Raw genomic sequence first — 57,671 nt, 5'->3', positions numbered from 1 at the left:
TTTGACGCCATCACCTGTCAGTACAACAAGCTGGTGGTGGAAGTGATGAGCTGGAACCCGGTGGTGCGTGGCTATAAGTGGTCCGACGACAACTCGGTGGAAGTGGAGAAGGGGTGGATCCAGAAGGCCCATACGCTGGAAGAATTGGCGCTGAAGATCAACCGCGACCCGGCCAAGCTGCGTGCGGAAGTGGAGCGATACAACGCGGCTTGTGCAGTGAAGACTGATGCCGATTTCGGGCGTAACCCGGAGACGCTGTACCCGATCGCGCAGGCGCCGTTCTACGGCATGCGGATTGATCCGGTGATTGTGTGCACGGGTGGTGGCGCGCGCCGCAACATCAAGTCCGAGGTGCTGGACCATGATGGAAAGCACATCCCGCGTTTGTACGAGGCCGGTGAGATGGGCTCGATGTTCTCCGATCTGTACCAGAACGGTTCGTACCTGACCGAAGCGATGATCTCGGGGCGTGCTGCGGGTCGTGAGATCGTCGGTCTTGGCAACTGGGAGGGGTGAGCATGAAGGTTGCTACCCCTGCGATGAAGCTGGATGTGCGCATCAACGGCGTGAAAGCCGAAGATGGTTTGCTGGTGATGGATGGTGTGGCCGGCATGTTGCCGTGCAAGACCAGTCTGACGCCGGCAGAGTTTCGGCAGATGATGAAGTTGGCGCTGAGGCCGAGTGTGTTGGCGCTGCTGTTCAAGAAGTAAGGCGGAAGCGGTTGCTTGAAGCCTTGCTTGAAGCCCCTCTCCCACCGGGAGAGGGGTTGGGGAGAGGGTGAGGTGCAAAGCACCTTGCAGAAGCCAGGAGCCCCCTCATCCGCCCCTTCGGGGCACCTTCTCCCGCAAGCGGGAGAAGGGACAGGTGCAGCAGCCAAAGCAGAAGCCTAAGAAACAGCAAAAGCAACAGCCAAAGCAACAGCCAAAGCAACAGCAACAGCCAAAGCAACAGCCACAGCCAAAGTCACAGCCACAGCCACAGCCACAGCCAAAGCCAAAGCCAAAGCCAAAGCCGGCTTCGCTTCCGTCAGACCATGCTCGGTTGATGAGGGCCTTGAAAGGGAGGGATTGGTAGAGAAAGAACGTAACAACAAAAGCTACATGCGGTTACGTAGCCAGCTAGTGAGCTCAGTTCCGCCAACCAATCCTTTGCAGCTCAACCACCAATCAAATCCAATCGCCGCTGCCACAGCGCATGCATGCCGCGCGCAGCCAAGTCTTCCGGATGGCGTTGCACGCCGATGCCCCAGGAAATCAGCGCCTGGGCATACAGTGCCAGCAGGCGGTCATTGCCAATCAAGTGCACCTGCGACAAACGCGGTGTGTGCTCGAGTACGCCGGAAGAAAGTATCTCGTGTCCGATCAACAGGCCGGACAGGTACGAAGGCAAGGCGTTGCCTTCCAGCTGGTTGAACAGGCCCAGCGTGCGTACGCCAAAAAGGTGATGTAGAAGTCCGCCCTTGTGGCGGCTGCGCTTGAGTCCACTTTCAAATGCCCAGGCGTCGAAGCGGCTGTCGTCTTCGGGCATCAGCTTGCCCAGCAGGCTGTGGTTGCGCATCACTGCGTACAACTCGCCCGTCATCGCCGTGGTCAGGCGGCGTATCTGGCCGTCGGCGATCGACACCCATTTGCTATGGGTGCCGGGCAGGCAGACAACATGATTGCCACGCGGCAGCACTGCCAATAACGCGGCCAGCTGGGTTTCTTCACCGCGCATTACATCGGGTACGGCGTCGCTGTCGGTGTCACTTACACCTGGCACTATCCAGAGCGCGCGCCCAGCCAAGGCGGGTGCCTGCAGCGGCACCAGGGCAGTGGCGAGGTCGTCTATGCCGGCGGGGCAGGGCAGGTAGGGCACCTCCTGCCAACCGCTGCGGCTGCCGACCATGCCGGACAGGATCAACAACGGGTCATCCCAACCGGAAATCTCTTCTGCCAGCACCGCTTCAAACTGCCCGCTGCTTGCCTGCAGGCCGCGTTCGCTGCGGCGGCGCTCGCAGACATGCCCGTTCTCATCCAGGCGGTACAGGCGCAGGCTGCTGGTACCCCAGTCCACGGCGATCATGGCAACTCCACGCGGTCTACGCTTGCCTTCAATTCCGGGTGCTCCCAGACAAAAATGCCTCCCGCGCTTGGCTGTGCGCTCAATGCGGCCGCGTCCAGACCCACGCGGGCGCTACTGATGTAAAGCGCGCCTGGGGCAAGCACGCAGCAGGAGGCGTTCTGGGTGGGGATGTGGATCTCCTGCTCGATGCGGCCATCAGCGGAATAGCAGGTAACCCGGCCCGCGCCCCACTGTGCGTTCCAGACCCGGCCTTGGGCGTCGACCACGGCGCCGTCGGGTTCGATGCCGGGTTCGCTGATGCTGGCAAATGCCTGCAGATCTTCGACCTGTGCGCTGTGCGGGTCATAGCGACCAGTGATGATGTTGGCCTGCGGAGAGTCGCAGAAATAGATGCGCTCGCCGTCGGTGCTGAAGCAGATCGCGTTTGGAATCGCGGCAGGTGGCAAGGGCAAGAGACGCAGGCCCTTGCCGTTGCTCCATTGGTAAAAGCTGCCGCCGCGGCGTCCATCGGCGTAGTCGCTCTTGGTGCCGAACACGAAGTTGCCGTGGCGGTCGGCGCGACCATCATTGATGCGGGTATTGCGATTGTCGGCTTCCACCAGGCTCAGCAGCTGCAAGTCGAGCTCGCTGTCCTGCAGCTGCGCTTCCGGGTCGGCAACATACAAGCCGTTGGCCAGGCCGAGCAGCAGGCGGCCGTCGCTTGCCAATGCCAGGCAGCCCAGCGGCTCATGCAGCTGCCAATATTGGCTGCGGCTGCAGGCCGGATCGTAACGCCACAGGCGCGCAGCGAGGATGTCGGTCCAATACAGTACATTGCGGCGGTCACACCAGAGGATGCCTTCGCCCAGCTCGCAACGGCTGTCCACCAACAACCGTGCTTCTGCCACGGCTAGCTCCAAGCTCTGTGCACTCACCACTCGGCCACGCTGCCATCGCTGTGGCGCCATAGCGGGTTGCGCCAGCGCGGTGGATGTTTGTTGGCTTCGATCAGGCGCGCTTCATCGATCTCCACGCCAAGTCCCGGTTTGGGTAGCGCGGCGATGCAGCCGTCTGCATCACAGGCGAAGTCGTCCTTGTTGATGACGTAGTCCAGCAGGTCGGCGCCTTCGTTGTAATGGATGCCGATGCTTTGTTCCTGCAGCACGGCGTTGTGGGCGACGAAGTCCAGCTGCAGGCAGGCAGCCAGTGCGACCGGACCGAGCGGGCAATGTGGTGCCAAGGCGACGTCATGTGCTTCGGCCATGGCGGCGATCTTGTGGCATTCGCTGATGCCGCCTGCGTGCGACAAGTCCGGCTGCAGAATAGCCAGGCCGCCGGCAGCCAGCACCGGCTTGAACTCGGTGCGCGAGTACATGCGCTCGCCAGCGGCCAGCGGAATGCTGCTGATCTGCGACAACGGGCGGTAGTACTCCCACTGTTCCGGCAGCACCGGTTCCTCGACGAACAACGGACGGTATGGTGCCAGTTCCTTCAGCAGCACCCGCGCCATTGGTGCACTCACCCGACCATGGAAGTCGATGCCGAAATCCACGCTGTTGCCGAGTGCGTCGCGGATGGTGGCGACTTTCTCGATGGCAGTGTCTACGGCGCGCGGGCTGTCGATCATTTTCAGTTCCTCGGTGCCGTTGAACTTGAAGGTGTCGTAGCCCAGTGACTTGTAGTGCTGCATCTGGTTGACGATATCGGCCGGACGGTCACCACCCACCCAGCGGTAGGTTTTCATGCGGTCACGCACCAAGCCACCGAGCAGTTGGTAGACCGGTACGCCCAGCGCCTTGCCCTTGATATCCCATAGCGCCTGGTCGATGCCGGCGATGGCACTCATCAGGATCGCGCCGCCGCGGTAGAAGCCGCCGCGGTACAGCACTTGCCACAGGTCGTTGATGCGCGCCGGATCTTTGCCGATCAGGTAGTCGCCGAGCTCATGCACGGCCGCTTCCACGGTGGCGGCACGGCCTTCGATCACCGGCTCGCCCCAGCCAGTGATGCCTTCGTCAGTTTCGATCTTGAGGAACAGCCAGCGCGGCGCAGCCTGGTAGGTGGTCAGACGCACGATCTTCATGCCGAGTAGTCCAGATAGGCCTTGCGGAAGGCACGTGCGTTGTCGCGCGTTGCCTGCACCGGTTGGCCGGGTTGATAAAGGTCACCGCCGGTGCCCGCACCCTGACAACCAGCGGAAAGATAGCTGGCCAAGGTGCTGGGGGAGACGCCACCGACGGCGAAAAGGGGAACCGGCGGCAGCACGCTGCGCAGGGCCCGTATCAGTGCTGGGCCGTGAATGGATGCGGGGAACAACTTCAGCATCTGCGCACCTGCACGCAGGGCCTGGAACGCTTCGCTGGCGGTGGCGAACCCGGCCGCTACCAGCAGCCCTTCGGCAACCGCGCGTTGGATCAGCTGCGGGTCGGTATTGGGGGTGACCATCAGCCTGCCGCCGGCACGCAGCAGCGCGTCGATATGTTCGGGCTGCACCACCGTGCCGGCGCCGATGCAGGCGTGCTGGCCGTGGCGCTGCACGCTGCGCTGCACGCTCTGCTCCCAGCCCGGCGAGTTGCTGGGGATCTCGATCGCGTCGAAACCTTCCTCGACCAGCGCATCGACATGCGCGTCCACCTCGCTTGGCGTGATGCCGCGCAGGATGGCGATCAGGGGCAGCTTGAAGGGCAGGGCAGTCATGTCAGTCGTGGTAAACCTGTGAGCGGCCGCCATCGATCAGGATGTCGGTGGCGTTGATGAAGCGCGCTTCGTCGCTGGCCAGGAACAGCGCGGTATACGCCACTTCTTCCGGCCTGCCGATGCGCCGCGGTGGCAGCAGTGCGGTCTGGCGTTCACGGGCACCGGGCTCGCGCTCGAACCAGGCCTCGATGCGCGGCACCAGGATCAGGCCCGGCGAAATTGAGTTCACGCGGATGCCGTGCGCGGCGTATTCGATGCCGAGCGAGCGGGTCATGCCGATCAATGCGTGCTTGGCCACCGGGTACGGGAATGCACCGGGGATGATCTTGTGGCCGTGCACCGAAGCAATGTTGACGATGGCACCGGCCTGTTGCGCGACCATGCCGGGCAGCACCGCCTTGCATAGCTGCCAGGCGCCCTCCAGGTTCAGTGCGAAGCAGCGATGCCACTGCGCGTCATCCAATGCCAGCGGATCAGAGAACACATCGGCGCCGGCATTGTTGACCAGCACATCGATGCGGCCATGTCGATTGAAGGTGGCCTCGATCAGACCGCGCATCGCCGCGGCATCGGTGATGTCGCCCTGCAGCAGCTCAAAGCCGTCGGCGGCGCCGGGGGCCAGGTCGATACCGACCACCTGCGCGCCTTCGTTGACGAACAGGCGCGCGATGGCCGCGCCAATGCCGCTGGCAGCACCGGTCACCACCGCCACCTTGCCGGTCAGGCGCCCACTCATCGCTGGCCTCCCGCTTGGCAAACGCAGTACCTGCCCGCGCTGCTGGCGCCGGCTGATCGTGAAACCTTCATCCCTTTCTCCCTGAAGCCTGCTGTCGGTACTGGCCGCGCCGGCCCGACGGGGCGGCAGCGTTGCTGACGGAAGCGTGGCATAGCCTTGCCTGAGAACCTATGTGCGACAAATGAAATTTTTGTCGTAATGTATTCGCTGGGCGAATAGCTACTCAGTCGAGGGGATCGGCACGCATGGTTCAACCCACCACCGGCTGGTTCAATGCCACCCGTCTGAAGACCCGGCATCTATTGCTGTTGCTGCATCTCTACGAGCAGCGCTCGGTGCTGCGCGCGGCCGAGGCGGCCAATATGACCCAGCCGGCGGCATCCAAGTTGCTGGCCGAAATGGAAGATTTGCTGGGCGTACCGCTGTTTGAGCGGCATGCGCGCGGGGTCGAGCCGACCTGGTACGGCCAAGTGCTGATCCGCCGCGCACGCTCGGCATTGTCGGAAATCGGCCGGGCCCAGGACGAGATCGCCGCGCTGCGCAGCGGACGCACCGGTCAGGCTGCGATCGGCACCGTGGTCAACCCCGGCACCAACCTGGTGCCGCAGGCGGTGGCCGCGCTCAAGCGCGATTTCCCCGACATCCTGATCCGGATCGAGATGGACTACAGCCGGCCGCTGGTGGCCAAGCTGCTGGATGGTCAGCTCGACATCGTGGTCGGCCGCATCATGGGTGCCGAGGGCAGCAGCGAGCTGGAGTTCGAGCCGCTGGCGGACGAGCCGCACTCGGTGATCGTCCGCGCCGGCCACCCGTTGGCCGCGCGCAAGCGTGTCGGTTACGGCGATCTTGTCGAGTACGGCTGGATCATGCCGCCAGATGGCAGCGTGCTGCGCTCGCGGCTGGACGCGGTGTTCCTGGAGCACGGTCTGGTGCCGCCGCAGAACATCGTCGAGACCACCTCACTGCCGGTCACCATCCATCTGCTGCGGCACAGCGACATGTTGACCGCGCTGCCGGCCGAGTCGGTCGCGCCCTACCTGCAGACTGGGCAGATGTTGGTCTTGCCGATCGCGCTGGACGTGCGCATGGAGTTCTTCGGCATCATCCGCCGCCGTGACCAGCTGCTCTCCCCCGGCGCCGAGCGCGTGCTTGAGGCGCTGCGCCTGACCGCGCGGCGCTTGTATCCGCCGGTCGCCTGAATCGGGGTATTCACTTCCGATATACATCCTGCGCATTTTTTCATTGGTCGGGAATGTATGCCCGCGCCTATGCTCGCCGCCGTGGTGGTCAATGACCATCGGTATCAGGGTCGGTGGTCGCGGGCACAGGGGATGCAGGCGAAGCCATCGGCAACGAAGGATGTGAAGAGCGGTTAGTCGAGTGCCTTGCCACTGCGGGGTGCGTTAGTACGCGGTTTTCAATCTGCTTCACCTGGTGCCAAAGGCGCAATGACGTCGGTGCTGGGAAAAATCAAATCGTCGCCATGTGTCCTGGGAGGGAACACTCATGTCAACGTTCCAGCGCCGCCTTACGGTGGCCAATAGTGCGCGCCGTCGTGCGTGTACCGGTCTGCAACCCACTGTGCTTGCCCTGAGTGTCGCGCTGCTGTTGTCTGCAGCTGCACAGGCCCAGGACGCGGCGCCCGCCAAAGCCACCGAGCTCGACAAGGTCCAGGTCACCGGCACCCGTGGCAGCCTGACCAAAGCGCAGGTGATCAAGGAAACCAGCGACCAGATCGTCGATTCGATCGTTGCCGAAGACATCGGCAAGCTGCCCGACAACAACGTTGCTGAAGCCCTGCAGCGCATCAGCGGCGTGCAGATCACCCGCAACAAAGGCGAAGGCAGCGACATCATGGTGCGCGGCCTCACCCAGGTGCGCAGCGAGCTCAATGGCCGTGACATCTTCACCGCCAACAGCGGCCGTGCGCTGAGCTGGGAAGACGTGCCGGCCGAACTGCTGGGCGGCGTGGATGTCTACAAGAACCCCAGTGCCGAGTTGATCGAAGGCGGCCTCGGTGGCCTGGTCAACCTGCGCACGCGCATGCCGTTCGATCAGGATGGCATGAAGCTCTCGGGCAGCTTCACCGTCAACAAGTGGGACCTGCGCGATTCGGTGCAGCCCTCGGCCTCGTTCCTGTTCTCCAACCGCTGGAACACCAATGCCGGCGAATTCGGCCTGCTGTTCAACATCGCCCACCAGGAAGGCCAGTACCGCGAAGACCGCATCAACATGGGCAGCTACCTGGCCTATGACGATGTGCCTGGCTACGAAGGCAAGGAAGTGGTGGTACCCAGCGAAGTCGGCATGTACAGCCACTTCGGTGACCGCGAGCGCGATGGCCAGTACATAGCGCTGCAGTGGAAGCCCAACGACGATATCGAGCTGTACGCCACCGGCCTGCGTTCGGACTACAAGTTCCGCAACCGCGAATACAGCGTGCGCGTGGGCAACCTCAACAACAACACCCAGGATCTGGTGAACGGGTCCAACAAGGGGTGGGGTTTCGTTTCACCGAGCATTCCCGGCTATGAGAATTTCAACGACCCGTTTGGCTTCGATGGCAACGGCGAGTTCGAGTACGGCACCTTCAACAATGCGCTGGTGACCACCACCTCGCGCATGGACTGGCGCAACTCGGTCACCACCGATCTTGCATTGGGCGGCAAGTGGCAGGTCAATGACAACCTGCACCTGTCCACCGACTTCCAGTACATCGATGCCACCACCGAGAGCGTCAACTATTGGGTTGACTTGCTGGCCGGCCAGGTGGATCCGGATGACTGGCGTGGCTGGGCCAATCTGTACGGCGTGCCGCCGGTGAAGGTCGACATGACCGGCAAGTACCCGACCGTGACCGTGCTGGATCGCGCCACAGGCAAGCCAATCAACGGATACATGAGCGATATCAGCAACTACGGTGGCTGGTACTCGCACCTGGACAAGCGCGACAACAACGACGCCGACCAGTTCTCCTGGCGCGCCGACCTGCGCTGGGATTTCCTCGACAGCGATCTGCTCAACGACCTGCGTATGGGCGTGCGTTACACCGACCGCTCGGCCATCACCCGCAGCTCGGGTTGGAACTGGCAGAAAATCGCTCCGGCCGGCACCGACAATGCCTGGGGCAGCTTCTCGGCGGCACCGTTCAAGGACTATCCGGACGCCTGCTATCGCTTGTTCCCGTTCAACGATCACTTCCGCGGCGACAGCGGCCTGCCGACCGGCTACGTGGCCTGTGACCAGATGGTTGCTGATTACGAAAACACCGTGCGCATGTTCGGCCACGATCCGGTTGCCTACAACCCGACCACCGACATCCGCGACTACACCGAGAACACCTATGCCGCATACGCGATGTTGCGCATGGGTCAGGACGACGCGCGCTTCCGCTGGGATGCCAACGTCGGTGTTCGCCTGGTGCGCACCGAGACTTCGGTCAAGGGTTACGAGCTGGCACAGAACTCGCCGTCGAACGAGGTGGCGAAGATCAACGTGACCAACTCCTACAACGACGTGTTGCCGAGTTTGAACTTCCGCATGTTCCTGACCGACAGCCTGCAGTGGCGCATTGCCGCCTCGCGTGCGATGTCGCGCCCGGACTTCGATCTGCTCGATCCCTACGTCTACCTCAACGACACCTTCTTCGACTTCAATACCGGTGGCGTGTCCTATGCAAGCCGTGGCAATCCTTATCTGAAGCCGATGTATTCCAACCAGTTCGATACCTCGCTGGAATGGTATTTCGGCCAGGGCTCGATGCTGTACGGCACCGCCTTCTACAAGAAGGTGAAGGGTTTCTACTACTACGACACCATCGCGGCCAACTATTACGACGCCAACTTCGATGTTCCGTTGGAGGGCTCGACCACCGGCGAAACCCGCGCCTGCGTCAGCGCTGAATGCGTGCGTGAGTTCCAGCTGCAGACGCGTTCCAACGGCAAGGACGGCAAGATCAAGGGCCTGGAGCTTGGCTACCGGCAGTTCTTCACCTTCCTGCCGGGCGCGCTTGATGGCCTGGGCTTTGAAGCCAACTACACCTACGTGGACAGCAAGGCACCGGCACCGGACGCTGCCGGCACAGATGGCGTGGAGATCTCCTACCTGCCGTTGGAAGGCCTGTCCAAGAACAGCTACAACGTGGTGCTGATGTACGAAAAGTCCCGCGTCTCGTTCCGCGCCGCCTACAACTGGCGTGATACCTGGCTGGTCACCACGCGTCCGCCGAATGCCGGCCACGTGCCGCAGTACCACGACGCCACCGGCCAGCTCGATGCTTCGCTGCGCATCAACCTCAACGAGATCTGGTCGCTGACGCTCGACGGCACCAATCTTCTCGATGAGGTGCGTTCGGACTACTACGGCAGCAGCAGCCGCCCGAATGGCTGGTACGTCAACGATCGCCGTTACGGCATGAGCATCCGGGCCAACCTGGATCTGTAAACGCGGCTTGTGTAGATGGAGGTGCGGTATGGCAGGTATCAGGCGCTTAACCACAGGTGGCAGGCAGCGGCAGGCGGCCACCAGCAGCGCAGGATATCTGCGGCGATGGTTGGCGGCAGCGGCACTGCTGCTGCCAACCCTGCTCTGCGTGCCGGCCGCACAGGCCGGCGCTGAGCCGGACTATCAGTGGCACAACGTCGCCATCGGCGGCGGTGGCTTCGTCACCGGGCTGGTATTCCACCCGCAACAACAGGGCCTGCAGTACGCGCGCACCGACATCGGTGGCGCGTACCGCTGGGAGCCAGCGCAGCAGCGTTGGCAGCCCTTGCTGGACTGGATGGACGCCAGCGACCAGGGGCGCTTCGGCGTGGAAAGCATGGCCGTCGATCCGGCCGACCCCGACCGTCTGTACATGGCGGTGGGAACCTATTTGCACGAGCGTGGCAGCAACGGCGTGATCCTGCGTTCGAACGACCGCGGGCAGAGTTTCCAGCGCACCGAACTGCCGTTCAAGATGGGCGGCAACGAGCTGGGCCGCGCCAATGGCGAGCGCCTGGCGGTGGACCCCAACGATGGCAAAGTGCTGCTGTTCGGTACCCGCGGCAACGGCGTGTGGCGCAGTGCCGACGGCGGCATCAGCTGGAGCGAGTTGAAGTCGTTCCCGGCAATCGCCAAATCCAGCGCAGCAACCGCGCAAAGCTGGGGCGGTGCGCAGGCCATCGGCGTGGCCTTCATCAATTTCGAACCCGACAGCAAGGGCGGCGACGGTGCATCGCGCACGGTGTACGCCGGCGTCTCGACCCAGCAGACCGCGCTGTACCGCTCCGACGATGCCGGCAGCAGCTGGCAGGCAGTGCCGGGCCAGCCCTCTGGCTTGCGCCCCAACCACATGGTGCGTGACAGTCTGGGCCGCTGGTTGCTGAGCTACGGCGACCAGCCCGGCCCCAACACCATGAACAACGGTGCGCTGTGGCGCTTTGATCCGCGCGACGGTGCATGGACCGACATCACCCCGGTGCCGCAGTCCACTGACCTGCAGGGCGATGGCTTCGGCTGGGGCGCGGTGGCGGTGGACCCGCAGGACCCGCAACGCATCGTCGCCAGCACCTTCAACCGCTTCGCGCCGCATGACGACATTTTCCGCAGCGTCGATGGCGGCCGCAGTTGGACCGCGCTGTCCACGCGCGCAGACTTCGACCATTCCCATGCACCGTGGACCGGGGAAGCGCGGCCGCATTGGATCGGCGTGCTGGCCATCGATCCGCATGATCCCGGCCACCTGCAGTTCGTCACCGGCTACGGCATCTGGGATACGCGCGACCTGCGCAGCTTCGACGAAGGCAAACGCCTGACCTGGCGCTTCCCGCTGGCCGGCTTCGAGGAGACCGTTCCGCTGGCGCTGGTCAGCCCGCCGCAGGGCGCGCACCTGGTCAGTGGCCTGGGTGATATTGATGGTTTCGTGCATGACGATCTTGATACGCCGCAGCAGCGGTTTGCCGGCGTGCGCTTCTCCAATACCGAGAGCCTGGCTTATGCGGGGCAAGCTCCGCAGCTGATGGTACGCACCGGTTACTTCCACGATCGGCCTGAAGGCGCAGTGCGCGCAGCCTGGTCAAAGGATGGCGGACACAACTGGACGCCGTTCGCACACGAGCCACCGGACGGCGAAGGCGCAGGTCGCATCACCCTGGCTGCCGATGGCAAGCGGGTGATCTGGCAGCCGCGTAATGGCAGCCACTGGCTCAGTGCCGACTTCGGCGGCCGCTGGCAGGCGGTGAAAGGCCTGCCGAAGAATGCGGTGGTGGAAGCGGACAAGCTGGAGGCCGGCGTGTACTACGGCTTCGATCCGGTCAGTGGCGCGCTGTATGTCAGTGGCGACGGCGGCGTGGAATTCCGTCAAGCCGAAGCCGGCGTTGGCGCGGTGGGTGACTGGTTTCGTGCCGAGATCCGCCCGAATCCCTGGCAGGCCGGTGAGGCCTGGATCGCCGCCGGTTGGCGTGGCCTGTTGCACTGGTCGCCGGGCAAGCTGCGCCGTGTGGAAGGCTTGGACAACGTGTTTTCGGTCGGGCTGGGCAAGCCGCTCAAGGACGGTGACACGCCGGTGCTGTTCGTATTCGGTGAGATGGCCGGCAAGCGTGGCCTCTACCGTTCCGACAACGCTGGCCGGCGCTGGACCCGCATCGACAACGACGCGCAGCGCTTTGGCGGCATGATCCGTCACGTCACCGGCGATACGCGCATTCCCGGCCGTGTCTATTTCGGCACCGAAGGCCGTGGCATCTGGTACGGAGAATCGAAGTGAAGCAGTGGTTCGCAGTGATGGGCCTGGCAGCGCTTGCCAGCAGTGCACACGCAGTTGAGCTGCCGCGCGTGTTCGCCGACGGCATGGTGCTGCAACGTGACCAGCCACTGCCGGTATGGGGCAAAGCTGCGCCCGGTGCACAGGTGCGCATCGATTTCGCTGGCAGGCAGGTGACGGTGAAGGCCGCTGCAGACGGCAACTGGCGCGCGCAGTTGGCCGCACTGCCGGCTGGCGGCCCGTATGTGCTGAGCATCGACGACAAGGCTGCACCAAAGCAGGTGAGTGACGTCTACGTCGGTGAAGTATGGTTGGCCTCGGGCCAGTCCAACATGGAATGGCCACTGGCCCAGACCGATGGCGCCGAGGCGGCGATTGCCGCAGCCAATGATCCGCTGATCCGCCATTTCAAGATTCCCAAGTCGTGGGCCGGCGCACCACAGTGGCAGCTCAATGGCGGCGACTGGCGGCAGGCAAACCCGCGCACTGCCGGCGACTTCTCGGCAGTGGCGTATTACTTTGCACAGCAGCTGCATGCCCGCACCGGTGTTGCGGTCGGCATCATCGACAGCACCTGGGGCGGCAGCACCATCGAAGCCTGGAGTGATGCAGCAACGCAGGGCCTGGACAGCGCCGCGCTGGCCGCGCAGGCGGCTGCACTGCTCGACGCCGATACCAAGGCATCGCAGGTAACCCATGCCAACCTCGCACGCTGGCCGCAGCTGCCGGCCGATGCCAGCCACTGGCATGAGGCCGATGTCGATGTGGCGCAGTGGACCACCATCACTGTTCCCGGCCTGTGGGAAGGCCAGGGTTGGAATGGCATGGACGGCGTTGCCTGGTACCGCGCCAGCTTCCGCCTCAGTGCCGATGAAGCCGCCAAGGGGGTGACCCTGGGCGTTGGCCGCATCGACGATAGCGACACCACCTGGGTCAACGGCCGGCAGGTCGGCGAAACCAAGCTGCAGTACAACCTGGCACGCCGCTACAGCGTGCCCGCATCCGCATTGCACGCCGGGCTCAACCATGTCGCCGTGCGCGTGCAGGATTTCGGTGGCGGTGGAGGCATCCACGGCGAAGCCAGCGAAGTGTTCGTGCAGCCGCAGGGAGCGGCTGCGCGTGCACTGGATGGCTGGAGCTTCCGTGTCGAGAGCGCACAGGTCGCGTTGGTGGACGACAAGAATCAGCATCCAACTCTGCTGTACAACGCGATGATCCATCCGCTGCAGGATTACGGCGTGCGTGGCGTGCTCTGGTACCAAGGCGAATCCAACGCCAACACCATGCCGCAGGCGCAGAAGTACCGGCAGCAGTTCCCGACATTGATCACGCAATGGCGCGCACAGTGGAATGCCCCTGCGCTGCCGTTCCTGTGGGTGCAGCTGGCGCCGTTCTCGTCCGGTGTGGACCAACGCGATGCCGATGATGTAGCGATTGAAAGCCCATGGGCGCTGCTGCGTGAATCGCAGAGCGCGACGCTGGCACTGCCGGCCACCGCGCAAGTGGTGATCACCGACGTCGGTGATGTGCAGGACATCCATCCGCGCAACAAGCGCACCGTCGGCGATCGTCTGGCGCTCGCTGCAGGAAGGCTGGTGTATGGCGACAACGCGATGATCGCGTCAGGCCCGAGCTACGTCGGCCATGAACTGCAGGGCTGCAGCGTAGTGCTGCGTTTCGATGCGGGCGCTGCGCCGTTGCGGGCAGGCGCGGGCGGTGAACTGAAGGGCTTTGAAGTTGCAGGCAGAGATGGGTATTTCCATCGCGCGCAGGCACGCATCGATGGCAACCGGGTGATCCTGCAGAGCAATGCAGTGAAGGCGCCGGTGGCCGCACGTTACGGCTGGAGTGATACCGCGCAGGCCGCGAATCTGACGGGTGCCACCGGCTTGCCGGCGTCGCCTTTCCGCACCGGGCCATGACCGTGCGGACTACCTGCATGAAGCAAAAGGAAACGACCATGAAGCTGACTTCCCGACGTTCCGCGCCGGTCACCGGTGGCCTGCTCGCAACCGCGATGGCATTGCTGTTGGCTGCATGTGGCAGCGCCAACCTGGACGCACCCGCAGCGCAAGGTGGCGAAGCCAAGGCTGCAGCCGCGACCTCGGCCGCTGCAGCGGACCTGCCGCGCGTGGTCACCGAGAATGGTCGCCATGCCTTGTTCGTCGATGGCAAGCCGTTTCTGATCCTTGGCGCGCAGGTCAACAACTCCAGCAACTACCCGCAGGCGCTGGACGACGTATGGCCGGCCATCGACATCGTCAAGCCGAACACGGTGATGGTGCCGGTAGGCTGGGAGCAGGTGGAAGCCAAGGAGGGCGAGTTCGATTTCGCCTTCGTCGATACCCTGCTGGAGCAGGCCCGCGAAAAGAAAGTGCGGTTGATCCTGCTGTGGTTCGCCACCTGGAAGAACAACGGCCCGAACTACGCGCCGGAGTGGGTGAAGCTGGACAACCAGCGCTTCCCGCGCGTGATCACCGCCGATGGCCGCACCCTCAACTCGTTGTCGCCGCATGCACCGGCAACCCTGGAGGCCGACCGCAAGGCCTTCGTGCAGCTGATGCGTCACCTGAAGGCGAAGGACCCGCAGCACACCGTGATCATGGTGCAGCCGCAGAACGAGCCGGGCACCTATGGCAGCGTGCGTGATTTCTCGCCGCTTGCGCAGAAGGACTTCGATGCGGCCGTGCCCGAGGTCTTGCTGAAGAAGCTGGGCAAGCAGCCGGGGACGTGGCGTGACGTGTTCGGTGCCGATGCTGACGAGTTCTTCCATGCCTGGCATATCGCCCACTACATCGACCAGGTCGCTGCCGCCGGCAAGGCCGAGTACAAGCTGCCGATGCTGGTCAATGCAGCTTTGCGCGGCCCGTTCAATCCGGGCCAGCCCGGGCAGTACGCCAGCGGTGGCCCCACCGACAACGTGCTGGACGTGTACAAGGCAGCAGCGCCGAACATCGACCTGTTGGCGCCGGACATCTACATGCCCGAGTACACGATGTACACCACGGTGCTGGAGCGCTATTCGCGCGCCGACAATCCGCTGTTCGTCGCCGAGACCGGCAACCGCGAGGAGTACGCGCGTTACTTCTTCTCCGCGTTGGGTCACCAGGCCATCGGCTGGTCGCCGTTCGGCATCGACTACTCCAAGTACTCCAACTATCCACTCGGCGCACGGGCCATGAACCCGGAGACCCTGGAGCCGTTCGCGTTGAACTATCGGCTGGTGGCGCCGGCTGCCGGGGTGATCGCCAAGGCCAGTTTCGAGGGCAAGGTGCGCGCCACCGCCGAGCAGCCAGGGCAGGCCGTGCAGACCCTGAAGATCGACGACAAGTGGAACGCGGTGATCACCTATGGCGTGCCGCAGTTCTGGTTCCAGGGTGAGCCGCCGGGCAACCCCGAGCCGATTGGCCGGGCGCTGGTGGTGCAGTTGGCTGCGGATGAATTCCTGGTCACCGGTGCGCACGCGCGCATCAGCCTGGTGGCGGCCGATCCGGCGGTGGCCGAGCGGCAGATCTATCACTCGGTGGATGAAGGCACCTATGTCGACGGCGAGTGGAAGTTCCGCCGCCGCTGGAACGGTGACCAGACCGATTACGGCCTCAATTTCTCCAGCGCACCGCAGTTGCTGCGGGTGAAGCTGGCCACGTACTGAGCAGTCGCATACAGCAAGGCGCCAGCCAGGCGCCCCAACGGAGGGAGATCCAATGATGTTGCAGAACAAGCACGCGCGGCTGCGCACCAGCCTGCTGGCACTGGCCGTGGCCGCCGCGATGGCGCCGCTGGCCGCATCGGCACAGACCGTGGAGCGCCAGGCCGATGGTGTGATCGTGCGCCCGGCCAATGCCAAGGCCGCCGATGTGCGCCTGCAGTTGGTGGACGACCGCATCGTGCGCGTCAGTGCGGACGTGGATGGTGATTTCCAGCGCAGCCCGAGCCTGATGCGCGTGGCCAACAGCGCGCCGGTGCCGGCATTCGAGCTCAGCCAGGACGCCAGCGCAGTGACCCTGAAGGCCGCGGGTATCTCCGCGCAGGTAGCACTGGCCGATGGCCGCGTCAGCTTTTTCGATGCCGTCGGCAAGCCGCTGCTGGCCGAGTCCAGCGCGACGCGTGACTTCAGCGCCGAGCGGGTTGAAGGCAAGCCGATGTACAGCGTGCGCCAGCGCTTTGATTCGGTAGCCGGCGAAGCGCTGTACGGCACCGGCCTGCACCAGCAGGGCTGGATGAACCTCAAGGGTCGCGATGTCGAACTGCTACAGCACAATATCGACAACGCCATTCCCTACCTGATCTCCAGCCGCAACTACGGCATCCTCTGGGACAACAACTCGATCACCCGTTACGGCGATCCCAAGGGCCTGCGACCGCTGCAGGAAGACCTGGTGGTCTATGACGCGCAGGGCAAGCCGGGTGCATTCACCGCGACCTATTCGTTCGATGGCCAGCAGCGTGTGGTGCGTCGCGAGAACGAGATCAACTACCAGTACATCAAGGACCTGAAGGCGCTGCCGGCCGACGGCTGGAACAAGGCCCAGGGCGGCCGCACCCAGGTGGTGTGGGAAGGCGCCATCGAAGCCAAGCAGGGCGGCCGCCATACGTTCTCGATGTACAACAGCGAGTACGCCAAGGTTTACATCGACGGCAAGCTGGTGATCGACCGCTGGCGCCAGAACTGGAACCCGTGGCATCACGAGTTCGCGCTGGACCTGCAGCCGGGCCAGAAGCACCAGGTGAAGGTGGAATGGGACGCGATCGATCCGGCCTATATCGCGCTGCTGCATCGCGACCCGCTGCCCGCCGCCGAGGCCAATGATCTTTCGATCTGGTCCGAAGCCGGGCAGATGATCGACTACTACGTGGTTGCCGGCAGCAATGCCGACGAACTGATCGCCGGCTACCGCGAACTGACCGGCAAGGCCGTGCTGCTGCCGAAGTGGTCGTATGGCTTCTGGCAGAGCCGCGAGCGCTACAAGACCCAGGACGAGCTGACCGGTGCGCTGGACGAGTACCGCCGCCGCAAGCTGCCGATCGACGCCATCGTGCTCGACTGGTCGTACTGGCCGGAAGACGCCTGGGGCTCGCACGACTTCGACAGCAAGAACTTCCCGGACCCGACCGGCATGATCAAGCACGTGCACGACCAGAACGCGCAGATCATGATTTCGGTGTGGCCGAAGTTCTACCCGACCACCGCCAACTACAAGGAACTCGACGCCGCCGGTGCCATGTATCACCGCAACGTCGAAGTCGGCGAGCTGGACTGGATCGGCAAGGGCTACCTGAATTCCTTCTACGACCCGTACTCGCAGAAGGGCCGCGACATCTTCTGGCGGCAGGTCAACGAGAAGCTCAACAGCCGTGGCATCGACGCCTGGTGGCTGGACGCCTCCGAGCCGGACCTGCACAGCAACATCGACATCGGTGAGCGCAAGGCACGCACCACGCCGACCGCGATCGGTTCCTCGGTGGAGTACTTCAACTCGTATCCGCTGGTGCATTCCGAAGGCGTGTACCAAGGCTCGCGCGAGGTCGATCCGGACAAGCGTGTATTCATCCTCTCGCGTGCCTACTTCGCCGGCCAGCAGCGCGCCGGTGCGGCGTTCTGGAGCGGTGACATCGTGCCGCGCTGGGACGATATGCGTGAGCAGATCTCCGGCCTGGTCAATGCCTCGATGGCCGGTGCACCGAACGTCAGCTTCGACATCGGTGGCTTCTCGCCGGAGCAGCGCTTTATCGACAAGGACCCGGCGCACCTGCCGGAGTGGCGCGAGATGAGCCTGCGCTGGTTCCAGTACGGCGCCTTCGTGCCAGTGTTCCGCCTGCACGGCCAGTTCCCGTACCGCGAGATCTGGGAAATCGCCCCGGAAGGCTCGGCGCACTACAACAGCTTCGTCCACTACCTGAAGCTGCGTTACACGCTGCTGCCCTACATCTACACCCTGGCCGGTGATACCTGGCAGAAGGACGGCACCATCCTGCGCGCGATGGCGATGGACTTCCCGGCCGACCCCAAGGTGCGTGACATCGCCGACCAGTACCTGTTCGGCCCGGCCTTCCTGGTCGCGCCGGTGACCGAGTTCAAGGCCACCAGCCGCCAGGTCTACCTGCCGGCTGGCACCAGCTGGATCGACTTCAACACCGGCGAGCGTCATGCCGGTGGCCAGACCATCACCGCTGCCGCGCCGCTGGAACGCAGCCCGCTGTTCGTGCGTGCTGGCTCCATCGTCCCGCGCACCGTGGTCCAGCAGTACGTCGACGAGCAGCCCAACGCAGCGGTCACCATCGAGGTCTATACCGGCGCCGACGGCAGCTTCTCTCTGTACGAGGACAACGGCCGCAACTATGGCTACGAGCGAGGCCAGTCCAGCCGCATCGCGCTGCAGTGGGACCAGGCCAAGGGTGTGCTGAGCATCGGTGCGCGCGAGGGCCGCTACCCGGGCATGCAGGACAAGCGCGAACTGCGCGTGCGCTGGGTCGATGGCCCGCGTGACGGCATCGGCACGCTGGAGCCCAAGGCCGACGTGGTGGTGCGTTACGACGGCAAGGCGCAGGCCATCACCCGTCCGGCTGCCCGCTGACAGCGGCAGCCAAGTTCGGCATTATGGAAACCGGTGGACATTTGAGTCTGGGAGGGCCGGAATGAACGCTGCAAACGGTCCTGCCCCGGTCGCCGGGATGACCACTGAAAGCGCCGGGCTGGCACAGCCCGGCCGCCGTGCGCTGTTCAAGGGCGCGGCGGCCGCGCTGGCCGTCGGCAACCTGCCGCTGGCCGGCGTGTTGCAGGCAGCGACGCCGGAAGCCGCGGCATCGGCCGCCGACCTGCTGTGGTACCGCCAGCCGGCGCGCAGCTGGGTGGAGGCCTTGCCGCTGGGCAATGGCCGGCTTGGCGCAATGGTGTTCGGTGGCGTCGCCAACGAGCGCCTGCAACTCAATGAAGACACGCTCTACGCCGGTGGCCCGTACAGCGCGGTCAACCCGCGTGCGCGCGGCAGTGTGCAGCGCGTGCGTGAGCTGGTCTTCGCCGGTGACTATGCCGGCGCCGAAGCACTGGCCAACGAGACGCTGATCTCACGGCCGGTCAAACAGATGCCGTACCAGCCGCTGGGCAACCTGTGGCTGGAGTTCCATCGCCTGGAAGGCATCAGCGATTACCGCCGTGAGCTGGATCTGGATGCGGCCATTGCCCGCACCAGCTTCCGTGCCGGTGCCGGCCTGCATCGCCGCGAGGTGTTCATCTCGCCGGTCGATCAATGCCTGGTGTTGCGCTACACCGTGGAGGACGGTGAGCCGATGGGCGGTTTCATCCGCACCGCCAACGAGCACGCAACCAGTACGACGGCCACCGACGATGGTTGGCTGGTCAGCGGCCACAACGTGTCGCGCGACGGTGTGCCCGGCAAGCTGCGTTTTGCGTTCCGTGTGCAGGTACGCCACGTTGGCGGCAAGCTGCGCATCAACACCGATCACATCGCCTTCGACGGCGTGCGTGAGCTGGAACTGCGACTGGTCGCCGCCACCAGCTACCGCGCCTTTGATGACGTCGGCGGCGATCCGGAAGCGATCACCGCCACACAGTTGTCCAAGGCCGCAGGCAGAAGCGCCGCGCAGCTGCGCGCCGATCACCTGGCCGAACACCAGCGCCTGTACCGGCGCATGCGCCTGGACCTGGGCCGCACTGTTGCCGCCGACAAGCCTACCGACGAACGCATCGCGGCTTTTGCCAGCGGTGATGATCCGGCACTGGTCGCGCTGTACCACGCCTATGCCCGTTACCTGTTGATCTGCAGCTCGCGTCCCGGCACCCAGCCGGCCAACCTGCAGGGCATCTGGAACGATCTGATGGACCCGCCGTGGGAGAGCAAGTACACGCTCAACATCAACACGCAGATGAACTACTGGCCGGCCGAAGCGGCGGCCTTGCCCGAATGCGTGGAGCCCTTGCAGCGGATGATCGGCGAACTGGCCCGCAGCGGCGCGCTCACCGCGCAGCAGATGTACGGCGTCGATGGCTGGGTGGTGCACAACAACACTGACCTGTGGCGCGTCAGCACGCCGCCCGATGGCGCACAGTGGGCACTGTGGCCGACCGGCGGCGCGTGGCTGCTGCAGCAGCTGTGGGACCGCTGGGACTATGGCCGCGACCCGGCTTACCTGCGCCAGATCTGGCCGCTGTTCAAGGGCGCGGCGCTGTTCTTCGTCAACAGCCTGCAGCGCGATCCGAACACCGGCCATCAGGTCACGGTGCCGTCGATCTCGCCGGAGAACCAGCATCCGCACGGCGCGGCGATCTGCGCCGGGCCGACCATGGATGCGCAGCTGCTGCGCGACCTGTTCGGCCAATGCATCGAAGCCGCGCGCCTGCTCGATACCGATCACGCCTTCGCCGCACAACTGGACACGCTGCGTGCGCAGCTGCCGCCGAACCGGGTCGGTCGCGCCGGCCAGCTGATGGAATGGCAGCAGGATTGGGACATGCAGGCGCCGGAACTGCAGCATCGCCACGTCTCGCATCTGTACGGCCTGCACCCGTCCAGCCAGATCAACCGCCGCGACACACCCGAGCTCAGCGCCGCCGCACGCCGCACCCTGGAACTGCGCGGTGACGAAGCGACCGGCTGGGGCATCGCCTGGCGCCTGAACCTGTGGGCGCGGCTGGGCGAAGGCCAGCGTTGCCTGCAGATCCTGCGCCTGCTGCTGGCACCGCAGCGCAGCTATCCAAACCTGTTCGACGCACATCCGCCGTTCCAGATCGACGGCAATTTCGGTGGCGCCGCTGGCATCGTCGAGATGCTGGTGCAGAGCTGGGGTGGGGCGGTGTTCCTGCTGCCTGCGCTGCCGGCCGAACTGGCGCAGGGCACCTTGCAGGGCGTGCGTGTGCGCAATGCCGGCGTGCTCGACCTGCAGTGGAGCGCAGGCCGCCTGCAGCAGGTCAGCCTGCTGGCCGAACGCGGCGGCGCCTTCAACCTCGTTTACCAAACCCACGAACTGAAACTGGACCTGCGTGCCGGCCAGCGCATCACCGCGCAGCTGCACGATGGTCAATGGAGTCTTGCATGAGTCACCTTGCTTCCCGTTGGTGCGCGGCATGAGCATCGTCGCCGGTATCGACGCGGGCACGCAGAGCCTGAAAGTCGTGGTCTACGACGCCGCACAACGGCAGTTGCTGGCCACGGCCAGCGCGCCGCTGCAGCTGCACAGTGCCGATGACGGCAGCCGCGAGCAGGACCCGGCTGCGTGGGTCGCGGCGATGGAGGATTGCTTCGCCCGCATCGACCCGCAACTGCGCCAGCAGGTGCAGGCGCTGGCGGTGTCGGGCCAGCAGCATGGCTTCGTCGCGTTGGATGCGGACGGCAAGGTGCTGGCCCCGGCCAAGCTGTGGTGCGACACCAGCAGCAGCGCCGAATGCGCACAGATCATGGACGCGGCCGGCGGCGCGCAGCGCTGCATCGAACTGGCCGGCAATCCCATCCTTGCCGGCTACACCGCCTCCAAGCTGCCGTGGACGGCCAAACACCGGCCGGAGGCCTACGCAAAGCTGGCGCATATCCTGCTGCCGCACGACTACCTGAACTTCGTGCTGACCGGCCAGTACTACTGCGAGCACGGCGATGCCTCGGGCACCGGTTGGCTGGATGTACGCACGCGCCAGTGGTCACTGGATCTGCTGAAGGCGACCGATGCCAACCGCGATCTCGCGGCCTGCCTGCCGCCGCTGGTGGAAGCCGATGCGCTGTTCGACATCGCTCCCGAGGCTGCAGCACGCCTGGGCTTGCCGGCCACGGTGAAGGTTGGCGCAGGCGGCGGTGACAACATGATGGCCGCGATCGGCACCGGCTGCGTTGCGCCGGGCAAGCTGGCGATGAGCCTGGGTACTTCGGGCACGCTGTTTGCCAGTTCCGATGTGCCGGTGGTGGATGCCGGTGGCGCATGGGCGGCGTTCTGCTCGTCCAGCGGCGGTTGGTTGCCGCTGATCTGCACGATGAACTGCACCGTGGTCGCCGAGCAGGTGGCGCGCATGTTCGGCTTCAGCAGCCGCGATGGCGATGTGCATATCAATGCGACCACACCGGGTGCTGATGGCCTGGTGATGCTGCCCTTCCTCAACGGCGAGCGCACCCCCGACCTGCCGCTGGGCAAGGGTGTGCTGGCTGGCTTGGACGCCACCACCATGAACCCCTCGCACTTCTACCGCGCGGCGATGGAGGGGGCGACCTATGCACTGAAGTACGGCTTTGACGCCTTCGTCGGCGCCGGCATGCGCTTCGACCGCATCGTGCTGACCGGTGGCGGCAGCAATAGCGCTGCCTGGCGGCAGTTGATCGCCGATGTATTCGGCTTGCCGGTGGAAGTGCCGCAGCAGTCCGAAGGCGCCGCATTCGGTGCCGCCCTGCAGGCGCTGTGGGCATTGCAGCGCAGCGCCGGCAACGACGCATCCCTGGCCACACTCGCGGCCACCCATGTAACCCCCGATGCCGCAGCGACCGCCACGCCTGACGGCGCGCGCAGCGCGGCCTATGCACTGGCCTACCAGCGCTACCTGCAGCACCTGCACGCCGTCATGCCGCTGTACCGCGGTTGATTCTTTCCCCGTAGTTTGTCGACACAGGAATTCGCACCATGAGCAAGCAGCCCTTCATCGGCGCCACCGAGTATTTCCCCGGCATCGGCCAGATCCCGTTCGAGGGTCGCGACTCGGACAACCCCTTGGCGTTCAAGGTCTATGACGCGGACAAGCTGGTCGGTGGCAAGAGCATGCGCGAGCACCTGCGCTTCGCTGCCTGCTACTGGCACACCTTCTGCAACGCCGGCGCCGATCCGTTCGGCCCGGGCACGCGCCGCTTCCCGTGGGAGAAGGGCGATGCCATGGCCACCGCCGAGGCCAAGGTCGATGCGGCGTTCGAGTTCTTCACCAAGCTCGGTGTGCCGTACTACTGCTTCCATGACGTCGACATGGCGCCGGACGCCGATGACATCGGCACCTACGAAAAGAATCTCAAGCACGTGGTGGCGCTGGCCAAGCAACGCCAGCAGGCGACCGGCACCAAGCTGCTGTGGGGCACTGCCAACCTGTTCTCGCACCCGCGCTACATGAACGGCGCGGCGACCAACCCGGATTTCAACGTGGTCAGCCGCGCCGCGGTGCAGGTCAAGGCCGCGCTGGAAGCCACCGTTGAACTGGGCGGCGAGCACTTCGTGTTCTGGGGCGGCCGCGAAGGGTATGCCAGCCTGCACAACACCAACATGAAGCGCGAGCTCGAGCACTTCGCGCGTTTCCTTACCGCCGCACGCGACTACGGCCGCAGCATCGGCTTCACAGGCAAGTTCTTCATCGAACCCAAGCCAATGGAGCCGATGAAGCACCAGTACGATTTCGACTCGGCAACCGTCGCCGGCTTCCTCAAGGCCAATGGGCTGCAGGACGACTTCATGCTCAACATCGAGGCCAACCACGCCACGCTGTCCGGCCACACCTTCGAGCACGACCTGCAGGTCGCCTCCGATCACGGCCTGCTCGGCAGCATCGATGCCAACCGTGGCAACGCGCAGAACGGCTGGGACACCGACCAGTTCCCGACCGACCTGTACGACACCGTCGGCGCGATGCTGGTGGTGCTGCGCCAGGGCGGCCTGGTCGGCGGCCTGAACTTTGATGCCAAGCCGCGCCGCGAATCCACCGACATGGAAGACCTGTTCATTGCCCACATCGGTGGCATGGATGCGTTCGCACGCGGTCTGGAAGTGGCCCACGGCCTGCTCAATGATTCGCCGTGGGAACGGTGGCGCGCACAGCGTTACGCCAGCTTCGATGCCGGCGCGGGCAAGGACTTCGCCAGCGGCAAGCTGGGCCTGGCCGAGCTTGCCAAGCTTGCGGCGAGCAACGGCGAGCCGGTGCAGGTCAGCGGCAAGCAGGAGCGCTACGAGAACCTGCTCAACCAATACCTGCTGCGCTGAGCACCAGGCCGACGACATAACCAGACAGAGAGGGTGAGGGGATGGGGCAGTCAGCAGCAAACAAGGAAAACACCGCGCTGATCGTATTGATCAGCGTGGTGGCGACGATAGGCGGGTTCCTGTTCGGCTTCGACAGTGGTGTGATCAACGGCACCGTCGATGGCCTGAAGCAGGCCTTTGGTTCCACCGAGGCACAGCTGGGCTTCGAAGTGGCCTCGATGCTGCTGGGCTGTGCGATCGGCGCGTTCTTCGCCGGCCGTCTTGCCGACCGGTTGGGCCGCCGCTCGGTGTTGATCATTTCGGCGGTGCTGTTCCTGCTGTCGGCACTCGGTGCCGGCGCGGCGCACAGCTCGCTGGTGTTCATCGCCGCGCGTGTGGTCGGTGGTTTCGCGGTGGGTGCGGCCAGCGTGATGTCGCCGGCCTATATCGCCGAGGTTGCACCGGCGCGCTATCGCGGCCGGCTGGCCACGGTGCAGCAGATCGCGATCATCTCCGGCCTGTTCATCGCCTTCCTCAGCAACTACCTGCTGGCCAAGGCCGCTGGCGCCTCGACCGAGCCGCTGTGGGCCGGCCAGGCCGCATGGCGCTGGATGTTCTGGATGCAGGCGATCCCGTCGCTGCTGTTCCTGCTGCTGTTGCTGTTCATCCCGGAAAGCCCGCGCTTCCTGGTGGTCAAGCGACGCAAGGACGAAGCGCTGGCCGTGCTGACCCGCCTGTTCGGTGCCGAGCAGGCGCAGCTCACGCTGGGCGAGATCGACGCGTCGTTGTCGCAGGACCACCACCGCCCGCAGCTGTCGGATCTGGTCGACAAGGCCACCCGCAAGATCCGCCCGATCGTCTGGGTGGGCATTGGCCTTGCGGTGTTCCAGCAACTGGTAGGCATCAACGTGGTGTTCTATTACGGCGCGGTGCTGTGGCAGGCGGTGGGCTTCTCCGAGAGCGATGCGTTGCTGATCAATGTGTTGTCCGGCGCGCTCAGCATCGGTGCCTGCATCGTCACCGTGCTGCTGATCGACAAGATTGGTCGCAAGCCGCTGCTGTGGATCGGCTCCAGTGGCATGGCGGTATCGCTGGCGCTGGTGGTCTACGCCTTCGCCAGTGGTTCGATGGTGGAAGGCCACCTGCAGCTGCCCGGCGGCATGGGCACGCTGGCGCTGGTCGCAGCCAATGCCTACGTGGTGTTCTTCAATGTGTCCTGGGGTCCGGTGATGTGGGTGATGCTGGGCGAGATGTTCCCCAACCAGATCCGTGGATCGGCGCTGGCGGTTGCCGGTGCGGCGCAGTGGACGGCGAACTTCATCGTCACGGTGACCTTCCCGATGCTGCTGGCCGGCATTGGTCTGGCATCGACGTACAGCATCTACCTGGTGTCGGCGGTGATCTCGGTGTTCTTTGTTATCAAGTTCGTGCGTGAGACCAAGGGTCGTTCGCTCGAGCAGATGGAGGGTTGAGGATGATGACGTTTTCGACACGCCGCGCTGCCCTTGTTGGCGCGCTGGCAGTGGGTATCGCGGTACTGGCCGGCTGCAACAGCGGCGACAAGGCTGCACCGCAGGCGACCACCGCCGATGCCGCATACGACGGCACCATCCATCCGGAACAGTGGCCGGCGGTGGAATGGCCGCTGGCGGAAGATCCGGCGCTGGAAAAGCGCGTCAACGATCTGCTGGCGACGATGACGCTGGAGGAGAAGGTCGGCCAGCTGGTGCAGGGCGACCTCGCCAGCATCACCCCGGACGACGTGCGCAAGTACCGGCTGGGCTCGATCCTGGCCGGTGGCAGCTCCGACCCGGGTGGCAAGTACAACGCACCGGCAAAGGACTGGCTGCAGGTGGCCGATGATTTCTGGGCCGCGTCGATGGATACCAGCGGTGGCGGCAAGGCGATTCCGCTGCTGTTCGGCATCGATGCGATGCACGGCCAGAGCAACGTTGTGGGCGCGACGCTGTTCCCGCACAACGTTGGCCTGGGCGCAACCCGCAACGTTGAACTGCAGCGCCGGATCGGCCAGATCACCGCCGCCGAAACCCGCGCCACCGGCATGGAGTGGGCGTTCGCGCCGACCGTGGCGGTGCCGCAGGACGTGCGCTGGGGCCGCGCCTATGAAGGCTATTCGGAGAACCCGCAGCTGGTGGCCGAGTTCGCCGCGGCGATGGTCGAAGGCCTGCAGGGCAAGGTCGGTGCGCCGGACTTCCTCGACGACAAGCATGTGATGGTGTCGGTCAAGCACTTTGTCGGTGACGGCGGCACCACCGATGGCAAGGACCAGGGCGATACCGCGGTCAGCGAGGCCGAGCTGCGCGATGTCCACAGCGCCGGTTACGTCACCGCCATCAAGGCCGGTGCACAGTCGGTGATGGCTTCGTTCAACAGCTTCCACGGGGTCAAGATGCACGGCCACAAGCCGCTGCTGACCGACGTGCTGAAGGGCCGCATGAACTACGGCGGCTTCGTGGTCGGCGACTGGAATGGCCACGGCCAGATTCCCGGTTGCAGCACCACCGATTGCCCGGCCACCTATGACGCTGGCCTGGACATGGCGATGGCCACCGACAGCTGGAAGGGCATGTACGAGTCCACCGTTGCCGCGGTGAAGTCGGGCAAGCTCTCGACCGAGCGCCTGGATGATGCCGTGCGTCGCGTGCTGCGGGTGAAGTTCCGCATGAACCTGTTCGATGCACCCAAGCCTTCGGCGCGTGCACTGGGCGGCAAGTTTGAATTGCTGGGTGCAGCCGAGCACCGTGCGGTCGCCCGTCAGGCCGTGCGCGAATCGCTGGTGTTGCTGAAGAACAACAACGGCATCCTGCCGCTGCGCGTCGACCAGAAGGTGCTGGTGGCCGGCGATGGCGCCGACAACATCGGCAAGCAGGCCGGTGGCTGGACCTTGAACTGGCAGGGCACCGGTACCACCCGTGCCGACTTCCCCAATGCCGACACCATCTGGGAAGGCCTGCAGCGTGAAGTCAGTGCTGCTGGTGGCAGCGCCGAGCTGGCGGTCGATGGCAAGTACAGGAGCAAGCCGGATGTGGCGGTGGTGGTGTTCGGCGAAGAGCCTTATGCCGAATTCCAGGGTGACATCCCCAACCTGCTGTACAAGCCGGGCAACGATGCCGACCTGGAACTGCTAAAGCGCCTGAAAAGCGAAGGCATTCCGGTGGTGGCGGTGTTCATCAGCGGTCGTCCGCTGTGGATGAACCGCGAGATCAATGCCTCCGACGCCTTCGTCGCGGCCTGGTTGCCGGGTTCGGAAGGTGCGGGTATCGCCGATGTGCTGCTGCGCAAGGCCGACGGCAGCGTCAACCACGACTTCAAGGGCAAGCTCGGCTTCTCCTGGCCGCGCACCGCGATCGACTCGGCGGTCAACAAGCCGGGTCACAAGCCGCTGTACAAATTCGGCCACGGCCTGAGCTATGCCGACAAGGGCGATGTGGCGGCATTGCCGGAGGACTCCGGGGTAACCGGTGAGCAGGCCGGTAGCGGCGTGTATTTCGCCAAGGGCCGCCCGTCGCTGGGCCTGTCGCTGCAGCTGTCCAGTGCATCGCAGCCGGACATGCCGGCCACCACCGTGCCGACCGTACTGGCCGACGGCAGCTTGAAGATGACCGCGGTCGATCACAAAGCGCAGGAAGACGCACGCCGCCTGCAGTGGTCGGGCACGGCGCTGGCAAAGTTCGCTTTGATTGCAGCCACACCGATCGACGTCACCCGCGAGAGCAATGGTGACGTGCAGCTGCAACTCACCTTGCGCCGTGACAGCGCGGTATCGGCACCGTTGATGGTGGGCGTGGGCTGCGGTGCGGGTTGCGCGGCCAAGGTCGACCTGCAAGCCACCTTGTCGGCCATTCCGGCTGGCAAGTGGGTAAGCGTTGGCGTGCCACTCAAATGTTTCGCCGCCGCAGGTGCGGATCTATCCAGGATCCAACGTACAACCGAACTGGAAACCGCTGCCGTTGCGGATATCTCGGTATCACGGATCGCTCTTGGCGCTGCCGGTGAGGCTGAGGTAAACGTAGACTGCGCAACACGCTGAAACAGCGAAAGCGCCGGTACGGGAGGGTACCGGCGCACCTGATGATTTGGCCTGTAATGGGTCGGTAGCGAAAGGGCGCAGGGATGACAGCCCGGTCGGTGCACAACAGGGAGTGATGAGATGGGTTTGGGTACGTTGGATATCGCGATTGTACTGGTCTACCTGGCCGGTATCTTCGTCCTTGCGCAATGGGTGTCGCGCGAGAAAGCCGGGCATAGCAAGGACGCCAAGGACTACTTCCTGGCCAGCAAGTCATTGCCGTGGTGGGCGATCGGCGCCTCGTTGATCGCAGCGAATATTTCCGCCGAGCAGATCATCGGCATGTCCGGCTCGGGCTATGCGATCGGTCTGGCGGTGGCCTCGTATGAGTGGATGGCGGCGCTTACCTTGTTGATCGTCGGCAAGTGGTTCCTGCCGGTGTTCCTGCGCAACGGCATCTACACCATGCCGCAGTTCCTGGAGCAGCGTTACGGCGCACGCATCCGCACGGTGATGGCGGTGTTCTGGCTGGGCCTGTACGTGTTCGTCAACGTCACTTCGATCCTGTGGTTGGGCGCAGTAGCGGTGAACCAGGTCACCGGCATGGAGCAGATGACCGCGGTGGTGTTGATCGGCGTGTTTGCGCTGCTGTACCAGTTGTACGGCGGACTGAAGGCAGTGGCACTGACCGACATCGTGCAGGTGACCTTGCTGGTGCTGGGCGGTCTATTCGTGACCGGGCTGACTTTGAACCAGCTTGGTGATGGCGCTGGCATCGTCGCCGGTTTCAACAAGCTGTGGCAGGCGCAGCCGGATCATTTTGAAATGATCCTGAGCAAGGACAATCCCTTTTACAAGGATCTGCCGGGCCTGAGCGTATTGCTGGGCGGGTTGTGGATCATGAACATCAGCTACTGGGGCTTCAACCAGTACATCATCCAGCGTGCGCTGGCGGCGAAGAGTATTGGCGAGGCACAGAAGGGCGTGTTGTTTGCTGCTTTTCTCAAGCTGCTGATGCCGGTGATCGTGGTGTTGCCGGGTATTGCGGCGGTGATGCTGGCGCCGAATCTGGACAAGCCCGACCAGGCCTACCCGACCATGATGCGGATGCTGCCTACCGGTGTGCTCGGCTTGGTGTTTGCCGCGTTGGTGGCGGCCATCGTGGCCTCGCTGGCGTCGAAGATCAATTCGGTGGCGACCATCTTCACCTTGGATTTCTACGCCAAGCGCAATCCCGAAGCGGATCAGAGCAAGCTGGTGCGTGTGGGTCGTATCGCTGCAGTGGTGGCGGTGGTGCTGGGCATTCTCACCGCCAAACCGCTGCTGGGCAGCTTTGACCAAGCGTTCCAGTACATCCAGGAATACACCGGGTTTTTCACCCCGGGAATCGTGGTGATCTTCATGCTGGGCTTGTTCTGGAAGCGTGCCAACGAAGCAGGCGCCTTGTCGGCGGCGATTGGCTCGTTCGTATTGTCGATCGTGTTGAAGCTGGCGTGGCCGGCATTGCCGTTCATCGATCGCGTTTGCTTGGTGTTCCTGCTGGCCTTGGCATTGGCGGTGGGGGTATCGCTGTTGACGCCGGCGGCGCCGGAGAAGGACATCATCACTACCCGCGACGTCGACTACCGCACGGGTAGTGTGTTCAACGTCGGCTCGGTGGCGGTGATCGCGATCCTGATTGCGCTGTACGCGGTGTTCTGGTGATCTGAGCTTGAGCCCCTCTCCCGAAGGGAGAGGGTTGGGGAGAAGGTAAGGTGCGAAGCACCTTGTAGAAGCCAGAAGCAGAAGTTCAAAGCTTCCCCTCATCCGCCCCTTCGGGGCACCTTCTCCCGCAGGCGGGAGAAGGGATGTAGAGCAGGAGCAGAGCAGGAGCAGAGCAGAGCAGGAGCAGGAGCAGAGCAGGAGCAGAGCAGAGCAGGAGCAGAGCAGAGCAGGAGCAGAGCAGAGCAGGAGCAGGAGCAGAGCAGAGCAGGAGCAGAGAACTCGCGGGACAGTAAAGAGCAAGGGGTGCGTCAGTTGCGCCAGAATACGAGCGAAATGCATTCCCTTCTCCCGCTTGCGGGAGAAGGTGCCCCAAAGGGGCGGATGAGGGGAGCTCTTGGCTCTTGGCGCAGGCTAAATCCCAAGGGCGCTGCACTTACCCGTGCCGCCAATCAAACCGCAACCATCCATCCAAAGCTCGCAGGGTCACTGCGTAGCAGAAGGCTCCACATCCTCCGCCCACGCATCAATCTCACCCGCCTTGAACGGCCCAAGCTTCTGCTTGAGCACGCGCCCCTGCGCGTCAACCAACACGCTGTAAGGCAGTAGTCCCTGCGAATTGCCAAGTTTGACGCTGGCATCATTCGGCCCCGGCGTCTCGATCACGATCGGGTAGTACACCGGCACATTGCCGAGGAAATCCAGCACCGCATCAGGAGTGTCCAGCGCCAGTCCAACCACCTGCGGTCCAGTATCCGCATGACGTGCGGCAAACCGCGCCAATTCCGGCATTTCTTCAATGCATGGCGCACACCAGCTGGCCCACACGTTGATCAGCAGCGGCTTGCCCTTGAAATGATCCGGGAACTGTACTGGCATGCCATCCAGATCGGGCAGGGTGAACGCTGGCATCAACTCGCCAACACGTACGCCTTGTACCGGTGTCGCCGATTTCAGCGGTGCTGACGGCGTACTCATCGAAGGCAACGGTACCGTGATGGGCTGGTTCAACCATGCACCGGCCGACAGCCCGGCAGCTGCTGCGATACCTGCTACCCACCAAACGACGCGGCGCATCAGCGTGCCGCGCGCAGCAGCGCTTCTTCAGCGATGGATTGGGTCAGTACGGTCGGCAGCACGCGCGGTGGTGCACCCGGGCCATACACCACATACAGCGGCACACCGACCGCCTTGTGCTGCTCGAGGAAGGCGCTGATCTGCGGATCCACATTGGTCCAGTCGCCGCGCATGTACACTGCGTTGACCCGCTTGAGCGTGTCGCGGAACTTGTCGCGGTCCAGCACATTGCGCTCGTTGGCCTTGCAGGTGACGCACCAGTCGGCGGTCATGTTGACGAACACGACACGGTGGTCGGCGCGCAGGCGGTCCAGCATCTGCGGCGAATACGCCACCGTGCCTGCGCTGGCAACGACAGCGCCAGGCGGCGGCAGGCGGGTAACGCCCCACACCGGCACCAAGGCCAGCAGCGCGATCACCGCGCCCACAACCATGCCGATTTTGCGGCTATGCCAGCGGCTGCGTTCAAACCACCACAGCCCGAGTGCGAGCATGGTCAGGCCGATCAGCATCAGGCCCATCGCATCGATGCCGCGCTGCTTGCCCAGCACCCACAGCAGCCAGATGGCAGTGAGGTACATCGGGAAGGCCATCACGTGCTTGAAGGTTTCCATCCAGGCACCCGGCTTGGGCAGGCGTTCTGCCAGTGCCGGTACAAAGCCGATCAGCAGGAACGGCAGTGCCAGCCCCAGGCCCAATGCCAGGAACACCAGCATCGCCAAGGCCGGCGGTGCGGTGAAGGCGTAGGCCAGTGCCGGGCCCATGAACGGCGCTATGCAGGGGCTGGCGACCACGCAGGCCAGTACGCCAGTGAAGAAGTCACCACTGGGACCGCTGCGCTTGGCCAGGTTCTGGCCCAGTTGGCCAGCGTTGCCGCCAAGGGTGAACAGCCCGGACAGGCTCAGGCCAACGGCGAACATCAGGTACACCAGCGCGGCGATGAACCACGGGTGCTGCAGCTGAAAGCCCCAGCCTGCCGCTTGCCCGGCAGCGCGCAGCGCCAGTACCAGTCCGCCGACCGCAGCAAATGCCACCAGTACGCCGGCCGTATACCAGAGCGCATGGTTGCGTGCGCGCTGACGGCTCTCGCCACTCTGCGCAACACCCAGCACCTTCAACGACAGGATCGGCAGGACGCAGGGCATCAGATTGAGGATCAGGCCGCCGGCCAGCGCCAGCAGCAGGATCCACAGCAGCGAGCCATTGCCAGCGGTATCGGCCGGCGGCTGGCTGCGGCGGGTGTTGTCGGCCGACGCATCCGGCGTGGCCTCGGCGAGGCTGGCAGCCTCGGCAGCCGGACGCACCACCAGCGGCTGTGGTGCCGGCGGATTGGCCGGGTCGATCAGTGGCATCGGCGGAACTTCGCCCTTCTTGCCGGCCGGCAACGGCTGGATCACCAACGGAGCGACTGCGAGTTCTTCTTTTTCCTTCGACGAAATCTTGCCAACGGGCAGCGACAGTCGCACCCGGCGGGTCATCGGCGGATAGCAGATACCGTCGGTCTGGCAGCCCTGGAAGGTGACAACCAAGGTGGCCGGGGTAGCGTCGGGCTTGTCGCGGCGCAACGGCAGCGGCACATCGACCTGGTCGAAATACACCACCACGTTGCCGAAATGCTCGTCGCGGTACGGCTTGCCAGCCGGCCACTGCGGGCGCCCGGCACGCACGCCATCGGCGCCTTCCAGCGCCAGCGAGGTGCGGTCGCGGTACAGGTAATAGCCCGGTGCCGGCGAGAAGCGCAGCAGCAGGCGGTTGCCGTTGTCGACGATGGCCTCGAAGCCGAAAGCTTTTTCCGACGGCAGCGGCAGGCCCTGTACGGCAGGTGCGCCGGGCAGGGTCAGGCCACCGCCGTTGTTGCCGGCCAGCGGGTTGAAGATGGGTGCAGCGGATGGTGCGGCGGCTGCAGGCGCCGGCGCGGCGCCGCCTGCGGCGGGCAGCTTTACTTCGATGCTGCGCTTCTGCGGCGGGTAGCACACGCCGGCATCGGCACAGCCCTGGTAGCGGACTTCGAGGGTGACGCTGGTGGCGCCCGCGTCGGCGGTGCCCGGCAGGATCGAGCGCAGCTGGCGGTGGTAGGTCTCCACGTCGCCGAAGAATTCGTCGTGCTTCTTCTCGCCCTTTGGCATCTGCAGCGCGCCGGCGCTGAAGCCGGGGCCGGCTTTGACGCTGGTACGGTGGTGGTAGAGGTAATAACCCGGGGCGATGTCCCAGCGCAGCTCGATGCGGTCACGGCTGGGCGCCTCGGCGCGCAGGGCAAAAGCCTGGTCTACCGGCAGCAGGTCTTTTTCATTGATGGCCAGCGCCGGCAGGGCGGCCAGGGAAAGCAGGCAGAAAGCGGCAAATTGTCGCAACAGCATCATTAATTATGTTTCCTCCCGGGTCTGCGCCCGGATCCAGTCCAGATACGCCGGCAAGCCGGCGCTGGGGGAGATCGCCACGATCTCCGGCAATTCATAGGGGTGGTGCAGCCTGATCGCGGCGCTCAACGCATCCAATCGATCAGCACAGGTTTTTATAACAAGCTGAATCTCTTCAGCTTGTTCAATCTGCTCCTGCCAGCGGTACACAGACCGCATCGCAGGCAACAAGTTCACGCAGGCAGCCAAACGCTGCTCTACCAGGTGATGAGCCAATGCCTGCGCGGTTTGATCGTCGGGGCAGGTACAGAAGACCAGTCTTACGTCCATCCGGCATTGTGGCAGAAGCGCTTGAGGCGTTTTCGGATGGAGGTGTTGACATCGTTGTCATCAATTGTATATTGCGGTCGATCACAGTTTCACCTGTTCTTTATCTGACTGAAGATGAAGGCCAATTCTTACGAAGTGCCATTCCACAACGGATGCACCTGTTCGCAAGGCTCTACAGGGGGGCGTATGCAACAACGCAACAATCGAGGCTTCACGCTGATCGAACTGATGATTGTCGTGGCCACCATCGCCATCCTGGCTGCCATCGCCATACCGCTGTATTCGGACTACGTGCTGCGGGCCAAGATCCGTACAGCGCAGAGCGATTTGATGGCGTTGTCCAGCACGGTCGAAAACCACCGTCAGCGTACCCTCGGCTACCCAGCCACCGATGCAGCAGCCAAGAAGGGCTGGAATGCGGCAACCAAGGCTGGCCAGTTCACCTATAGCTACACCGCCAGCAGCGGTGGTTACGAGCTGAAGGCGGTTGCCGGCAGCGCGCTGGGCAAGGCCAGTGGTTGCACCTTGAAGCTCGATTCCGGCAATGGGCGCACGGTTTCAGGCAGCTGCGCCGGCGTGAGTGACTGGCCATGAGCCGGCGCGCTACGGGTTTTTCACTGGTCGAATTGATGGTGACCCTGGCAGTGATGGCGGTGTTGGCGCTGGCGGGCATGCCGTTTGCACGGCAGTGGATCGACAGCAACCGGCAGATGCAGGCGCGCAACCTGTTGTGGGAGGCGGTTGCGCAGACCCGTTCGTTGGCGCTGCGCAACCCGGAACATGTCACTGGCGCGGCAACTTCGGCGCGACTGCTGCGTAGTGAGCGGAACCTGCAGGTACTGCGCGGCGCTGGCAACCAGGTGCTGTGGCAAGGCGAGTTGCCGCGGGGGGGCGACTACCGGCTGACCGCTGGCAACGACTACGCCGATGCCGAGGAGCTGCAAGCCTCGGCCGATCTGCTGTCCTGTGTGGCCTTCGACAACCGTGGCCAACGCCTGCCAGACGCGGCCAGCTGCAGCAGTGGTATCACCCATTCGCGTATTGCCATTGGCATGAACAGCCAGGATCCGCTCTATGTCGATCTGCTTTGATCCGCCACGCCGCCAGCGCGGCGACATCATGCTTGAGGCTCTGGTCGGGGTGTTGATCACCAGCATCATCGGTGCCGGTCTGGCTCATGTAGTGGCCAATGTGATGAACAGCCAGCGCGATGCCAAGGTGGAAAACCTGATGGTTGAGCGCTTGCGCGACAGCCTGCACGGCCAAGGCGTAGGCCTGTGTGGCAGCAATACGCTGGAAATCAGCCTGCCAAGCGGTTCCAAGACAAACGCAGCAGTCAGTTGCGAGCCAGCATCGGCCACCTTGGCCATGGCCGGCGTGGAACGCACCGTGGAAGCGCCGCAACGGGTAGACCTGAAAGTGGCTGCTGGTGATATCGGCAGCAAGGGCGGCAGCGAAAACGACCCCGATCTCCTGGTTTCCACGAGGCAATGAGCATGCACGCGCACACCGCCTCCAGGATAGGCCGCCAGCAGCAATGCGGACAGAGCCTGATAAGCATGATGGTGGGTCTGCTGATCTCGCTGATCACCATTGCCGCAATGATGACGCTGTACAAAACCATGGTTGAAGTTTCCAGTAACGCCTCGCGTTCTGCGTTGCGCGATGGCCAGGTATCAGCTGCGCTGTTATCGGCGCAGATGGAGCTGCAGAGCGCGGGCTTCGGCGTGCCGGCGGCTGATAGTTTGAACAGCAAGCTGTACGTGCGCGAAGCGGGCAAGGAGCTGGTATGGCGCTACAAGGCCGAACTCAGCGCCAGCGGCTATGTCTGCTCGGGCTTGCGCCTGGTCGACGGTGAAGGCCTGTATCGCTTTTCTCCCAAAGCTTGTGACGATGCCCAAGCTGCAACATGGAAAAGCAATGAGCGGCGCCTGCTCGCTGGTAGTGCGGCGTTTTTCACTCCCATGCAGAAGGACGGTAGCGCTTTCGACTCGGGTGAGCAGGAAGTCGGCGCGATGAGCTTGGCGCCAGGCTATGTGTTTTCGCTCAAGGGCGAGCGTCAATGCCTGCCTTACATGCAGCAGGATTTCAGTGCCTCGCCAACTGCAGCTGTCGGGCAGCAATTGGCGTTGGAGCGCAGTGATGCCAGCAGCCACCTGTTCGTGGCCTGCCTGCCCAATCTTGCAGTGACCAGCTGATGCATAAGGAGCGTGTACGCATGGACAGGAATCGCTTTTCCGCATTCAAGCGGCAGCGCGGCGTAGCCACGTTGCTGATCGTGTTGATGGTTGGCCTGGCGGTATCGGTCACTGTGGCTGCAACCATTTACTCGCTGCGCGGTACTCAGTCGCAGCAGCTCACAACCCATTCGGCCACGGCCGCGCAGGCAGCGGCCTGGCGCGGGGTGGAAGCACTGCGCCTGTACCTGCTGGCGGTGGAAAAACCGGTATGGCCGGGCTGGGTTGGTAATGCTGAAAAGCCAGTCACCGGCCTGGAGGCGTTGGGGGTCAGCAAGGCGCTGGTGACAGCGGTGGAAGCGACCGGCAGCAACCAGTATCGGGTGATCGCCCAGGTCACTGGTCGGGCGGGTGTTGGCTCGGGCCTGACCACGGCCACGGTGGAGGTCGTTTATGACGTGGTGCCGGGCAATGGCATGCCGGGCGTGCCGCCGGTATGCCATTCCATGCCCAATGCGCCGGTGGTGTTCAACGGCGACGTCAAGCTGGACGGCGAAGGCACCCAGGTGGTCGACGACAAGTACGACTACGAGAACATCGTCGTCTCCGGCAAGCTGACCATCGGTGCCGGTGGGCGCGGCAAGGTCTCCGGCTGCGCCAAGGGGGCTATCACGGTCACCGGTGGTGATATCGCTGATAACGGCCACCTGCATTCGGAAAGCCAGCTGATCATCGGCGGCATGAATTTCCCCGCCGGTGCGCGGCTTTGGGCGCGCGAGATTACCTTCAATGGTGGCAGCGGCGGTCCACTCGCCCGGGCCTGGGCCGGTGCCTACGACACTGTGGTGTACGCCAACGGCGTGGCAGTGGGTGAAGCCCGAGTGGGTGGCAGCCTGATCCCTTCCACTGTCTCCGGTGGTGTGCCGTGGACCCAGGGCACGGTGCTGCCCACGGCACTGGCGCGGGTCAAGGTGACCTTGGCACAGGGCAAGGGCACGCCGGATGAGGTGAACTTCCTGCTCAATCTGCCGGCCTTGGACATGGCCAAGGCCGTCGACAGTGCCACCGGTGAACTGCACGGCGCCGGTGCGGTGATGGAGCAGCTGTCAGGTCCGGAGGAAACCGCTTTCCGTTCGGCTGTACTCAGCTTCAAGGCCAAGGCTATTCACGGCGGTGGGTTCACCCAGGGCAGCGGTGCCACCACCGATATCGCCGATGCCTGGGGGTGGAACCTGGGCCTGGGCAGTGACAACCGTCGCTACGAGCGCGTGCGTGCCGCCGGTAGTCTGGCAATCCAATACCAAGGCGTACGTATCGGTGAATTCGCCGGTGGCGGTGAGATCTGGGCGCAGAGCGGCAATGATGCCGGTGCAGGTTTTCCGGCAGTCATTGGGCGTACTGCTGGTTACCGTTACTACGGCGGCGGCAAGAAGCTGATGACCGAGGCCATGAAACCGGCAGGCTTTGCCGTCCAGGGCAGCCAAGGTGGCATTTCACCGGGTCTGCCGGGCCTGCCCTACTGCGATGTGCGCACCAACTACATCGATGCCGATGTCTATCGTGACCAATCCAATTACATCTTCGATGCCAATGGTGGCCAGCCGCAGTTGACCATCCGCAATGTCACCCGCGCCGATGGCGTGGTGATCGGTGCTGCCACCGGAACCGTCTATCCGCTGACCAATCCCGATGCGGCGCAGCTCAAGGTGCTGGAAGATCTGTTTGCCTGTGGTAGCTGGGCGGGTGCGGACAAGGGCTGCCGGGCCATGTACAGCAACGGCCGCTGGAACCTGCAGCCGCAGAAGACGCCGCCGGGAATCTTCTGGTTCGACGGCCCGCTGGAGGTGCGGTCAGCCAACCCCATCGTCGGCACCTTGATCGTGCGCGGCAACCTGGGTTTGAGCGACGGCGGCGGCAGCAAGTTGCTGGAAGCTCCAAACTTCGCCGGCGTGGCCAAGGTCTGTGGCGGCGCGTACTACCCCACCAACCTGTGTGCCAGCCGCAGCGCGTTCGTGACTTGGGAGGATGCCCAAGGCGTGGTCTATACCGGTGCGGCCATCGGCAACGCGGCGGTTATTGCCAGCGGTGGCCTCAATGCGCAGAGCTGGACCAGCATCCGCGGCTCGGTGGTGCTGGGCAAGAAGATCGTAGTGGGCGGTGCCAAGGTGAACATCGAAGGCAGCCTGAGCGTTGGCAACAACGAGTTTTCGCAGATTGATATCGGCTCCACCGGCTTGAAGGTGGAAACCCCGCAGGATTGGAAGAACCTTGGGCAGCTACCGGTGTGCAGCAAGGGCAGTCAGTCCTTGCCGACAACACCGGGAACCGCCGCCGTGCAGTGGTCGCGCTATCTCTGAAGCAGACAATAAGAATCGCCGCGTAGGCGGCTGCTCTCTCTTGCTGGCGTGCCCCGCTCATCCCCCGGGGCGCGCCTTTTTTTTGCGGCTGCGTGAACCGTGTCCAATCTTGACGGTCACGCAATGCCGTGCGCGGCAGGCGTTGATGATGCCGAAGCTGGCAACGGCCGGGGGCGGCAGACGGGCCGCATGCCGTGGCGTCTTTGGGGGCAGCTGCAGCGGGGTGGGGGAGGTGATTGCCTGGCGGCGGCCGTAGCGGCAGACACCGGGCACTGACAGCGCAGATGATCAATTTGCCGGCCTGCCCTTGAAAGGCCCCCAGCCAGCCCCATCTCCCAAACAAGCCCGCACGACGGGCCTTTTTACGCGTGATGCCGGCGTCCCCCTGTTTCCCAGCCGGTGTCGCCGGAATTTCAGGCCAATCAATTACTTAAGAGGTCCTTCATGAGCATCAAGCCGCTTCACGACCGCGTTGTGGTCAAGCCGATCGAAGCCGACGAAATCTCCGCCGGCGGCATCCTGATCCCGGATTCGGCCAAGGAAAAGTCCACCAAGGGTGAAGTCGTGGCCGTGGGCCCGGGCAAGCCGCTGGACAACGGTTCGGTGCGCACCCCCTCGCTGAAGGTTGGCGACAAGGTCATTTACGGCCAGTACGCCGGTTCGTCCTACAAGGCCGAAGGCGTCGAGTACAAGGTGCTGCGCGAAGACGACGTGCTTGCCGTCATCGGCTGAGCTGCCGCGCCACCTGTTTCTGTATACCCCCTTTCCCGATAAAAGCAGCCGAGCTCGGCTCGGCTCTACTCAGAGGTAATCGCAATGGCTGCCAAGGATATTCGTTTCGGTGAAGACGCCCGTTCGCGCATGGTGCGCGGCGTCAACGTTCTCGCCAATGCCGTCAAGGCAACCCTGGGCCCGAAGGGCCGCAACGTCGTGCTCGAGAAGAGCTTCGGCGCCCCGACCATCACCAAGGACGGCGTGTCCGTTGCCAAGGAAATCGAACTGGCTGACAAGTTCGAGAACATGGGCGCGCAGATGGTGAAGGAAGTTGCTTCGCGCACCAATGACGACGCTGGCGACGGCACCACCACCGCCACCGTGCTGGCCCAGGCCCTGATCCGCGAAGGCGCCAAGGCTGTTGCCGCCGGCATGAACCCGATGGACCTCAAGCGCGGTATCGACAAGGCCGTGATCGCCGCCGTCGCCGAGCTGAAGAACATCTCCAAGCCCACCGCTGACGACAAGGCAATCGCCCAGGTCGGCACCATTTCGGCCAACTCGGACGAGTCGATCGGCAACATCATTGCCGAAGCGATGAAGAAGGTTGGCAAGGAAGGCGTGATCACCGTTGAAGAAGGCTCGGGCCTGGAAAACGAGCTGGACGTCGTCGAAGGCATGCAGTTCGACCGCGGCTACCTGTCCCCGTACTTCATCAACAACCAGCAGTCGCAGACCGCTGACCTGGAAGATCCGTACATCCTGCTGCACGACAAGAAGATCTCCAACGTGCGTGATCTGCTGCCGGTGCTGGAAGGCGTCGCCAAGGCAGGCAAGCCGCTGCTGATCATCGCTGAAGATATCGAAGGCGAAGCGCTGGCGACCCTGGTGGTCAACACCATCCGTGGCATCGTCAAGGTCGTGGCCGTCAAGGCACCGGGCTTCGGCGACCGTCGCAAGGCGATGCTGGAAGACATGGCCGTGCTGACGGGCGGCACCGTGATCTCCGAAGAAGTTGGCCTGTCGCTGGAAAAGGCCACCATCAAGGACCTGGGCCGCGCCAAGAAGGTGCAGGTTTCCAAGGAAAACACCACCGTCATCGACGGCGCTGGCGACGTTGCCGGCATCGAGTCGCGCGTCAAGCAGATCAAGACCCAGATCGAAGAAACCTCTTCGGACTACGATCGCGAGAAGCTGCAGGAACGCGTTGCCAAGCTGGCTGGCGGCGTTGCCGTGATCAAGGTCGGTGCCTCGACCGAAATCGAAATGAAGGAAAAGAAGGACCGCGTTGACGACGCCCTGCACGCTACCCGCGCAGCCGTCGAAGAAGGCGTGGTCCCGGGCGGCGGCGTTGCGCTGGTGCGCGCTGTCACCGCTCTGGCCGGCCTGAAGGGCAACAACGAAGACCAGAACCACGGCATCCAGATCGCCCTGCGCGCGATGGAAGCCCCGCTGCGCGAAATCGTTGCCAACGCCGGTGAAGAGCCGTCGGTCATCGTCAACAAGGTCAAGGAAGGCACCGGCAGCTTCGGCTACAACGCCGCTTCCGGCGAATTCGGCGATATGCTGGAATTCGGCATCCTGGATCCGACCAAGGTGACCCGTTCGGCGCTGCAGAACGCAGCCTCGATCGCTGGCCTGATGATCACCACCGAAGCCATGGTTGCCGAAGCTCCGAAGAAGGACGAGCCGGCCATGGGCGGCGGCGGTATGGGCGGCATGGGTGGCATGGGCGGTATGGACTTCTAAGTCCACCGGCGCCTCACCGCTGCTTGTAGTACACAAAACCCCGCCGCAAGGCGGGGTTTTGTTTTGTTTCGCTCCCTCCCTTGCGCCGAAGGCGTAGGGGAGGGTTGGGGAGGGGTTGGCTCTTGAGGCCTTTCAAGCATTGCCAGCTTCGCGGCCTACGCCGCTCCCACAAGTCAGCCCAATCCGTAGTGCCGAGCCATGCTCGGCATTGCAGCTTTAGCCCCTCTCCCGCGCGCGGGAGAGGGGTTGGGGTGAGGGCTGCTTTTCGCTGGGAAAGCTTCTTGCCGAGCATGGCTCGGCACTACAGGTGAGGCGTTCGGGATTGCGGGGCAAGCCTCTGCCGAGCATGGCTCGGCATTACAGGTGTGCGCTTGCCCACTGCACGATGCTGCTGGCCGGCATCGCGCCGGATTGGCGTGCGATCTCGCGGCCGCCCTGGATCAGCACCATCGTCGGAATGCTGCGGATGCCATAGCGGGTGGCGATGGCCGGCTCCGCTTCCGTATCCAGTTTGCCCAGGCGCACGCGCGGCTCCAGCTGCACGGCAGCCTTGGCGAACTCCGGTGCCATCTGCCGGCACGGGCCACACCAGCTGGCCCAGAAATCCACCAGCAGCGGAATCTGTGAGCGGCCGGCGTGCGCTTCGAAACCCGCTGCATTCAATGCAATTGGCGTAGCGGCAAATAGTGGCTGGTGGCAGCGGCCGCAGGATGGCGCCTGTGACAGGCGCGCAGCGGGGACGCGGTTGATCGCATTGCAGTGTGGGCAGGCAATCTGCAACAGATCAGAATGGGTGTCGCTCATCGGGATGACCATCGCACGCGGGACCGGCCAATAGTATGCGCTGTGTTGCTGAACCTTCAGTGGTAGCACGCGTCGATCAGGGCGCGTTGCACACTCCCAGTGCAGCCAGCTCGGCTTTCTGTGCGTCGGGCAGTGCAGTCATCGTGGCGGTGTCGTTGCAGGCGGCACGCACTGCATCCAGATTGTCCGCGCGCAGAATCGCACCGCCTTTGGCGGAGGTTGCAGCGTTGACTGTGCCGGTGCCTGTCGCTGCCGGGCCGCTCGGCGCGCGCGCTGGCTGCTTGCGTGCCCCGCCTTGGCCTAGCAGACGCAGGGTGAAGAGCTGCGAGCCACGGGCGATCACGATGTGGTCGCGGGCAATGGCGTGCAGGCGCAGGCCGTTGCCTATTTGCTCGCCCACGTGCAGCGTCTGTGATGCCGCGCCTGCTTGCTGGATTACTGCCAACGAGCGTTCAGCCTGCGGATGCACAAAGGTTGCCAGCAGTCGTGGTGCCTGGGTGGCGCTGGCTGCGTACAACGGCGGTCGCTGCTCATGCGCATCGGATTGCGCCATCGCCACGCCGGTGATGCTGTAGCACGCGCCAATGACCAGCCTGGTGATCAGTCGCAAAGATGGAATTGCTGGGTTCATTTGCATGCGCGAAAGCCCGGGGCGCGCAAGCCCCGGGCGGTTGCTGATTACTGGATGTTCAAACCACGCAGCACAACGAGGTTGTTGGGGCTGAGCAGCGCCAGCAAAGCGTTGTCATTGGCGCTCAGTCCGGTCCAACGCTGGTTTGCACCACCGCTGCAGGCGTAGGTGATCAACTTGCCACGGCCTGCGGTCAGGAAGCCGCCAGACAGGTCCAGGCAGCTGCCATTGCGGCCAATCTTCGGCAATGCGCTGAGGTCGAACATCTGCGCATCCAACGTGCGATCACACTTGTTCAACGTCACCGCAGCATTGTTGCCGCCGTTGCCGGACAGGCACATGGCCGGGTTGGCCGCGCTGTGGATCGCGCCGCGCAGATCGGCCATCCACAGCTCGCTGTCGGCACCGCTGCAGGTGCTGGCATCGGCGATGTAGACCGACAGCTTGCCATCGACCGTTTCGGTCTTCAGACAGTGCTTGCTGTTGGTGACCAGCATCTGCTGGGCGGCCGGCAACAACGGTGTCTTGCGCAGACCCAAGGTATCCAGCAGCTTCTTGAGTGCGTCCACTGCAGCGGTGTTGTTGCTGGCCTGCAGGTCGGCGCGGTAACGGGTCATCCAGCGATTAAGGCGTGTGGCCTTGGTCTCCTGGGCGATGTAGGCATCACGCACCTGCCGGGCTTCACTGGACAGGCCGCTGGCATCGTCGCCCCAGCTTGCGTACAACAGGTTGCCGCGCGCACCGAGGTTGATCAGTGGCTTGCCAGCGGCGGCTGCCAGCATGGTGTCCAGCTCGGGCAGTTCGACCGCGCGCAACGCGCTGTAACCGGCTTCCTTGCCCACCACTACCGGTGCCTTCATCGGCGGCAGGTTCTGCGGGAAGCTCATCGTTGCCAGGGTGCTGACCGCTGCGCCGGCGTCCTGGCACTGCAGGCTGGCCTGCTGCGGCTTGTCGGCCTGGGCCAGGTTGATGTGCAGTTTGTTGACCGAGCCGTTCTGCAGCACGTTGCCAGCCAAGGCGATGCGCTTGCTGCTGCCACCGTTGAACGTCACCTCCAGCCAGCATTGGCGGCTGCTGGCATTGGCGACCGGTGCCGGCAGGTCGAACACATTGCCCCAGTTGCCGCGGAACGCGGGGTAGAGCAGGGCGTTGCCGGTACTGGGGTCATAACCGCCGAGCACGGTGAAGACCGGCGCGCCGACCAAGCGTGGCTTCAGGTAGTTGCCGTCGGCCGAGTTGAAGAACAGCTCCTTGTTGGTCGGAACCTTGCCGGTCACCGGCTCCATCCTGCGGGTGTCTGCATTCCAGCCCAGGTAACCGGTGGCCGAACTTTGCGTCGGCACTGGCTTGTTCAAGCGCGGCTGGATCGCAATCCTGGTGCTGTAGCCGGTGTAGTGCGTGTAGCGCGACAGCGCGCTCGAATAATTCCCGCCAGCCATCGCATCGGTGGCGAACGCATACGTATCTTCGTAGATCGGCATGCCGCTCAGGCCGCCGGTCTTGGCATTGCTCCAATGCAGGTTGCCGCGCATGCGCTTGCGGTAGGAGATGTAGCCCCAGCCGCTGTCATGGTGGTGGCCGGACAGGAAGTAGTTGTCGCCGGATTGGCCCGGGTAATGACCCAGCCCGTAGTGGTGGCCGATCTCGTGACTGAACTCGTTGCCGCTGGTGGAGTACAGCGTGAGCATGCCGTTGCCGCCGCTCAGGCCATGGCTCTGCACGCCATTGCTGTACCTGCCCACGGCATGGTGGGCTACCACGTTCTGGAACCACTGCGGCTGCGACTGCCCGGCCATGCCTGAGGCGGTGGCGCCGAAGTTGGCCAGATTGATGCCGACACTGACCGTGGACTTGCCGGTGTTCTCGCGCATGTCGCCGGAATACACGCCGCCTTCGCCAGTGCTGGCGGTGTCGTAGATGGTGCCGTTGGCGACCATCACCTTGTCCAGCTGCATCGGCTCGTAATAGGCGACGGTGAAACGTGCGGCCGGGATGGTCTGGAAATAATCCGCTGCGCCCTGCTCGGGATGCTTCAGCAGCCAGAACGCATCGCTCTCTGCCGGCGGTGCGGTCAGCATGCCCAGGCGGATGTTGTGCACCACCAACTCTGCAGGTGCGCCGAACTCGATCTTGTCGGCGGCCAGACTGCCGCTGCGTGACTTGCTGTCAGTGATGCTCAGGCTCATGCCTGGCTTGACCCAGTCCCACGGCAGCGGCACCGACCAGGCGCGGCGGGAGTAGTTGTAGTCGGGGCGGCCGTCGTTGCTGTTGTAGTCCGAGCGGTACATCGCGTTCGGGTGCAGCAGGTCCAAGGTGCCCTTGACGGCACCGTCGATGGAGACTGTGACCTTGACCGATTCGACACCCTGCAACGAGGGGTCCGGTGTGACCAGCAGCAATGCCGCGCGCTCGGTAGTCAGGCGCGGCATGTTTTTGGCTTCGTTGCCGCTGGGGTCGACGGTGTGGCTCTGTGCGAACTGGATCATTGCCGGCAGGTTGCCGCTCAGATCATTGCGCACTGCCCGGGTGGCACCGCTGGCGTCGATGTCGTAGAAGCCCTTGAGCTCGACTTCGTCATAGGCCGCGCTGGTCGGTTCCGGGTACGGATCTGCCGGGGTGGGGTTGCCGCCGCCGGTGTTGCCACCGCCATTGCTGCCACCACCGCCGCCACCACCGCCGCCACAGGCAGTAAACAAGGCGGTGGACAGCGCCAGAACAAGGACGCGCGGATTGAGTGCGTTCTTCAAGAATTACTCCCCTTGGTTTTGAAGTACTACAGATTGGTGCGGCTGCAGGCGCCCGGGTCCCAACGCCCGGGTGTCATTGCGGTTGCTGGCCGCTTCAGTTGCCGGTGGCCGGCGGACTGACGCGGTCGGATGCCGGGTCGGCGTTGAACAGCTGTTCGGCCGACGCAGGCAACGGGTTGGCGTACTTGCCGCCAGTGCTCGGTGCGCCGCGCAGGTCCAGGTACTTGCGCGCGCTCATGTCGTTGGCCGCGCTCTGCCCGAGGATCACGCTGGGGCGCAGGAAAACCATCAGGTTGCGCTTGACCCGGGTGTCGCTGGTGGAGCTGAACAAGCGGCCCAGGCCAGGGATGCTGCCGAGCAGCGGCACGCTGGAGCGGGTATGGGTGACGTCGTCCTGGATCAGGCCGCCAAGCACGATCACCTGGCCGTCATTGGCCAGGATGGTGCTCTTGATCGAGCGCTTGTTGGTGATCACGTCGGACAGGGTGATGCCGCTGGGTGTAGGCGCCAGCGAGGAGATTTCCTGTTCGATCTCCAGCCGCAGCGTGCCGCCCTGGTTGATATGCGGCGTTACCTTCAGGGTCACGCCGATGTCCTGGCGCTGGATGGTGGTGAACGGATTGCTGGTGCCATCACCGGTAGTGGTATACGAGCCGGTCTGGAACGGCACGTTCTGGCCGACCAGGATCTCCGCTGGCTCGTGGTCCAGGGTCAGCAGGGTGGGCGTGGACAGCAGGTTGTTCTTGGAATTGGTCGACAGCGCCGTCACCAGCGCACCGAAGGTGCTGTTGCCGATGCCGAGAATGGCGCCGGACGGCAGCGACGTTGGCGGGGTGCCAGCCGCCAGCGAGCTGAGCAGGGTGCCGATCGACATGCCGGTGTTGTTGAAGTTGACGCCACCCACGCCATTGCTGCGTGAGCCGCCATCCAGCGCCCACTGGACGCCCAGGGCATCCTCGATATCGCCGGAAATCTCGACGATGGCCGCTTCCACCAGCACCTGCGAACGCGGGATGTCCAGCTGCTGGACGATGTCGCTCAGCACCTGCAGCATCTCGGGTTTGGCGTGGATGACCACCGCATTGAGGCTTTCATCGGCACGGATCAAGGTGCCGATCTGGGTCTGTTTGTCATCGCCTTCCTGCTTGATGGAATCACCGATCGCGCCAAGCGTCTGCGCCATCTGTTTGGCATCGCCATGCTGCAGGCGGATCACCTGGGTGGTGGTGGAACGAGGTGCGTCCACGTCCAGCGAACGGGCCAGTGCCAGCAGTCGTTCGCGGGCCTGCTCGGGGCCGAAGATCAGCAGGCGGTTGGTGCGGGTATCGGCCAGCACCTTGCTGCTGCTGGTGCCGGCGCTACCGGCGACGCTGGCCTGCAGCAGCTTCTGCAGGCTTTCCACGCTTGCGTAGCGAACGTCGTAGGCGCTGTGCGCATGCAGCCTGGGCGCGTCCAGCTGCCGCAGCAAGGCCTCGATGCGGGCGATATTGCCGCGTCTATCACTGATGATCAGCGCATTGGCGGTGGGCACTGCCGCCAGGTGGGCATTGGCCGGTACCAGCGGACGCAGCATCGGCAGCAGATCGCTGACGCTGCCGTTCTGTACGTTCAGTACCCGGGTTTCGATTGCATCCGGACCACGGCCGCGGCCATCGGCGAATACGTGCGCTTCGTCGTTTGGCACCACTCGGGTCTGGGTATCTTCTTCGATCACCGCAAAACCGTGCACGGTCATCACCGACAGGAACAGCCGGCGGACCTCGGGCAGCGTCATCGGCTCCTGGGTGGTCACGCTGACATCGCCGACCACCCGTGGGTCGACGATCAAGGTGTCGCCGGTGATATTGGCCACCGCGCCAATGAAGTCACGGATATCCGTGTCCTTCATGTTGATGCTCCATTGCTGGGGCGCATCGATGGCTGGCGCGGCGCTGAGTGCTGCAGGCGCAAGCGCCAGCAGGCACAGCAGTGCCAGCCTGTGCAGCAAGCTGAGTGCGGTTGCATTGATCATTCGGCACCGCCTGCTGCTTGTGTTGTTGCGGGGCGGGGAAAGTCGAGCCTGCCAGTTACGCCGTTGCGGGTGAACAGGACATGGTCGTGCGCGATCTGCCACAGCACGACGCCGGGCAGGAACTCGTCACCAACCAACAGGTTCACGGCGCCCTGGCCCTCGATATTGATCAGTGCCTGTGATTGCCGTGGGTCGGCGGCGACGATGCAGCCCTGCAGCTGCACGCCTTGCAGATTGGCTACGGCCGTTGCCGCAGGATTGCCGAACAGCCGTTGCAGCAGTTGCGGCGACAGTTGCGGGACGCTCACTGGCGCCGTGCTGGCGCTGACTGGCGGGCGGCTCATCTGCAGATAGAGCTGACGCGCCTGCCAGGACAGCGCAGCGACGGCAGAAAGTGTGATGAGGATCGCGACGATCTTCGGCAGCAGCTTGGAGGTATCAGACTGGAACATCGGTGTTACGGAATCTCCCTTGGCAAAATCCGCGCGCACAAGGGGAAGCTCGCTGCACTTTTCAGGCAACGTCGCGCTAAAGATCTCTGGTTTTCCCCTGTTTTCGCAGTGTCAGATTTTGCGAAGCCGGTACTCTAGCTGCGTATGTAAGAGAGTGCGATGCGGATACGTACGGAAGTGTGATCGTCATCCGGAAAGCGATGTCGAAGTCACGCCTTTTTGTCCGGAACATGGCATTTTCCGGGCACGTTTTTACAGGGGAAAGTGTGACATCGCTCCGCGCAGCGATATCACCTTGCAGCATTGATGTTTGAAAAGGAGCTCACGGCGTCGCCGGCACATGCTGGTGGCATGCCGACATTGCGCCTGCCGTTTGCGTTCGCGCGCCGCCATGGCGTGTTGCTGGATGATGCTGCCCGCCAGATCGTCTGCCGCAGCGATGCCGGCTTGAGTGCGCTGGCTGAAGTACAGCGCATTGCCGGTTGCGCACTGTCACAGCAGATCGTGGCCGACGAGGCCTTCGAGTTGGCACTGCAGCAGGCCTACCAGCAGGACTCCGGCACCGCCATGAGCATGGCCGACGAGCTCGGCGACAGCCTGGATCTGGCCAGCCTGGTGGAAGGCATGCCGCAGGTGGAGGATCTGCTGGACCAGCAGGACGATGCGCCGATCATCCGCCTGATCAACGCCTTGCTCGGTGAGGCGTTGGCCGAGCAAGCCTCCGATATCCATATCGAATCGTTCGAGCGCCGGCTGGTGGTGCGTTTCCGCGTGGATGGCATCCTGCGTGACGTGGTCGAGCCACGGCGCGAACTGGCAGCGTTGCTGGTGTCGCGCATCAAGGTGATGGCGCGGCTGGATATCGCCGAGAAGCGGCTGCCACAGGACGGTCGTATCTCGGTGCGGGTGGGTGGCCGCGAAGTGGATATCCGTGTGTCCACCCTGCCTGCAGCCAATGGCGAGCGCGTGGTGTTGCGTCTGCTGGACAAGCAATCCGGGCAGTTGTCGCTGCAGCACCTGGGTATGCGGGTGCGCGATGTCGGGGTGATGCAGGCCATGCTATGCAGGCCGCACGGCATCGTGCTGGTCACCGGCCCCACCGGCGCCGGCAAGAGCACCACCCTGTATGCCGGCTTGCGTACCATCAACAACCGCCAGCGCAACATCCTTACCGTCGAGGATCCGATCGAGTACCACCTCGATGGCGTCGGCCAGACCCAGGTCAATGGCCGCATCGACATGACCTTCGCACGCGGCCTGCGCGCGATCCTGCGCCAGGACCCCGACGTGCTGATGGTCGGCGAGATCCGTGACAGCGAAACCGCGCGCATCGCCGTACAGGCCTCGCTTACCGGACACCTGCTGCTGTCTACCCTGCATACCAACAGCGCGGTCGGTGCGGTCACTCGTCTGCTCGACATGGGGATCGAATCCTTCCTGCTGTCCTCCTCACTGCTAGGTGTGCTGGCACAACGGCTGGTGCGCAGGCTGTGCCCGCAGTGTCGGGCGGCAACGCCGGCCTCCAGCGCCGAGTGCGCGCAGCTGGGCATGGAAGCCTGGCAAAGGCCGTTGCTGTTCCGCGCGGTTGGTTGCGATCACTGCAAAGGCCAGGGTTACCGGGGCCGCACCGGCATCTACGAGCTGGTCGAGTTCGGCCCCGAGCTGCGCGCGCTGGTGCATGCAGGTGCCGGCGAGGCTGAGCTGCTGGAACAGGCGCGTAGGCAGGGCCCCTCGATGTTGGACGACGGCCGCGCCAAGGTGCTCGATGGCGTGACCACGCTGGAAGAAGTGTTGCGGGTTGGGCGCGACCTGTGAGTGCCCAGGTCGTAGGGAGCAGTAATTGATGGCGGCGTTCGAGTATCTGGCCTTGTCCGCCGATGGCCGTCGCCACAAGGGCGTGGTCGAGGCCGACAGTGCACGCCAGGCACGCCAGCAGCTGCGCGAGGGCAATCTGGCGCCGGTGCAGGTGGATCCGGTTGCGGCACGCGAAGGTGCGGCCAGCGGTAGCGGTGGCGGACGTATCGGCAGCGCCGATCTGGCCTTGCTGACCCGGCAGCTGGCCACCTTGGTGCAGGCCGCCCTGCCGGTTGAAGAAGCCCTGCGCGCGGTAGCCGCACAGACCAGCAAGCCGCGCATACGCGCGACCTTGTTGGCGGTGCGCGGCAGGATTCTGGAAGGGCACGGCCTGGCTGCGGCGCTGACGGCGTATCCGCGGGCCTTCCCTGGTATCTATCGGAGCATGGTCGCGGCAGGCGAACGTGGTCATCTAGGCGTGGTGCTGGAGCAGCTGGCTGACTACACCGAGCAGCGCCAGCAGTCACGGCAGCGGATCCAGCTGGCCTTGTTGTATCCGCTGATCCTGCTGGTGGTGGCTGGGTTGATCGTCAGCTTTCTGCTGGGCTACGTGGTGCCGGACGTGATCGATGTTTTCGTCGATTCCGGGCAGGCGCTGCCTTTGCTGACCCGCGCGCTGGTGGCCAGCAGCAACGCGCTCAGCCAGTGGGGGCCGTGGTTGCTGCCCGTGCTGGCCGTTGCCGGTGTGCTGGTCTGGCGTGGGTTGCAGCAGCCGGCCAAGCGCCTGCGCTGTGATACGGCGTTGCTGCAGCTGCCGTTGTTCGGCCTGCTGCTGCGCGACCTGGACAGTGCGCGCTTTGCCTCCACGCTGGCAATCCTGGTGCGCAGCGGCGTGCCGTTGGTGGATGCGCTGCGTATCGCCGCACAGGTGGTTGGCAATCAGTGCATCAAGGCCGGTCTGCTGCAGGCCGAAGTCGTTGTGCGCGAGGGCGGCAGCCTGACCCGCGCGCTGGAACAGCACACGCCGCTGCCGCCGATGCTGCTGCACATGGTTGCCGCAGGTGAGAAATCCGGTGCCCTGGACGCGATGCTGGCGCGCGCCGCACGCAACCAGGAAACCGATCTGGCCGCACGTATCGCCCTGCTGATCGGCTTGTTCGAGCCCTTCATGCTGGTGCTGATGGGCGCGGTGGTGTTGTTGATCGTGCTGGCCATCCTGCTACCGATCATGTCCTTGAACCAACTGGTGGGTTGAAACAGCAATGAACGTATCGGCAAGACAGCAGGCCGGCTTCACCTTGATAGAAATCATGGTGGTCGTGGTGATCATCGGCATCCTTGCCGCGCTGGTGGTGCCCAAGGTGATGGGGCGGCCTGAGCAGGCCAAGGTCACCGTCGCCCGCGGCGACCTCAAGGCCATTGCCTCTGCGCTGGAGATGTATCGGCTGGACAATCGCCGCTATCCGGATACCCAGCAGGGCCTGGAAGCGCTGGTACAGCGTCCGCCCAGTGGTGCCGACAACTGGAATCCCGAGGGCTACCTTGGGCGTCTGCCGGTTGATCCCTGGGGCAAGCCCTATCTGTACCTGGCACCTGGCAGCAAGGGCGCCTATGACCTGTGGAGCTACGGTGCCGATGGTCGCGAAGGCGGCGATGCTCTGGACACCGACCTGGACAGCAGGGACATCTGAGCGTGCGGCATGCGCGCGGCTACACCCTGGTGGAAGTACTGGTGGTGATGGTGATCATTGGCGTGCTGGCCGGTGCGGTGGGCTTGTCCGGGGCAGCGCGCGGCGATGCCTATGTGCTGCGCGAGGAAGCCGAGCGCTTTGCTGCGGTGCTGCGCCTGCTCACCGACGAGGCCGTGCAGGACAACCGCGAGTACGGCCTGCGCATCAGCGTGCAGGGCTACGAGGTACGCGCCTACGACGCCCGCGACGGGCGCTGGCGTGGGCAGCTGGACTGGTCGCCGCGGCAGCTGCCGCAGGGCATGCAGCTGACGTTGAGTGTGGAAGGTGCGCCGGTTGCCCTGGCGAATGCCGGCGCTGATGCAACGACGCCGCAGATCATGCTGTCTTCCTCGGCGCAGACAACGCCCTTCATCGCAACAATGACCGCCACCGACAAGCACGGCCTTGCCTACCGGATCAGCGCTGACGGCTTCAACGATCCGCAGGTGCAGCAGGTGTCGCAGCCATGAGGACGGCACGTGGATTTACCCTGCTGGAGGTGATGGTGGCGCTGGCGGTGCTGGCCGTGGTCGCCGCGATGGTGCACGTCACCCTGCAGCGCCATGTGCACAACGCGCGCCTGTTGGAGAACCGTGCGTTGGCCGGTTGGCTGGCCGATACCACCCTCGCCGAGCTGCAGCTTCAGGATGCGGCGCAGCCGGGCAGCAGTGATGTCATCGTCGAACAGGGCGATCGGCGCTGGCGGGTGCGGTGCGAGATAGAGGCCACCGCTGAACCACAGCTGCGTCTGGTGCAGCTGCGGGTGACAGATGCGGACAACGAGGATGGTGGCGTCAGCCTGACTGGTTTCGTCGGGGTGGGGCAGTGAAGCAACGCGCAGACGCCGGTTTTACCCTGCTGGAAGTGCTGGTTGCGGTGGCGATCTTCGCCCTGATCGGCATTGCCAGTCATCGTCTGCTGGTGTCCGCGATACGGGTGGACACGCAGACCCGCGAGCAGGAGCAGCAACTGCGGCAATTGCTGCGGGCAATGACTAGTCTGGAGCGTGATGTCGAGCAGGCCGTGGCGCGGCCGGTACTGGCCAGCGATGGTAGCAATGAACCTGCATTCTGGAGCGATCCCGACGGACAGGGCCTGCACTGGACGCGTGCTGGCTGGAGCAATCCGCAGGGCACGCCGCGCGCGCAGTTGCAGCGGGTGCACTGGCGCTATGGGGACTCGAATCTACTGCGCGAATACTGGCCGGTGCTCGACCGTGGCGACGACAGCACCGCGCAGCGCCAGCAGGTTCTGCAGAACATCACTGCCGTGCAATGGCGTTATCTGGATCGGCAGGGCCTATGGCGCACGCAATGGCAGGGGACGGATACGCAGCCACTGCCGCGCGCGCTGGAGGTGCGCATTGAACACGCTCGTTTCGGCGCGTTGCGGCGGGTGCTGCTGCTGCCCGCAGGTGTCACCGGGAGTCAGTCGCCATGAAGCGTACGCAGCAAGGCGTCGCGCTGATCACGGTGCTGCTGGTGGTGGCGCTGGCGGCCACCGTGTGTGCGGCCTTGGTCACCCGTCAGCAGCTGTCGATACGCGCCAGTGCCAATCAACTGCATGCGCGTCAGGCCTGGCAGTACGCGCGCGGTGGCGAGCAGCTGGCCACCGCCATGCTGATGGCGGATCTGCGCGACAGTGCTGGCATCGATCATCGCGGCGAGCCCTGGGCGCAGGGCTTGCCGGTGTATCCAGTGGACGGTGGTCAGCTGAGTGTGTCGATCGAGGATCTGTCCGGCCGCTTCAATCTCAACAGCGTTGTGCAGAACGGCGCACTGGATAGCGGTGCATTGGCACGCCTGCAGCGTCTGCTGGGCTTGCTGCGCCTGGATCCGCAGCTGTCTTGGCAGCTGGTGGCCTGGTTGGCGCCGTCGTTGGCGCCGGATGCGATCCGTCTGTCCAGCGAGCGCGAGTACCAGCGCCGCCAGCCGGCGTATCGGCCGGCGCGCCGCGCCCTGCAGGATGTCAGCGAGCTGCGCTTGCTGGCAGGCGTCGATGACGCGGTCTACCAGCGCCTGCTGCCACATGTCAGTGCGCTACCGGCAACGGCAGCGCTCAATCTCAATACCGCCGATCCGCTGCTGTTGGCCAGTCTCGCCGATGGGCTCGGCCTTGCCGATGGCCAACGCTTGGCCGCCGCTCGCGCTGGCAATGGTTTTGCCAGCGTCGATGCCTTGCTGGCACAGCCGCTGCTGCAGCGGCGGCTGGTGGCGCGCAGCGGATTGGCGGTGCGTAGCAACTGGTTCCTCGCCAGCACTGAAGTCGCCATCGGCGACCGCCGCCTGCGACTTCTGAGTACCTTGCACCGCGACGCGGGCAGCGTGCAGGTGGTTGCCCGGCAGTTGGCTCCCCCCGTATTCCCCGAGAAAGATCGATGAAACCACAACTGCCATTGCCATGCCTGTTCCTGCCTGCATGGTGCAGCGCGAGCCTGCAGGACGATCTGCAGGTCAGCTGGAGCGATGGTCAGCAGGACGCGCAGCTGCCCTTGCGTGAGGCGTTGGCAACACTCAAGGGCCGCACGATCGCCTTGATCGTGCCGGTTGAGCACGTCGCCAGTTGTGCAGTCAGCCTGCCCGCAGGCAGCAGACATTGGCAGCTGAAAGCCTTGCCCTATGCGCTGGAGCCGCTGCTGGCCGAAGAGGTGGAGGGCATGCATCTGGTCCTCGGAGAGCATCTGGATGATGGTCAGCATCGGGTGGTGGCCATCAAGCGCACTCTGCTGGAGGCCTGGTTGCGCTACCTGCGCGAAAACGGTGTGCGGGTAAGCGCAATCCATGTGGATGCGGACCTGCTGCCGAACGAGCCTGCAAGCCTGTGCTGGGACAGCTCCCGCAGCCTGTTGGCCGACACCAATGGTCTGCGGCTCGCGCTTACGCCAGCGCAGCTACCTGCAGTGCTGCAGCGGCTGCCGGGAACCTGCAAGGTATTCCACGCGCCCGACGACATGCCGCTGCTGCCGCCAGCGGCGAAGGTCGAACTGCAGGTGTTCGACGGCGCGCTGCGGGCGTGGATGGCTGGACAGTGTTCGCATGCATTGAATCTGGCACAGGGAGAATTTGCTACCGCTTCAAACATGCGGCTGCATTACTGGAAGCCAGTGGCATGGGCGCTGGCGGCTGTACTGCTGGCGCAGCTTGCATTCGATGGCGCACAGGCGTGGTTGCTGAACCAGCAGGCAGCTGGTTATCGGCAAACCAACGAAGCCATCTACAAGGGTTTGTTTCCGCAGGAGCGGCGTATCGTCGATCTGAAGGCGCAGTTCGACCAGCATCTGCGCCAAGGCAATTCCGCCACCCAGCTGCAGAGTTTGCTGGCGGCGGTTGCCGAGGCCATACCGGCCACTGCGCAGGTGCAGCTGCGACGGATGCACTATCAGGCCGGGCAGGGCGAGTTGCTGCTGCAACTGCAGGGCGAAGGCCCGGCGTTGCAGGTGCTGCAGCAAGGGCTTCAGTCCATGCCGCTGCGGGTGAAGGCGACGCGCCCGGATGAAGGCGGCCTGCAATTGAGCATTGGAGAAGCGCAATGAGTACGACTGTTTCAAACACGTCAGGAATGCAGGTCATGCGTGATCGGATCACCGCGCGCTGGCGCCTGTTGGCACCGCGCGAGCGCGCCGCATTGCAGCTGCTACTGTCGTTCGCGGCCGCGCTGGCATTCTGGTTTGCTGCATGGTCGCCGACCCGCGAAGCACTGCAGCAGGCCCGCAGCAATGTGGCTACGGAGCAACAACTGCAGAGGCACCTTCGTGCCAATGCACCACGTTTGATCGCAGCGGCGCCGCGCACTGCTGCGCCAAACCCGGAGCAGCTGCCCGCGCTGTTGACAGCGATGGCGGACAAACATGGGCTGGCAATCAGCGGGGTACAGCAGGCAGATCAGCGCATAAAGTTTGCGTTGAGTGGCACGCCAGCTGATGTGATGCTGTGGTTGCAGACGTTGCAGAGCATGGGCGTTTCCGTGGATGAGCTGACGCTCGCCCAGCAGCCCGATGCAAGCTGGAGTGGCGAGGTGTTGTTGCTCGTTTCGCGAAGCTGAACGTGACGACAGTAATGGTCTGTTGCCGCTGAAACTGTCGCATCGCACAAAAAACCGTGTTATCAATGCTCCCCATGAACGCAGCCCGCGCCAGCTTTTATTTTTGGTATTACTTTCCCAAGCCGCTGGCGGAGGAAGGACTGCGCTTACCCTGAAGAAACTTTCAGATGCATTCCCGAAAAGCCGCCAGCGAACCTGGCGGCTTTTTTCATGCCGCCACGCTGGGGCCAAACCATTCACTGGCTTTGAACTGGAGACCCCCATGCCCCCCCATACCGACGATCTGCGCATCCGCAAACTTGAACCCCTGACTTCGCCGGCGCAGCTGTTGGCGTTGCTGCCCTGTGATGAAGAAGCCTCGCAGACCGTGGCTGACGCACGCGCCTCGCTGCACCGCATCCTGCACGGTCAGGACGACCGCCTGGCTGTCGTGGTCGGCCCCTGCTCGATCCATGACCCGGTGGCGGCAATCGAATACGCCCAGCGCCTGCGTCCGTTGCGTGATGCGCTCAGTGGCGAGTTGGAAATCGTGATGCGCGTGTACTTCGAGAAGCCGCGCACCACGGTCGGCTGGAAGGGCCTGATCAACGACCCTGACCTGGACGGCAGCTTCAACATCAACAAGGGCCTGCGCGTGGCGCGCGGCCTGTTGCGTGACATCAACCGCCTCGGCCTGCCGGCCGGCGTGGAGTTCCTGGACGTGATCTCGCCGCAGTACATCGCCGACCTGGTGGCCTGGGGCGCGATTGGTGCGCGCACCACCGAAAGCCAGGTGCACCGCGAGCTGGCGTCGGGCCTGTCGTGCCCGGTCGGCTTCAAGAACGGCACCACCGGTGATGTGAAGATCGCCACCGACGCGGTCGGTGCGGCCTCGCACCCGCATCACTTCCTGTCGGTGACCAAGGAAGGCGGCACCGCCATCGTCGCCACCCGCGGCAACCCGGATTGCCACGTGATCCTGCGCGGCGGCAAGACCCCGAACTACGATGCTGCCAGCGTGCAGGCCGCCAGCGAAGTGCTGGCCAAGTCGCAGCTGCCGGCGCGGCTGATGATCGACGCCAGCCATGCCAACAGCAGCAAAAAGCCGGAAAACCAGCCCAAGGTCATCGATGACATTGCTACCCAGCTGGAAGCCGGCGAGCAGCGCATTGTCGGGGTCATGATCGAAAGCCATCTGGTTGCCGGCCGGCAGGACCTGGTCGAAGGTCAGCCGCTGGTCTACGGCCAGAGCATCACCGACGGCTGTATCGATTGGGACAGCACCGTGCAGGTGCTGGAGCGTCTGGCCGATGCGGTGCGTGCCCGCCGCCGCGCCCAGCTGGAAGCGGCCGCCTGAGGATTCCGTGACAGTTTCACTGGCGCACATCGGGCTGCCCAAGTAATTTACGCGGCGGGAGGCGGTAGGCCTCCCGCCTGCTGTGAAGACAGGGGAGCACCGTCTCCGGCAGGAAGCCTATGAATCAACGCTCCATGGAGAAGGAACTGATGCGTACCCGTATGTGCACTGTGGCACTGGCATTGATGCTGGTCCCGTCGCTGGCGCTGGCCAAGAAGGAAGTCGTGGATTCGGGCAGCGGCTGCCTGCAGAACCTGTCGGTGGCCGGTGGCTTCACCAGCGGCAAGCAGTTCCTGGCATCGACCGACCATGAAGGCATCAGCTACCCCGTCGCGTTCGCCAAGACCGTGGCCGCGATCGAAGCCGAAGGCATGGTTGGTATTTATCCGAACGAGACCACTGGCTATATCGCTGCGGAAAACCCGGTCCGTGGTGGTGGCGGTTCAACCGTGCCGCTGCGCACCACCGTGCGTCGCCAGCCTGATGGCAGCGTCCGCGTAGAAGTGCGTTTCAGCATCAAGGGCGGTCAGATGACCTCCAACAAGGCGGTTGGCGAAGGCCTGTGCAAGATTGCCGACGCAGCCAGCCTGTAAATCGGGGCAGGGCCAGGTGAAGGGGCTGTGGTTTCTGTATCTGCTGGAATGCCGCGATGGCAGCTACTACGCGGGTATCAGTACCGATGTGGAGGCCCGTTTCCTGGCCCATGTTGCCGGCAAGGGCGCGCGTTATACCCGCGCGCACCCGCCGCTGCGGGTCCTGGCAAGCCGCGCCTATGCCGACCGCTCGGCCGCGTCACGCGCCGAGTGGCAAATCAAGCAGCTGCCGCGCGAGCGCAAGCTGGCCTGGCTGGAACGGACGGAGGATTGAGGTAGAGTCGTACCTGTAGCCGCGGCAGCTAGCGGCTTCCAACGTCCGGTCATCCGGGCAACAGCCACGCATGCGGCGGCGGTAGCAGGGCGGCAGCGTGCCGGCATCATCCTCAAGTGGGGTATTGCAATGGCAGGTTGGTACGAGTTGGACAAGAGCAGCGACGGTCAGTACTACTTCGTGCTCAAGGCAGGCAACGCCGAGGTCATCCTGACCAGCGAGCGTTACACCGGTCGCGCTGGTGCAGAGAACGGCATCGCCTCGGTGCAGAAGAACAGCCCGGATGAAGCGAACTACGAGCGCAAGACTGCCAGTGACGGTCGCTACCATTTCAATCTGAAAGCGGCCAACCACCAGGTGATCGGCAGCAGCCAGATGTATGCATCGCAGGCCGCGCGCGAAGCCGGCATCACCAGCGTCAAGGGCAATGGCCCCAGCACCACGATCAAGGACAAGACCGCGTAGCGGTGTTGTAGCTGTTGTGCTGAAAAAGGAAAAACCCGGGCAAAACCCGGGTTTTTTCAATTGTAGTGGGGGGCCAAACTCGGCGCGGACCGGTGATAAGCAAGCCCGCGCGCGGGGGGGGGGGGGGGGGGGGGGGGGGAGTTTGTGTGGTTTAG

Annotated in this window: 48 protein-coding genes (1 of these 48 running past the window's edge); 34 read left to right on the top strand and 14 right to left on the bottom strand. The window is 64.2% G+C overall.

The window, feature by feature from the left end:
* Both ACVOLZ_RS13885 and ACVOLZ_RS13880 read left to right on the top strand, forming a co-directional pair.
* Positions 1–516 carry the end of an FAD-dependent oxidoreductase gene (locus ACVOLZ_RS13885; RefSeq protein WP_481516676.1) on the top strand. The gene continues 996 nt to the left of window position 1, outside the view, so 516 of the gene's 1,512 nt are visible here — the last part of the coding sequence; its start codon lies beyond the left edge, outside the window; its stop codon occupies positions 514–516.
* A gap of 2 nt (positions 517–518) precedes the next feature.
* Complete coding sequence (locus tag ACVOLZ_RS13880) at positions 519–710, top strand: hypothetical protein (RefSeq protein WP_481516675.1); 192 nt, start codon at positions 519–521, stop codon at positions 708–710.
* Positions 711–886: 176 nt separating this feature from the next.
* Here the strand turns inward: ACVOLZ_RS13880 and ACVOLZ_RS13875 are convergent, their stop codons facing one another.
* The 6 genes from ACVOLZ_RS13875 to ACVOLZ_RS13850 all read right to left on the bottom strand — a co-directional run bounded on the left by ACVOLZ_RS13875 (position 887) and on the right by ACVOLZ_RS13850 (position 5,476).
* Positions 887–1,090 (bottom strand): hypothetical protein, encoded by a 204-nt coding sequence (locus ACVOLZ_RS13875; RefSeq protein ID WP_481516674.1) that lies wholly within the window; start codon positions 1,088–1,090, stop codon positions 887–889.
* 65 nt (positions 1,091–1,155) lie between these two features.
* Positions 1,156–2,064, bottom strand: coding sequence for a 2-dehydro-3-deoxygalactonokinase (locus ACVOLZ_RS13870; RefSeq protein ID WP_481516673.1), 909 nt, complete (start codon positions 2,062–2,064; stop codon positions 1,156–1,158).
* Positions 2,061–2,951, bottom strand: coding sequence for an SMP-30/gluconolactonase/LRE family protein (locus ACVOLZ_RS13865; protein WP_481516672.1), 891 nt, complete (start codon positions 2,949–2,951; stop codon positions 2,061–2,063). The genes ACVOLZ_RS13870 and ACVOLZ_RS13865 overlap by 4 nt, the downstream gene beginning before the upstream one ends.
* 23 nt (positions 2,952–2,974) lie before the next feature.
* Complete coding sequence (gene dgoD, locus ACVOLZ_RS13860; protein ID WP_481516671.1) at positions 2,975–4,126, bottom strand: galactonate dehydratase; 1,152 nt, start codon at positions 4,124–4,126, stop codon at positions 2,975–2,977.
* Positions 4,123–4,740, bottom strand: a complete 618-nt coding sequence (locus ACVOLZ_RS13855) for a 2-dehydro-3-deoxy-6-phosphogalactonate aldolase (protein WP_481516670.1) — start codon at positions 4,738–4,740, stop codon at positions 4,123–4,125. Before ACVOLZ_RS13855 ends, dgoD begins: the two co-directional genes overlap by 4 nt.
* A 1-nt stretch (position 4,741) precedes the next feature.
* Positions 4,742–5,476, bottom strand: a complete 735-nt coding sequence (locus ACVOLZ_RS13850; RefSeq protein WP_481516669.1) for an SDR family oxidoreductase — start codon at positions 5,474–5,476, stop codon at positions 4,742–4,744.
* Between the two features lie 245 nt (positions 5,477–5,721).
* On the opposite strand from ACVOLZ_RS13850, the gene ACVOLZ_RS13845 reads away from it, so the two are divergent.
* The 12 genes from ACVOLZ_RS13845 to ACVOLZ_RS13790 all read left to right on the top strand — a co-directional run bounded on the left by ACVOLZ_RS13845 (position 5,722) and on the right by ACVOLZ_RS13790 (position 29,880).
* Complete coding sequence (locus tag ACVOLZ_RS13845; RefSeq protein WP_481516668.1) at positions 5,722–6,675, top strand: LysR substrate-binding domain-containing protein; 954 nt, start codon at positions 5,722–5,724, stop codon at positions 6,673–6,675.
* Positions 6,676–6,982: 307 nt separating this feature from the next.
* Positions 6,983–9,919, top strand: coding sequence for a TonB-dependent receptor (locus ACVOLZ_RS13840; protein WP_481516667.1), 2,937 nt, complete (start codon positions 6,983–6,985; stop codon positions 9,917–9,919).
* Between the two features lie 28 nt (positions 9,920–9,947).
* On the top strand, positions 9,948–12,221 hold the full coding sequence (locus ACVOLZ_RS13835) for a cellulase (protein ID WP_481516666.1): 2,274 nt from the start codon (positions 9,948–9,950) through the stop codon (positions 12,219–12,221).
* Between the two features lie 17 nt (positions 12,222–12,238).
* Positions 12,239–14,140, top strand: coding sequence for a sialate O-acetylesterase (locus ACVOLZ_RS13830; RefSeq protein ID WP_481516681.1), 1,902 nt, complete (start codon positions 12,239–12,241; stop codon positions 14,138–14,140).
* A 38-nt stretch (positions 14,141–14,178) separates the two neighbouring features.
* On the top strand, positions 14,179–15,870 hold the full coding sequence (locus ACVOLZ_RS13825) for a DUF5597 domain-containing protein (protein WP_481516665.1): 1,692 nt from the start codon (positions 14,179–14,181) through the stop codon (positions 15,868–15,870).
* 55 nt (positions 15,871–15,925) lie between these two features.
* The gene (locus tag ACVOLZ_RS13820) at positions 15,926–18,793 is read left to right on the top strand and encodes a TIM-barrel domain-containing protein (RefSeq protein WP_481516664.1); all 2,868 of its coding nucleotides are present in this window, start codon (positions 15,926–15,928) and stop codon (positions 18,791–18,793) included.
* A gap of 97 nt (positions 18,794–18,890) precedes the next feature.
* On the top strand, positions 18,891–21,272 hold the full coding sequence (locus tag ACVOLZ_RS13815; RefSeq protein WP_481516680.1) for a glycoside hydrolase family 95 protein: 2,382 nt from the start codon (positions 18,891–18,893) through the stop codon (positions 21,270–21,272).
* Between the two features lie 28 nt (positions 21,273–21,300).
* A complete protein-coding gene (gene xylB / locus ACVOLZ_RS13810; RefSeq protein ID WP_481516663.1) occupies positions 21,301–22,794 on the top strand; it encodes a xylulokinase in 1,494 nt (497 codons plus the stop codon).
* 38 nt (positions 22,795–22,832) lie between these two features.
* Complete coding sequence (xylA, locus tag ACVOLZ_RS13805; protein ID WP_481516662.1) at positions 22,833–24,167, top strand: xylose isomerase; 1,335 nt, start codon at positions 22,833–22,835, stop codon at positions 24,165–24,167.
* 41 nt (positions 24,168–24,208) lie between these two features.
* On the top strand, positions 24,209–25,618 hold the full coding sequence (locus ACVOLZ_RS13800; RefSeq protein WP_481516661.1) for a sugar porter family MFS transporter: 1,410 nt from the start codon (positions 24,209–24,211) through the stop codon (positions 25,616–25,618).
* 2 nt (positions 25,619–25,620) lie between these two features.
* Positions 25,621–28,197 carry a glycoside hydrolase family 3 protein gene (locus ACVOLZ_RS13795; RefSeq protein WP_481516660.1) on the top strand — a complete coding sequence of 859 codons (2,577 nt, stop codon included), beginning with the start codon at positions 25,621–25,623 and terminating at the stop codon, positions 28,195–28,197.
* A gap of 120 nt (positions 28,198–28,317) precedes the next feature.
* Positions 28,318–29,880 (top strand): sodium/sugar symporter, encoded by a 1,563-nt coding sequence (locus ACVOLZ_RS13790; protein WP_481516659.1) that lies wholly within the window; start codon positions 28,318–28,320, stop codon positions 29,878–29,880.
* A gap of 483 nt (positions 29,881–30,363) precedes the next feature.
* Here the strand turns inward: ACVOLZ_RS13790 and ACVOLZ_RS13785 are convergent, their stop codons facing one another.
* The 3 genes from ACVOLZ_RS13785 to cutA are packed head-to-tail and all read right to left on the bottom strand — an operon-like array spanning position 30,364 to position 33,641.
* Positions 30,364–30,954: a TlpA disulfide reductase family protein gene (locus ACVOLZ_RS13785; protein WP_481516658.1), complete on the bottom strand. Its 591-nt coding sequence runs from the start codon at positions 30,952–30,954 to the stop codon at positions 30,364–30,366.
* Positions 30,954–33,314, bottom strand: coding sequence for a protein-disulfide reductase DsbD family protein (locus tag ACVOLZ_RS13780; protein ID WP_481516657.1), 2,361 nt, complete (start codon positions 33,312–33,314; stop codon positions 30,954–30,956). Before ACVOLZ_RS13780 ends, ACVOLZ_RS13785 begins: the two co-directional genes overlap by 1 nt.
* Positions 33,315–33,317: 3 nt before the next feature.
* Positions 33,318–33,641 (bottom strand): divalent-cation tolerance protein CutA, encoded by a 324-nt coding sequence (gene cutA, locus ACVOLZ_RS13775; RefSeq protein ID WP_296252846.1) that lies wholly within the window; start codon positions 33,639–33,641, stop codon positions 33,318–33,320.
* 186 nt (positions 33,642–33,827) lie between these two features.
* Between cutA and ACVOLZ_RS13770 the strand changes: the two genes are divergently transcribed.
* From ACVOLZ_RS13770 to groL, 7 genes are all read left to right on the top strand, one after another.
* The gene (locus ACVOLZ_RS13770) at positions 33,828–34,235 is read left to right on the top strand and encodes a type IV pilin protein (RefSeq protein ID WP_481516656.1); all 408 of its coding nucleotides are present in this window, start codon (positions 33,828–33,830) and stop codon (positions 34,233–34,235) included.
* Positions 34,232–34,732 carry a prepilin-type N-terminal cleavage/methylation domain-containing protein gene (locus ACVOLZ_RS13765; RefSeq protein WP_481516655.1) on the top strand — a complete coding sequence of 167 codons (501 nt, stop codon included), beginning with the start codon at positions 34,232–34,234 and terminating at the stop codon, positions 34,730–34,732. The genes ACVOLZ_RS13770 and ACVOLZ_RS13765 overlap by 4 nt, the downstream gene beginning before the upstream one ends.
* On the top strand, positions 34,716–35,135 hold the full coding sequence (locus ACVOLZ_RS13760; RefSeq protein ID WP_481516654.1) for a type IV pilus modification PilV family protein: 420 nt from the start codon (positions 34,716–34,718) through the stop codon (positions 35,133–35,135). The genes ACVOLZ_RS13765 and ACVOLZ_RS13760 overlap by 17 nt, the downstream gene beginning before the upstream one ends.
* A 2-nt stretch (positions 35,136–35,137) precedes the next feature.
* Complete coding sequence (locus ACVOLZ_RS13755; protein WP_481516653.1) at positions 35,138–35,839, top strand: PilW family protein; 702 nt, start codon at positions 35,138–35,140, stop codon at positions 35,837–35,839.
* A gap of 20 nt (positions 35,840–35,859) precedes the next feature.
* Positions 35,860–38,175 (top strand): hypothetical protein, encoded by a 2,316-nt coding sequence (locus ACVOLZ_RS13750; RefSeq protein WP_481516652.1) that lies wholly within the window; start codon positions 35,860–35,862, stop codon positions 38,173–38,175.
* A 444-nt stretch (positions 38,176–38,619) separates the two neighbouring features.
* Positions 38,620–38,907 carry a co-chaperone GroES gene (locus tag ACVOLZ_RS13745; protein WP_282267469.1) on the top strand — a complete coding sequence of 96 codons (288 nt, stop codon included), beginning with the start codon at positions 38,620–38,622 and terminating at the stop codon, positions 38,905–38,907.
* Between the two features lie 84 nt (positions 38,908–38,991).
* Positions 38,992–40,638 carry a chaperonin GroEL gene (groL, locus tag ACVOLZ_RS13740; protein WP_481509373.1) on the top strand — a complete coding sequence of 549 codons (1,647 nt, stop codon included), beginning with the start codon at positions 38,992–38,994 and terminating at the stop codon, positions 40,636–40,638.
* A gap of 357 nt (positions 40,639–40,995) precedes the next feature.
* Here groL and trxC read toward each other — a convergent pair whose 3' ends face one another.
* The 5 genes from trxC to ACVOLZ_RS13715 form a co-directional block, all read right to left on the bottom strand.
* The gene (gene trxC, locus ACVOLZ_RS13735) at positions 40,996–41,442 is read right to left on the bottom strand and encodes a thioredoxin TrxC (RefSeq protein ID WP_481516651.1); all 447 of its coding nucleotides are present in this window, start codon (positions 41,440–41,442) and stop codon (positions 40,996–40,998) included.
* A gap of 76 nt (positions 41,443–41,518) precedes the next feature.
* Positions 41,519–42,079 (bottom strand): type II secretion system protein N, encoded by a 561-nt coding sequence (locus ACVOLZ_RS13730; protein ID WP_481516650.1) that lies wholly within the window; start codon positions 42,077–42,079, stop codon positions 41,519–41,521.
* Positions 42,080–42,120: 41 nt separating this feature from the next.
* Positions 42,121–44,820, bottom strand: a complete 2,700-nt coding sequence (locus ACVOLZ_RS13725) for a M66 family metalloprotease (protein WP_481516649.1) — start codon at positions 44,818–44,820, stop codon at positions 42,121–42,123.
* Between the two features lie 94 nt (positions 44,821–44,914).
* Entirely contained in the window at positions 44,915–46,831 is a 1,917-nt protein-coding gene (gspD, locus tag ACVOLZ_RS13720; protein WP_481516648.1) for a type II secretion system secretin GspD, read from the bottom strand.
* On the bottom strand, positions 46,828–47,283 hold the full coding sequence (locus ACVOLZ_RS13715; protein ID WP_481516647.1) for a type II secretion system protein N: 456 nt from the start codon (positions 47,281–47,283) through the stop codon (positions 46,828–46,830). Before ACVOLZ_RS13715 ends, gspD begins: the two co-directional genes overlap by 4 nt.
* A gap of 351 nt (positions 47,284–47,634) precedes the next feature.
* Between ACVOLZ_RS13715 and gspE the strand changes: the two genes are divergently transcribed.
* The 13 genes from gspE to ACVOLZ_RS13650 all read left to right on the top strand — a co-directional run bounded on the left by gspE (position 47,635) and on the right by ACVOLZ_RS13650 (position 57,516).
* Positions 47,635–49,098, top strand: a complete 1,464-nt coding sequence (gene gspE / locus ACVOLZ_RS13710) for a type II secretion system ATPase GspE (protein WP_481516679.1) — start codon at positions 47,635–47,637, stop codon at positions 49,096–49,098.
* A 28-nt stretch (positions 49,099–49,126) separates the two neighbouring features.
* Positions 49,127–50,332 carry a type II secretion system inner membrane protein GspF gene (gspF, locus tag ACVOLZ_RS13705; RefSeq protein WP_481516646.1) on the top strand — a complete coding sequence of 402 codons (1,206 nt, stop codon included), beginning with the start codon at positions 49,127–49,129 and terminating at the stop codon, positions 50,330–50,332.
* A 7-nt stretch (positions 50,333–50,339) separates the two neighbouring features.
* The gene (gspG, locus tag ACVOLZ_RS13700) at positions 50,340–50,768 is read left to right on the top strand and encodes a type II secretion system major pseudopilin GspG (RefSeq protein WP_481516645.1); all 429 of its coding nucleotides are present in this window, start codon (positions 50,340–50,342) and stop codon (positions 50,766–50,768) included.
* 2 nt (positions 50,769–50,770) lie between these two features.
* Positions 50,771–51,277: a type II secretion system minor pseudopilin GspH gene (gene gspH / locus ACVOLZ_RS13695; protein ID WP_481516644.1), complete on the top strand. Its 507-nt coding sequence runs from the start codon at positions 50,771–50,773 to the stop codon at positions 51,275–51,277.
* The gene (gene gspI, locus ACVOLZ_RS13690; RefSeq protein WP_481516643.1) at positions 51,274–51,636 is read left to right on the top strand and encodes a type II secretion system minor pseudopilin GspI; all 363 of its coding nucleotides are present in this window, start codon (positions 51,274–51,276) and stop codon (positions 51,634–51,636) included. The genes gspH and gspI overlap by 4 nt, the downstream gene beginning before the upstream one ends.
* Entirely contained in the window at positions 51,633–52,247 is a 615-nt protein-coding gene (gene gspJ, locus ACVOLZ_RS13685; protein WP_481516642.1) for a type II secretion system minor pseudopilin GspJ, read from the top strand. The genes gspI and gspJ overlap by 4 nt, the downstream gene beginning before the upstream one ends.
* The gene (gspK, locus tag ACVOLZ_RS13680) at positions 52,244–53,188 is read left to right on the top strand and encodes a type II secretion system minor pseudopilin GspK (protein WP_481516641.1); all 945 of its coding nucleotides are present in this window, start codon (positions 52,244–52,246) and stop codon (positions 53,186–53,188) included. The genes gspJ and gspK overlap by 4 nt, the downstream gene beginning before the upstream one ends.
* A complete protein-coding gene (gspL, locus tag ACVOLZ_RS13675) occupies positions 53,185–54,339 on the top strand; it encodes a type II secretion system protein GspL (protein WP_481516640.1) in 1,155 nt (384 codons plus the stop codon). The genes gspK and gspL overlap by 4 nt, the downstream gene beginning before the upstream one ends.
* Positions 54,340–54,374: 35 nt before the next feature.
* Complete coding sequence (gene gspM / locus ACVOLZ_RS13670) at positions 54,375–54,848, top strand: type II secretion system protein GspM (protein ID WP_481516639.1); 474 nt, start codon at positions 54,375–54,377, stop codon at positions 54,846–54,848.
* Between the two features lie 262 nt (positions 54,849–55,110).
* Positions 55,111–56,184, top strand: a complete 1,074-nt coding sequence (locus tag ACVOLZ_RS13665) for a 3-deoxy-7-phosphoheptulonate synthase (RefSeq protein ID WP_481516638.1) — start codon at positions 55,111–55,113, stop codon at positions 56,182–56,184.
* Between the two features lie 119 nt (positions 56,185–56,303).
* Positions 56,304–56,777, top strand: a complete 474-nt coding sequence (locus ACVOLZ_RS13660) for a hypothetical protein (protein ID WP_481516637.1) — start codon at positions 56,304–56,306, stop codon at positions 56,775–56,777.
* Positions 56,755–57,051 (top strand): GIY-YIG nuclease family protein, encoded by a 297-nt coding sequence (locus tag ACVOLZ_RS13655; protein ID WP_481516636.1) that lies wholly within the window; start codon positions 56,755–56,757, stop codon positions 57,049–57,051. Before ACVOLZ_RS13660 ends, ACVOLZ_RS13655 begins: the two co-directional genes overlap by 23 nt.
* Before the next feature lie 129 nt (positions 57,052–57,180).
* Positions 57,181–57,516: a YegP family protein gene (locus ACVOLZ_RS13650; RefSeq protein WP_481516635.1), complete on the top strand. Its 336-nt coding sequence runs from the start codon at positions 57,181–57,183 to the stop codon at positions 57,514–57,516.
* The last annotated feature ends 155 nt before the right edge of the window (positions 57,517–57,671 follow it).

Source organism: Stenotrophomonas sp. STEN020, from assembly GCF_056760195.1.
The sequence above is the reverse complement of the archived record's forward strand: the minus strand, read 5'-3'. Positions and strand labels throughout refer to the sequence as shown.

Excerpts from the sequence above, each read along its gene's own strand:
- ACVOLZ_RS13755 (WP_481516653.1), top strand. The coding sequence starts at position 35,138 with ATGCACGCGCACACCGCCTCCAGGATAGGCCGCCAGCAGCAATGCGGA.
- ACVOLZ_RS13745 (WP_282267469.1), top strand. The coding sequence starts at position 38,620 with ATGAGCATCAAGCCGCTTCACGACCGCGTTGTGGTCAAGCCGATCGAA.
- ACVOLZ_RS13760 (WP_481516654.1), top strand. The coding sequence starts at position 34,716 with ATGTCGATCTGCTTTGATCCGCCACGCCGCCAGCGCGGCGACATCATG.
- gspE (WP_481516679.1), top strand. The coding sequence starts at position 47,635 with ATGCCGACATTGCGCCTGCCGTTTGCGTTCGCGCGCCGCCATGGCGTG.
- ACVOLZ_RS13660 (WP_481516637.1), top strand. The coding sequence starts at position 56,304 with ATGAATCAACGCTCCATGGAGAAGGAACTGATGCGTACCCGTATGTGC.
- ACVOLZ_RS13835 (WP_481516666.1), top strand. The coding sequence starts at position 9,948 with ATGGCAGGTATCAGGCGCTTAACCACAGGTGGCAGGCAGCGGCAGGCG.
- xylA (WP_481516662.1), top strand. The coding sequence starts at position 22,833 with ATGAGCAAGCAGCCCTTCATCGGCGCCACCGAGTATTTCCCCGGCATC.
- groL (WP_481509373.1), top strand. The coding sequence starts at position 38,992 with ATGGCTGCCAAGGATATTCGTTTCGGTGAAGACGCCCGTTCGCGCATG.
- ACVOLZ_RS13765 (WP_481516655.1), top strand. The coding sequence starts at position 34,232 with ATGAGCCGGCGCGCTACGGGTTTTTCACTGGTCGAATTGATGGTGACC.
- dgoD (WP_481516671.1), bottom strand. The coding sequence starts at position 4,126 with ATGAAGATCGTGCGTCTGACCACCTACCAGGCTGCGCCGCGCTGGCTG.
- ACVOLZ_RS13650 (WP_481516635.1), top strand. The coding sequence starts at position 57,181 with ATGGCAGGTTGGTACGAGTTGGACAAGAGCAGCGACGGTCAGTACTAC.
- ACVOLZ_RS13825 (WP_481516665.1), top strand. The coding sequence starts at position 14,179 with ATGAAGCTGACTTCCCGACGTTCCGCGCCGGTCACCGGTGGCCTGCTC.
- ACVOLZ_RS13850 (WP_481516669.1), bottom strand. The coding sequence starts at position 5,476 with ATGAGTGGGCGCCTGACCGGCAAGGTGGCGGTGGTGACCGGTGCTGCC.
- gspI (WP_481516643.1), top strand. The coding sequence starts at position 51,274 with ATGAGGACGGCACGTGGATTTACCCTGCTGGAGGTGATGGTGGCGCTG.
- ACVOLZ_RS13820 (WP_481516664.1), top strand. The coding sequence starts at position 15,926 with ATGTTGCAGAACAAGCACGCGCGGCTGCGCACCAGCCTGCTGGCACTG.
- ACVOLZ_RS13840 (WP_481516667.1), top strand. The coding sequence starts at position 6,983 with ATGTCAACGTTCCAGCGCCGCCTTACGGTGGCCAATAGTGCGCGCCGT.
- gspM (WP_481516639.1), top strand. The coding sequence starts at position 54,375 with ATGCGTGATCGGATCACCGCGCGCTGGCGCCTGTTGGCACCGCGCGAG.
- ACVOLZ_RS13855 (WP_481516670.1), bottom strand. The coding sequence starts at position 4,740 with ATGACTGCCCTGCCCTTCAAGCTGCCCCTGATCGCCATCCTGCGCGGC.
- ACVOLZ_RS13845 (WP_481516668.1), top strand. The coding sequence starts at position 5,722 with ATGGTTCAACCCACCACCGGCTGGTTCAATGCCACCCGTCTGAAGACC.
- ACVOLZ_RS13780 (WP_481516657.1), bottom strand. The coding sequence starts at position 33,314 with ATGATGCTGTTGCGACAATTTGCCGCTTTCTGCCTGCTTTCCCTGGCC.
- ACVOLZ_RS13800 (WP_481516661.1), top strand. The coding sequence starts at position 24,209 with ATGGGGCAGTCAGCAGCAAACAAGGAAAACACCGCGCTGATCGTATTG.
- gspD (WP_481516648.1), bottom strand. The coding sequence starts at position 46,831 with ATGATCAATGCAACCGCACTCAGCTTGCTGCACAGGCTGGCACTGCTG.
- gspF (WP_481516646.1), top strand. The coding sequence starts at position 49,127 with ATGGCGGCGTTCGAGTATCTGGCCTTGTCCGCCGATGGCCGTCGCCAC.
- xylB (WP_481516663.1), top strand. The coding sequence starts at position 21,301 with ATGAGCATCGTCGCCGGTATCGACGCGGGCACGCAGAGCCTGAAAGTC.
- ACVOLZ_RS13770 (WP_481516656.1), top strand. The coding sequence starts at position 33,828 with ATGCAACAACGCAACAATCGAGGCTTCACGCTGATCGAACTGATGATT.
- ACVOLZ_RS13830 (WP_481516681.1), top strand. The coding sequence starts at position 12,239 with ATGGGCCTGGCAGCGCTTGCCAGCAGTGCACACGCAGTTGAGCTGCCG.
- trxC (WP_481516651.1), bottom strand. The coding sequence starts at position 41,442 with ATGAGCGACACCCATTCTGATCTGTTGCAGATTGCCTGCCCACACTGC.
- ACVOLZ_RS13785 (WP_481516658.1), bottom strand. The coding sequence starts at position 30,954 with ATGCGCCGCGTCGTTTGGTGGGTAGCAGGTATCGCAGCAGCTGCCGGG.
- ACVOLZ_RS13880 (WP_481516675.1), top strand. The coding sequence starts at position 519 with ATGAAGGTTGCTACCCCTGCGATGAAGCTGGATGTGCGCATCAACGGC.
- ACVOLZ_RS13870 (WP_481516673.1), bottom strand. The coding sequence starts at position 2,064 with ATGATCGCCGTGGACTGGGGTACCAGCAGCCTGCGCCTGTACCGCCTG.
- ACVOLZ_RS13795 (WP_481516660.1), top strand. The coding sequence starts at position 25,621 with ATGATGACGTTTTCGACACGCCGCGCTGCCCTTGTTGGCGCGCTGGCA.
- ACVOLZ_RS13730 (WP_481516650.1), bottom strand. The coding sequence starts at position 42,079 with ATGCAAATGAACCCAGCAATTCCATCTTTGCGACTGATCACCAGGCTG.
- ACVOLZ_RS13665 (WP_481516638.1), top strand. The coding sequence starts at position 55,111 with ATGCCCCCCCATACCGACGATCTGCGCATCCGCAAACTTGAACCCCTG.
- ACVOLZ_RS13790 (WP_481516659.1), top strand. The coding sequence starts at position 28,318 with ATGGGTTTGGGTACGTTGGATATCGCGATTGTACTGGTCTACCTGGCC.
- cutA (WP_296252846.1), bottom strand. The coding sequence starts at position 33,641 with ATGGACGTAAGACTGGTCTTCTGTACCTGCCCCGACGATCAAACCGCG.
- gspK (WP_481516641.1), top strand. The coding sequence starts at position 52,244 with ATGAAGCGTACGCAGCAAGGCGTCGCGCTGATCACGGTGCTGCTGGTG.
- ACVOLZ_RS13715 (WP_481516647.1), bottom strand. The coding sequence starts at position 47,283 with ATGTTCCAGTCTGATACCTCCAAGCTGCTGCCGAAGATCGTCGCGATC.
- ACVOLZ_RS13815 (WP_481516680.1), top strand. The coding sequence starts at position 18,891 with ATGACCACTGAAAGCGCCGGGCTGGCACAGCCCGGCCGCCGTGCGCTG.
- gspL (WP_481516640.1), top strand. The coding sequence starts at position 53,185 with ATGAAACCACAACTGCCATTGCCATGCCTGTTCCTGCCTGCATGGTGC.
- ACVOLZ_RS13750 (WP_481516652.1), top strand. The coding sequence starts at position 35,860 with ATGGACAGGAATCGCTTTTCCGCATTCAAGCGGCAGCGCGGCGTAGCC.
- gspG (WP_481516645.1), top strand. The coding sequence starts at position 50,340 with ATGAACGTATCGGCAAGACAGCAGGCCGGCTTCACCTTGATAGAAATC.